At 72.0% G+C, this 57671-nt stretch carries 42 protein-coding genes and 1 tRNA gene (1 of these 43 running past the window's edge); 19 read left to right on the forward strand and 24 right to left on the reverse strand.

Annotation, left to right across the window (positions count from 1 at the left end):
* On the forward strand, window positions 1-6873 hold a 6873-nt coding region (locus LCH29_RS34340; protein ID WP_446465601.1), incomplete at its 5' end, for an SDR family NAD(P)-dependent oxidoreductase.
* A 77-nt stretch (window positions 6874-6950) separates the two neighbouring features.
* Here LCH29_RS34340 and LCH29_RS34345 read toward each other — a convergent pair.
* From LCH29_RS34345 to LCH29_RS34355, 3 genes are all read right to left on the reverse strand, one after another.
* Window positions 6951-7898: an ACP S-malonyltransferase gene (locus LCH29_RS34345; RefSeq protein ID WP_446465602.1), complete on the reverse strand. Its 948-nt coding sequence runs from the start codon at window positions 7896-7898 to the stop codon at window positions 6951-6953.
* Window positions 7899-8127: 229 nt separating this feature from the next.
* Complete coding sequence (locus LCH29_RS34350) at window positions 8128-9435, reverse strand: ABC transporter permease (RefSeq protein WP_446465603.1); 1308 nt, start codon at window positions 9433-9435, stop codon at window positions 8128-8130.
* Window positions 9432-10385 carry an ABC transporter ATP-binding protein gene (locus tag LCH29_RS34355; RefSeq protein ID WP_446465604.1) on the reverse strand — a complete coding sequence of 318 codons (954 nt, stop codon included), beginning with the start codon at window positions 10383-10385 and terminating at the stop codon, window positions 9432-9434. Before LCH29_RS34355 ends, LCH29_RS34350 begins: the two co-directional genes overlap by 4 nt.
* Before the next feature lie 458 nt (window positions 10386-10843).
* Between LCH29_RS34355 and LCH29_RS34360 the strand changes: the two genes are divergently transcribed.
* Window positions 10844-11476: a thioesterase II family protein gene (locus LCH29_RS34360; RefSeq protein WP_446465605.1), complete on the forward strand. Its 633-nt coding sequence runs from the start codon at window positions 10844-10846 to the stop codon at window positions 11474-11476.
* A gap of 65 nt (window positions 11477-11541) precedes the next feature.
* Window positions 11542-12954, forward strand: a complete 1413-nt coding sequence (locus tag LCH29_RS34365) for a class I adenylate-forming enzyme family protein (RefSeq protein ID WP_123100743.1) — start codon at window positions 11542-11544, stop codon at window positions 12952-12954.
* A 232-nt stretch (window positions 12955-13186) separates the two neighbouring features.
* Here LCH29_RS34365 and LCH29_RS34370 read toward each other — a convergent pair whose 3' ends face one another.
* Complete coding sequence (locus LCH29_RS34370) at window positions 13187-14848, reverse strand: flavin monoamine oxidase family protein (protein WP_446465606.1); 1662 nt, start codon at window positions 14846-14848, stop codon at window positions 13187-13189.
* A 39-nt stretch (window positions 14849-14887) separates the two neighbouring features.
* Entirely contained in the window at window positions 14888-17692 is a 2805-nt protein-coding gene (locus LCH29_RS34375) for an AAA family ATPase (protein ID WP_446465607.1), read from the reverse strand.
* A 458-nt stretch (window positions 17693-18150) separates the two neighbouring features.
* Between LCH29_RS34375 and LCH29_RS34380 the strand changes: the two genes are divergently transcribed.
* Window positions 18151-19236 (forward strand): sulfotransferase, encoded by a 1086-nt coding sequence (locus tag LCH29_RS34380; RefSeq protein ID WP_446465608.1) that lies wholly within the window; start codon window positions 18151-18153, stop codon window positions 19234-19236.
* Between the two features lie 75 nt (window positions 19237-19311).
* Here the strand turns inward: LCH29_RS34380 and LCH29_RS34385 are convergent, their stop codons facing one another.
* Genes LCH29_RS34385 through LCH29_RS34395 form a run of 3 tightly spaced genes read right to left on the reverse strand, consistent with a single transcriptional unit; the run spans window position 19312 to window position 22761 of the window.
* On the reverse strand, window positions 19312-20070 hold the full coding sequence (locus LCH29_RS34385; protein WP_446465609.1) for a succinate dehydrogenase/fumarate reductase iron-sulfur subunit: 759 nt from the start codon (window positions 20068-20070) through the stop codon (window positions 19312-19314).
* Window positions 20067-22013, reverse strand: coding sequence for a fumarate reductase/succinate dehydrogenase flavoprotein subunit (locus tag LCH29_RS34390; protein WP_446465610.1), 1947 nt, complete (start codon window positions 22011-22013; stop codon window positions 20067-20069). Before LCH29_RS34390 ends, LCH29_RS34385 begins: the two co-directional genes overlap by 4 nt.
* A 1-nt stretch (window position 22014) precedes the next feature.
* Window positions 22015-22761, reverse strand: coding sequence for a succinate dehydrogenase cytochrome b subunit (locus LCH29_RS34395; protein ID WP_446465611.1), 747 nt, complete (start codon window positions 22759-22761; stop codon window positions 22015-22017).
* Between the two features lie 83 nt (window positions 22762-22844).
* Between LCH29_RS34395 and LCH29_RS34400 the strand changes: the two genes are divergently transcribed.
* A complete protein-coding gene (locus tag LCH29_RS34400; protein ID WP_446465612.1) occupies window positions 22845-23765 on the forward strand; it encodes a LysR family transcriptional regulator in 921 nt (306 codons plus the stop codon).
* Between the two features lie 24 nt (window positions 23766-23789).
* Here LCH29_RS34400 and crcB read toward each other — a convergent pair whose 3' ends face one another.
* From crcB to LCH29_RS34415, 3 genes are read right to left on the reverse strand one after another with little or no spacing between them, the layout of a single operon-like run.
* The gene (crcB, locus tag LCH29_RS34405) at window positions 23790-24164 is read right to left on the reverse strand and encodes a fluoride efflux transporter CrcB (RefSeq protein ID WP_446465613.1); all 375 of its coding nucleotides are present in this window, start codon (window positions 24162-24164) and stop codon (window positions 23790-23792) included.
* Window positions 24161-24493 (reverse strand): DUF190 domain-containing protein, encoded by a 333-nt coding sequence (locus tag LCH29_RS34410; RefSeq protein ID WP_446465614.1) that lies wholly within the window; start codon window positions 24491-24493, stop codon window positions 24161-24163. The genes crcB and LCH29_RS34410 overlap by 4 nt, the downstream gene beginning before the upstream one ends.
* Complete coding sequence (locus LCH29_RS34415) at window positions 24490-24942, reverse strand: fluoride efflux transporter FluC (protein WP_446465615.1); 453 nt, start codon at window positions 24940-24942, stop codon at window positions 24490-24492. The genes LCH29_RS34410 and LCH29_RS34415 overlap by 4 nt, the downstream gene beginning before the upstream one ends.
* A gap of 119 nt (window positions 24943-25061) precedes the next feature.
* Between LCH29_RS34415 and LCH29_RS34420 the strand changes: the two genes are divergently transcribed.
* Window positions 25062-25283, forward strand: coding sequence for an MbtH family protein (locus LCH29_RS34420; RefSeq protein ID WP_446465616.1), 222 nt, complete (start codon window positions 25062-25064; stop codon window positions 25281-25283).
* Window positions 25284-25356: 73 nt separating this feature from the next.
* Window positions 25357-26343 (forward strand): zinc-binding alcohol dehydrogenase family protein, encoded by a 987-nt coding sequence (locus LCH29_RS34425; protein WP_446465745.1) that lies wholly within the window; start codon window positions 25357-25359, stop codon window positions 26341-26343.
* Here the strand turns inward: LCH29_RS34425 and tgmB are convergent.
* Entirely contained in the window at window positions 26340-27272 is a 933-nt protein-coding gene (gene tgmB / locus LCH29_RS34430; protein ID WP_446465617.1) for an ATP-grasp ribosomal peptide maturase, read from the reverse strand. The genes LCH29_RS34425 and tgmB overlap by 4 nt on opposite strands.
* Before the next feature lie 24 nt (window positions 27273-27296).
* Window positions 27297-27488, reverse strand: coding sequence for a putative ATP-grasp-modified RiPP (tgmA, locus tag LCH29_RS34435; protein ID WP_055552772.1), 192 nt, complete (start codon window positions 27486-27488; stop codon window positions 27297-27299).
* Window positions 27489-28357: 869 nt separating this feature from the next.
* On the opposite strand from tgmA, the gene LCH29_RS34440 reads away from it, so the two are divergent.
* From LCH29_RS34440 to LCH29_RS34450, 3 genes are all read left to right on the forward strand, one after another.
* Window positions 28358-29671 carry a hemolysin family protein gene (locus LCH29_RS34440; RefSeq protein WP_446465746.1) on the forward strand — a complete coding sequence of 438 codons (1314 nt, stop codon included), beginning with the start codon at window positions 28358-28360 and terminating at the stop codon, window positions 29669-29671.
* Window positions 29668-30702 carry a hemolysin family protein gene (locus LCH29_RS34445; RefSeq protein ID WP_446465618.1) on the forward strand — a complete coding sequence of 345 codons (1035 nt, stop codon included), beginning with the start codon at window positions 29668-29670 and terminating at the stop codon, window positions 30700-30702. The genes LCH29_RS34440 and LCH29_RS34445 overlap by 4 nt, the downstream gene beginning before the upstream one ends.
* Before the next feature lie 114 nt (window positions 30703-30816).
* Window positions 30817-31083 (forward strand): GlsB/YeaQ/YmgE family stress response membrane protein, encoded by a 267-nt coding sequence (locus LCH29_RS34450; protein WP_446465619.1) that lies wholly within the window; start codon window positions 30817-30819, stop codon window positions 31081-31083.
* Between the two features lie 95 nt (window positions 31084-31178).
* Here the strand turns inward: LCH29_RS34450 and LCH29_RS34455 are convergent, their stop codons facing one another.
* From LCH29_RS34455 to LCH29_RS34470, 4 genes are all read right to left on the reverse strand, one after another.
* A complete protein-coding gene (locus tag LCH29_RS34455) occupies window positions 31179-32402 on the reverse strand; it encodes an MFS transporter (RefSeq protein ID WP_446465620.1) in 1224 nt (407 codons plus the stop codon).
* Window positions 32403-32486: 84 nt separating this feature from the next.
* A complete protein-coding gene (locus tag LCH29_RS34460; protein WP_446465621.1) occupies window positions 32487-33227 on the reverse strand; it encodes a maleate cis-trans isomerase family protein in 741 nt (246 codons plus the stop codon).
* Window positions 33228-33250: 23 nt separating this feature from the next.
* A complete protein-coding gene (gene pptA / locus LCH29_RS34465) occupies window positions 33251-33475 on the reverse strand; it encodes a tautomerase PptA (RefSeq protein WP_446465622.1) in 225 nt (74 codons plus the stop codon).
* A gap of 17 nt (window positions 33476-33492) precedes the next feature.
* Complete coding sequence (locus LCH29_RS34470; RefSeq protein WP_446465623.1) at window positions 33493-37320, reverse strand: amino acid adenylation domain-containing protein; 3828 nt, start codon at window positions 37318-37320, stop codon at window positions 33493-33495.
* Window positions 37321-37606: 286 nt separating this feature from the next.
* Here LCH29_RS34470 and LCH29_RS34475 point away from each other — a divergent pair, with 286 nt between their 5' ends.
* Window positions 37607-38182 (forward strand): MarR family winged helix-turn-helix transcriptional regulator, encoded by a 576-nt coding sequence (locus tag LCH29_RS34475; protein ID WP_446465624.1) that lies wholly within the window; start codon window positions 37607-37609, stop codon window positions 38180-38182.
* 363 nt (window positions 38183-38545) lie between these two features.
* Here the strand turns inward: LCH29_RS34475 and LCH29_RS34480 are convergent.
* Window positions 38546-38621 (reverse strand) — tRNA-Arg (locus tag LCH29_RS34480).
* A 384-nt stretch (window positions 38622-39005) separates the two neighbouring features.
* Between LCH29_RS34480 and LCH29_RS34485 the strand changes: the two genes are divergently transcribed.
* The 7 genes from LCH29_RS34485 (at window position 39006) to LCH29_RS34515 (ending at window position 48059) form a co-directional block, all read left to right on the forward strand.
* The gene (locus tag LCH29_RS34485) at window positions 39006-40622 is read left to right on the forward strand and encodes a dynamin family protein (RefSeq protein WP_446465747.1); all 1617 of its coding nucleotides are present in this window, start codon (window positions 39006-39008) and stop codon (window positions 40620-40622) included.
* 5 nt (window positions 40623-40627) lie between these two features.
* The gene (locus LCH29_RS34490) at window positions 40628-42625 is read left to right on the forward strand and encodes a GTPase (protein WP_446465748.1); all 1998 of its coding nucleotides are present in this window, start codon (window positions 40628-40630) and stop codon (window positions 42623-42625) included.
* Window positions 42626-42793: 168 nt separating this feature from the next.
* Entirely contained in the window at window positions 42794-43267 is a 474-nt protein-coding gene (locus tag LCH29_RS34495; protein ID WP_446465625.1) for a single-stranded DNA-binding protein, read from the forward strand.
* A gap of 187 nt (window positions 43268-43454) precedes the next feature.
* The gene (locus LCH29_RS34500) at window positions 43455-44885 is read left to right on the forward strand and encodes a Cys-Gln thioester bond-forming surface protein (RefSeq protein WP_446465626.1); all 1431 of its coding nucleotides are present in this window, start codon (window positions 43455-43457) and stop codon (window positions 44883-44885) included.
* 243 nt (window positions 44886-45128) lie between these two features.
* The gene (ettA, locus tag LCH29_RS34505; protein WP_446465627.1) at window positions 45129-46793 is read left to right on the forward strand and encodes an energy-dependent translational throttle protein EttA; all 1665 of its coding nucleotides are present in this window, start codon (window positions 45129-45131) and stop codon (window positions 46791-46793) included.
* Window positions 46794-46797: 4 nt separating this feature from the next.
* Complete coding sequence (locus tag LCH29_RS34510; RefSeq protein WP_446465628.1) at window positions 46798-47271, forward strand: acyl-CoA thioesterase; 474 nt, start codon at window positions 46798-46800, stop codon at window positions 47269-47271.
* Window positions 47268-48059: a hypothetical protein gene (locus LCH29_RS34515; protein WP_446465629.1), complete on the forward strand. Its 792-nt coding sequence runs from the start codon at window positions 47268-47270 to the stop codon at window positions 48057-48059. Before LCH29_RS34510 ends, LCH29_RS34515 begins: the two co-directional genes overlap by 4 nt.
* Window positions 48060-48222: 163 nt before the next feature.
* On the opposite strand, the gene LCH29_RS34520 is transcribed toward LCH29_RS34515, so the two are convergent.
* On the reverse strand, window positions 48223-48627 hold the full coding sequence (locus LCH29_RS34520) for a globin (RefSeq protein ID WP_009717881.1): 405 nt from the start codon (window positions 48625-48627) through the stop codon (window positions 48223-48225).
* A 117-nt stretch (window positions 48628-48744) separates the two neighbouring features.
* Between LCH29_RS34520 and LCH29_RS34525 the strand changes: the two genes are divergently transcribed.
* Window positions 48745-49788 carry a methyltransferase domain-containing protein gene (locus tag LCH29_RS34525; protein WP_446465630.1) on the forward strand — a complete coding sequence of 348 codons (1044 nt, stop codon included), beginning with the start codon at window positions 48745-48747 and terminating at the stop codon, window positions 49786-49788.
* 52 nt (window positions 49789-49840) lie between these two features.
* Here LCH29_RS34525 and LCH29_RS34530 read toward each other — a convergent pair whose 3' ends face one another.
* The 5 genes from LCH29_RS34530 to LCH29_RS34550 form a co-directional block, all read right to left on the reverse strand.
* On the reverse strand, window positions 49841-51109 hold the full coding sequence (locus LCH29_RS34530) for an FHA domain-containing protein (protein ID WP_446465631.1): 1269 nt from the start codon (window positions 51107-51109) through the stop codon (window positions 49841-49843).
* Between the two features lie 60 nt (window positions 51110-51169).
* The gene (locus tag LCH29_RS34535) at window positions 51170-52537 is read right to left on the reverse strand and encodes a vWA domain-containing protein (RefSeq protein ID WP_446465632.1); all 1368 of its coding nucleotides are present in this window, start codon (window positions 52535-52537) and stop codon (window positions 51170-51172) included.
* 118 nt (window positions 52538-52655) lie between these two features.
* Window positions 52656-53951 carry a PP2C family protein-serine/threonine phosphatase gene (locus LCH29_RS34540; RefSeq protein ID WP_446465633.1) on the reverse strand — a complete coding sequence of 432 codons (1296 nt, stop codon included), beginning with the start codon at window positions 53949-53951 and terminating at the stop codon, window positions 52656-52658.
* A gap of 3 nt (window positions 53952-53954) precedes the next feature.
* A complete protein-coding gene (locus LCH29_RS34545) occupies window positions 53955-56447 on the reverse strand; it encodes a tetratricopeptide repeat protein (RefSeq protein ID WP_446465634.1) in 2493 nt (830 codons plus the stop codon).
* Window positions 56440-57671, reverse strand: the 3' portion of a protein-coding gene (locus LCH29_RS34550) for a hypothetical protein (protein WP_446465635.1). Its footprint extends 112 nt past the window's final position; only the last 1232 of its 1344 coding nucleotides appear in the window; the start codon falls outside the window, past its right edge; it ends in the stop codon at window positions 56440-56442. Before LCH29_RS34550 ends, LCH29_RS34545 begins: the two co-directional genes overlap by 8 nt.

The following is a 57671-nucleotide window of genomic DNA, read 5'->3' on the forward strand; positions in this document are numbered from 1 at the left end:
CAGGGCAACTACGCGGCGGCGAACGCCTTCCTCGACGCCCTCGCCCAGCACCGCGCAGCCAACGGCCTCCCCGCCACCTCCCTCGCCTGGGGCCTGTGGGCCGAGTCCGGCGGCATGGCCGGAGACCTGGACGAGGCGGAACTCGCCCGCCTCCAGCGCGGCGGCATCGCCGCCATCACCGCAGCCCAGGGCCGCGAACTCTTCGACGCCGCGACGAACACCACGAGCGACGCACTCCTGGTCCCGATGCCGCTCGACATGGCGGCCCTCCGCGCCCAGGCAGGCGTCGGCATGCTGCCGCCCCTCTTCCGCGGCCTGGTACGGGCCCCCGCCCGCCGCGCCGCACAATCCGCCGCCGCGTCCGCGCAGTCCGGCGCGCTCGCCCAGCAGCTGGCCGGAAAGGCCGACGCGGAGGCCGAGGCGATCGTCCTCGCGCTGGTCCGTACGCAGGTGGCGGCCGTACTCGGCTATGCCGGGCCCGAGGCGGTGGAACCGCAGCGCGCGTTCAGCGAGGTCGGCTTCGACTCACTCACCGCCGTCGAGCTGCGCAACCGCCTCACCGCCGTCACAGGCGTACGGCTCCCGGCCACGCTGATCTTCGACTACCCGACCCCCGCAGCTCTCGCCACGTACCTCCGGTCCGAGGCGCACGGCAGCAGCGAGGCCGACACAACAACCCCCACCGCCACCACCACCCCCCACGACGACCCGATCGCGATCGTCGCGATGAGCTGCCGGTTCCCCGGCGGGGTGACCTCGCCCGACGACCTGTGGAAGCTGGTCACCGAGGGCACGGACGCCATCACCGACATGCCCACCGACCGCGGCTGGGACATCGAGGCGCTGTACGACGACGACCCCGACCAGCAGGGCACCAGCTACGCCCGCAACGGCGGCTTCCTCCACGACGCCCACCACTTCGACCCGGTGTTCTTCGGGATCTCGCCGCGCGAGGCCCTGGCGATGGACCCGCAGCAGCGGCTGCTGCTGGAGACCACCTGGGAGGCGTTCGAGCGCGCGGGCATCGACCCGGCGACCGTGCGCGGCAGCCGGACCGGTGTCTACACCGGCGTGATGTACAACGACTACGGCACGCTGCTGCACCGCGCGCCCGACGGCCTCGAGGGTTACATGGGCACCGCCAGCTCCGGCAGCGTCGCCTCGGGCCGGGTGTCGTACACCTTCGGCCTGGAGGGCCCGGCCGTCACCGTCGATACGGCGTGTTCGTCGTCGCTGGTCACCCTGCACATGGCGGTGCAGGCGCTGCGCAATGGCGAATGCTCGCTCGCGCTCGCGGGCGGTGTGACCGTCATGGCGACCCCCGGCACCTTCGTGGCGTTCAGCAAGCAGCGCGGCCTCGCGACCGACGGCCGCTGCAAGCCGTTCGCCGCCGCCGCGGACGGCACGGCCTGGGGCGAGGGCGTGGGCATGCTGCTCGTGGAGCGGCTGTCGGACGCCCGGAAGAACGGCCACCCGGTGCTCGCGGTCGTCCGTGGCTCCGCCATCAACCAGGACGGCGCGTCCAACGGTCTCACCGCGCCCAACGGCCCGTCCCAGCAGCGCGTCATCCGCCAGGCCCTGGCGGGGGCCCGGCTGTCCGCCGCCGAGGTCGACGTCGTCGAGGCGCACGGCACCGGGACGACGCTGGGCGACCCGATCGAGGCGCAGGCGCTGCTCGCCACCTACGGCCAGGAGCACACCGAGGACGAGCCGCTGTGGCTGGGCTCGGTGAAGTCCAACTTCGGCCACACCCAGGCCGCCGCGGGCGTGGCGGGCATCATCAAGATGGTCAAGGCCATCGAGCACGGTGTCCTGCCGAAGACCCTGCACGTGGACGAGCCGTCCGCGCACGTGGACTGGACGGCGGGCGCGGTGTCGCTGCTGACCGATCAGCAGGCATGGCCGGACACCGGCCGCCCGCGCCGCGCCGCCATCTCCTCGTTCGGCATCAGCGGCACCAACGCGCACACCATCATCGAGCAGGCGCCCACCGAGGAACCGGCGAAGCCCGCACGGACGCGGCAGCCGGGCCCGGTGCCGTGGGTGGTGTCGGCGAAGAGCGAGACGGCGCTGCGCGCCCAGGCCGAGCGGCTGCTGACGCTCCTCGCCACCGACGACGGGCCGCGCCCCGCCGACATCGGCTACTCCCTGGCCACCACCCGCGCACCCCTGGAGCAGCGCGCCGTGCTGGTGGGCACGGACCGCGACGACTTCACCGCCACCCTGACGGCGCTGGCCCGGGGCGAGGCGGCGCCGCACCTGATCCAGGGCACCGGAACGGCCGACAAGACGGCGTTCGTGTTCCCGGGGCAGGGCTCGCAGTGGGCGGGCATGGCGGTCGGGCTGATGGACGCCTCGCCGGTGTTCGCCGCCCGCATCCACGAATGCGCCGCCGCACTCGCCGAGTTCACCGACTGGTCGCTGGTCGAGGTGCTGCGAGGCGCGGAGGACGCGCCGTCGCTGGAGCGCGTCGACGTGGTCCAGCCGGTGCTGTTCTCGGTGATGGTGTCCCTGGCGGACCTGTGGCGCTCGCTGGGCGTGCGGCCGTCCGCCGTGGTCGGCCACTCGCAGGGCGAGATCGCCGCCGCGTGCGTGGCCGGGATTCTGTCGCTCCAGGACGCCGCACGCGTGGTGGCGCTGCGCAGCCAGGCGATCGGCCGGGTGCTGGCGGGCAAGGGCGGCATGGTGTCCGTGGCGCTGCCCGTATCCCAGGTACGGGAGCGGATCGCGGCGTGGGGTGAGGAGCGGATCTCGGTGGCGGCCGTCAACGGCCCCTCCGCCGTGGTGGTCTCCGGTGAGCCGACGGCACTGGAGGAGCTGCTGGCGTCGTGCGAGGCGGACGAGGTCCGGGCCCGCCGCGTCCCGGTGGACTACGCCTCGCACTCCGCGCAGGTCGAGCTGCTGCGCGACGAACTCCTCACGCTCCTCGCCCCGGTGCGGCCACAGCCCGCCCAGGTGCCGTTCCTCTCCACCGTGACGGGGGAGTGGGTCGAGGGCCCGGAGCTGGACGCCGAGTACTGGTTCACCAACCTCCGTCGCACGGTCGAACTCGAAGACGCGATCCGCCGTCTCCTCGACGAGGGCTTCGGGGCGTTCATCGAGTCCAGCGCCCACCCGGTGCTGGCGATGGGTGTCCAGGAGACGGCCGAGGACGCGGGACGCACCGCGGCCGCGATCGGTTCGCTGCGCCGCGACGAGGGCGGTCTGGAGCGCTTCTGGGCGTCCCTCGGCGAGGCATGGACCCGTGGTGTCCAGGTCGACTGGGAGGCGGTGTTCGAGGGCACCGGCGCGAACCGCGTCGCGCTGCCCACGTACGCCTTCCAGCACGAGCGGTACTGGATCGAGGTGCCCCTCTCGGTGGGCGATGTCGCGTCCGCCGGGCTCGGCGCCGCCGGGCATCCGCTGCTGGGCGCGGCCGTCGAACTCCCCGACTCCGACGGCTTCCTGCTCACCGGGCGGCTCTCCCTCCAGACCCACCCCTGGCTCGCCGACCATGCCGTGTCCGGCACGGTGCTGCTGCCGGGGACCGCCTTCGTGGAGCTGGCGATCCGGGCCGGTGACCAGGTCGGCTGTGGTGTGCTGGAGGAGCTGACCCTTGAGGCGCCGCTGATCCTGCCCGAGCGCGGCGGGGTCCAGCTGCGGCTGACCGTCGGCGCTCCCGACGCGGAAGGGCGCCGGACGCTGGAGGTCTACTCCCGCCCGGAGCCCGGCACCGGCCAGGGCGACGCCTCGGAGCACGCCTGGATCCGCAACGCGGGCGGTGTACTCGCGGCCGAAACGCCGAGCGAGACCGGAGAGGGCCTGTCCGTATGGCCGCCCGCCGACGCCGTGGCGCTCGACGTGGACGACCTGTACGAGCGGTTCGCGGCGGGCGGCTTCGGCTACGGCCCGGCGTTCCAGGGGCTGACGGCCGCCTGGCGGCGCGGCGAGGAGGTCTTCGCCGAACTCCGTCTGCCGGGCGAGCAGCACGCCGACGCCGCGCTGTTCGGGCTCCACCCGGCGCTGCTGGACTCCGCGCTGCACGGCGTGGCGCTCGGCGACTTCCTGGGCGCCGAAGCGGGCGTACGGCTGCCGTTCTCCTGGAGCGGCGTCACCCTCCACGCGGCGGGCGCCACGGCGCTGCGCGTACGGATCGCACCGGCCGGGCCGGACGCGGTGGCCCTGACCGTCGCGGACGGCCACGGCGGCGCGGTCGCGTCGGTGGATTCCCTGGTGCTGCGGCACATCGCGCCGGAGCAGCTGCGGGCGGCCCAGGTGACGTACCACGACTCGCTGTTCCGGCTGGAGTGGGCGCCGGTGCCGACCCCCTCGGCGGCTCCTGCGGCCGTCCGCTGGGCCCTGGTCGGCCAAGGCGCCGTGGACAACGGCACGGACGCCTTCGGGCTGGTCGACGCGCTGGAGGCCACCGGTGCCGAGTGCGCGATCTTCCCCGATCTGGCCGAGCTGGCGGCCGTGGTGGCTTCCGGCAGCCCCCGGCCGGATGTCGTCCTCCTCCCGCTGACCGGCCCCGCCGGAGGCGGTGGCGGCCATCTGGCGGAGGGTGCCCGGCTGGCCACGCACGCCGCGCTGGAGAGCGCGCAGGCATGGCTCGCGGAGGAGGCCTTCGCCGGGGCGCGGCTGGCGTTCGTCACCCGGCGGGCGGTCGCCACGTCCCCGGACGCCGAGGTGTCCGACCTGCCGCACGCGCCCGTATGGGGGCTGATCCGCACCGCCCAGACCGAGAACCCGGACCGGTTCCTGCTGCTCGACCTGGACCATGAGGGAACCACGGCCGACGCGCTCATGGCGGCCGTGGCCGGGGGCGAGCCGCAGCTCGCCGTCCGCGAGGGCGTGCTCCACGCGCCCCGCCTGGCCAGGGTCGCGACCCGGCAGAACGAGGACCCGGCGCCGGAGGCGGAGTTCGACCCGGACGGTACGGTCCTGATCACCGGCGCCACCGGTGTCCTCGGCGGGCAGCTCGCCCGCCATCTGGTGGCCGAGCGCGGCGTACGGCATCTGCTGCTGGGCAGCCGTCGCGGGCAGCGGGCAGCGGGCATGCCGGAGCTGGTCGACGAACTGACCGCGCTGGGCGCGCAGGTGTGCGTCGCGGCGTGCGATGTGGCCGACCGCGAGGCGCTGTCGCAGCTGCTGGCCGAGGTGGATCCGGAGCATCCGCTGACCGCCGTCGTGCACACCGCCGGTGTGCTGGACGACGGGCTGCTGTCCGCGCTCACGCCGGACCGGATCGACACGGTGTCCCGGCCGAAGATGGACGCGGCGCTCCATCTGCACGAGCTGACCCGCGACCTCGACCTCGGGGCGTTCGTGCTGTTCTCCTCCGCCGCCGGCACCTTCGGCGCGCCGGGGCAGGCCAACTACGCCGCCGCCAACGCCTTCCTGGACGCCCTCGCCGCGCACCGCCGCGCCACCGGGCTGCCCGCGCTCTCGCTCGCCTGGGGCCTGTGGGAGCAGCGCAGCGCGATGACCGGCGACATGGCGGACGCGGACGTGCAGCGCATGGCCCGCTCCGGGATGGCGCCGCTGTCCTCGCGGGACGGTCTTGAGCTGTTCGACACGGCGTGCGCGGTCGGCGGTGAGGCGGTGCTCGTACCGCTCCACCTGGACCTCGCGCCGCTGCGCGAGCAGGCCGCCGAGGGGGCGCTGCCCGCCGTGTTCCGCGGTCTGGTCCGGGCCCCGGCCCGGCGGCGTACGGCCTCCGGCGCACCGGCCGACGCCGGTGGCCCGTCGCTGGCGCGGCGGCTGGCCGGGCTGGACGCGGCGGAGCGGGAGAACGTCCTGCTGGACGTGGTCCGTACGCAGGCCGCCGCCGTCCTCGGCTTCGCGGACGCGGACGCCGTGGGCGCCACCCGCGGCTTCCTGGAGCTGGGCTTCGACTCGCTCACCGCGGTCGAGCTGCGCAACCGCGTCAACGCCGTCACCGGGCTGCGGCTGCCGCCGACGCTGCTGTTCGACCACCCGACGCCCGCGCAGGTCGCCCGGCAGCTGCTGGAGGCCCTGGTGCCCGAGGTGGACGGTACGGAGCCCGGCACCCCGGGCGACAACCCGGCGAGCGCCGAGCCGTCGGACGTGTTCGGCGCGATGATGCGGGAGGCCGGACAGCTGGGCAGGCAGGAGGAGTTCACGCGGCTGCTGATGGACGTCTCCCGGTTCCGGCCCTCGTTCGGCAGCGCCGAGGAGCTGCGCAAGGCGCCCGCGCTGGTGCGGCTGTCGCGCGGTGGGACACGGCCCGCCGTGGTGTGCTTCTCCTCGATCCTGTCGATCGGCGGCCCGCACCAGTACGCGCGGTTCGCCGCCGGTTTCCGCGGCGAGCAGGACGTGTGGGCGCTGGGCAACCCCGGTTTCGTCGCCGGGGAGCAGCTTCCGGCACACCCGGACGCGGTGATCGAGGCACAGGCAGCCGCGGTGCTGCGGCAGACGGACGGGGAGCCGTTCGTGCTGCTGGGGCACTCCTCGGGCGGTGTGCTGGCGCACGAGGTGGCCGCGCGGCTGGAGAGCGACGGGGTCTTCCCGGAGGGGATCGCCCTGCTGGACATCTACTCGCACGACCGGGACGCGGCCGTGGGCCTCCAGCCGGGGCTGAGCGCCGGGGTGGACGAGCGGAGCGCGAGCCATGTGCCGGTGGACGACACCCGGCTGCTGGCCATGGGCGCGTACTTCCGGCTGTTCGGCGAGTGGCGGCCCACCGAGGTCAAGACGCCGACGCTGCTGGTCCGGGCCGGGGAGCGGCTCTTCGACTGGTCCCGCGGCGGCGACTGGCGGTCGTACTGGGAGCTGCCGCACACCGCGGTCGACGTGCCGGGCAACCACTTCACGATGATGGAGGAGCACGCCGGGACGACGGCGCGGGCCGTCCGGGACTGGCTGTCCGGCTGACGGGCGCGTACGACAAGGGGCCGGGCCCCGCACCCTGAAGGGGGTGCGGGGCCCGGCCCGTTGATGCTCTCGCGGTGTCAGCGCTTGCGGGGCGGGCGCTGGCGCTTGCCCGGGCCCACCGTCACGACCTCGAAGTTCGACTTGGTGCGGTCCAGCCGGTGGAAGAGGTTGTCCGGGCCGGTGATGTACATCGTGGACACCCCGGCGCCCTTCAGCGCGTCCACGACCTTGGGCCAGTGGATCGGCAGGTCGAAGGTGTCCAGCAGCATCGTGCGCAGCTCGTCGGCCGTCGTCACCAGCGAGCCGTCCTGGTCGGTGACCACGGGCAGCTTCGGGTCGAGGATCTCGTACCGGGGCAGGATCTCCTCCGCGGCCCGGCGCCGCAGCTCCGCGAACGCGGGCGCGTGCACCGCCGGAACCATGGTGTACATGGAGTACCCGCCGGCCCGGCTGATGCTCTGCTTGAAGCCGTCCAGCTCCTTCTCGCGCAGCGACACCATGAAGAAGCCGTCGTCGAGGTAGCCGGAGTAGTCGTACCACTCGCCGCGCCCGCCGAGTTCGTCGAGGATCCCGGTCAGCTTCTCCTGCGGGGTGCGGACGAAGGTGTGGGTGACCGCGTCCTGGTACTCCTCCTCGAAGTACGCGTGCTCACAGCGCGCCAGCTCCGCGGTGAGCCGCACCACCTCGGGGAACGGCAGCGAACCGACGTACGCGGCGGCCGCCTTCTGCCCGAAGCTGGGGCCCACGCACAGGTCCGGGACGAGCCCGTGCTCCTCCTCGGCCCGGTCCGCGGACGCCATCGAGTTGACCAGGAAGGCTATCTGGGTCGCCTCGGAGTAGTCGTCCTCCGAGTCGCGGAGCCGGTCGAAGACCGAGTAGCCGAGGGCCTCGTCGGCCTCGGCCAGCCGCTTCCGGGCGAACGGGTCGAGGGTGAGGAACCTGCCCACCTCGGCGAAGCTGGAGGGTCCCATGCCCGGGAAGACGATGGCCTTCTTGGCCTGCTCGGATGGCTCGGTTGCCGTCATGGTGTGTGGTGCCTTCGTTCTCGGTACGGTCGGCGCTGAGGGTCCTGCTGACGGATTTCCGCGGCGTCGCGACGCCCTGCACGCTCCCCCAGCCACCGCTGGGAGGTGCCCCCGGCTCGCCGCACCGCGCGAAACCCCAAGTAGCTCCGCTACGAGGGGTCCCGCACGGCACGCCGAGAGCACGCACCGGACGCCGCTCCTTCTCCCACGGAGATCCGTCAGCAGGACCCTAGTCCTGCGCCCGCTTGTTGAAGCCGCGGATCCCGATGAACCCGTAGATCAGGATGGCCACCCCGATGGCGGAGAAGCAGATCCACAGCGGGATCGACTCCGGGGTCTTCGGCCCCGGGGTCAGCAGCAGCCCGCGCATCGCCTCGGTGATGTAGGTCAGCGGGTTGAACGTGCACAGGATCTGGAACCAGCGGACACCGTCCAGGCTCCGCCACGGGAACTGCGTGGCCCCGGTGAACATGATCGGGGTGAGCGTCATGGCGAAGACGATGGAGATGTGACGCGCGGGCGCCAGGGTGCCCAGGGTGAGGCCGACGCAGCCGCCGACCAGCCCGCCGAGGCTGAGGATGCCCAGCGTCTCCGGCATCTTCGACATCGGCCACGAGACGTCGTCCAGCAGCGCCAGACCGATCGGGATCATGACCAGGGAGCCGATCAGACCGCGCATCGCGCCGAAGACGGCCTTCTCCACCGCGACCAGGGAGACCGGGATGGGCGCGAGCAGCCGGTCCTCGATCTCCTTGGTCCAGGAGAAGTCGATGGCCAGCGGCAGCGCGGTGTTCTGAAGGGCGACCAGGAAGCTGTTGAGCGCCACCACACCGGGCAGCAGCACCTGCTGGAACCCCGGCTGGGTGAAGCCGATCTCGCCGAGCACCTTGCCGAAGACGAACAGCATGAAGAACGGCTCCACGATGACCTGGCCCAGGAACGGACCCATCTCGCGGCCGGTGACGAAGATGTCCCGCCACAGGATGAAGAAGAACGTCCGCCACCGGTTGGCGCGGCGCCGGTGGCGCCCGCCGGAGCCCTTCGCCGACCGTGCCGGAACGATCTCCGTGGACGGCCCGGCGGCCGGTTCGGGGACGGCGACGGCCGTCGCGGCGGCGCCCGCGGGAACCGGGGCGGCGGGCTCCCGTACGGCGACGGCCGCGGCCGGGGCGGGGGCCGCGGCCGGGGCGGGTGCCGGTGCCGGTGCGTTCGTAGCGGTTGCGGGGCCGGTGGCACCCGCGGGGCCTGCGGGACCGCTGGCACCTGCCGGACCGGTGGGCCGCCCGGTGCGCTTGCCGGAGGCCTGGGAGCCCGGCTTCGGCGGCGTGACGGCCAGGGTCAGCGTGTCGCCGATGTCGCTCTTCCCGTCCCCGCTCTTCTCGGAGACCACCGTGCCGCCGATCACCGTGCCCGCACCGGGTCGGCGGTCGGCGGCCGGCTGGTGCTCGCCGTCCTGGCGGCCGGTGGGCGGCTCTCCCGCGGCCTTGCCGCCGGAGTTCGCCTCTCCGTCGGGCGTGGGTCGTGTGGAGGTGGTCATCGCAGCTCTTTCCCTGTCAGCTCGACGAAGACGTCTTCCAGGCTCGCCTGGCTGACGCTCAGGTCCTTGATCTCACAGCCGGCGTCGGTCAGGACCTTGAGGCACGTGGGGAGGAGCACCGAGGACGGGGCATCGCTGTAGATCTTCATCCGGGCGCTGCCGTCGCTGCCTTCGGCGGTCCCGCCGCCGAGGATGGACTCGACCAGGTCCTTGTCGTCCTGCTGGATCATCTCGACCCGCTCGACCACATCCAGGCCGCGCACCGTGCCGAGCACCCCGTCGATCCCGTTGTGCGGCGGCTGCACCGTGACCGACAGCGCGGTGTTGCTGAGCCTGCTCGTCAGATTGTCCGGGGTGTCGAGCGCGAGCAGCTTGCCGTGGTCCACGATCCCGATCCGGTCGCAGAGCTTGGCGGCCTCGTCCATGTCGTGCGTGGTGATGACCACGGTGACGCCGCGCAGCTTGAGTTCGGCGACCCGGTCGCGCACGAACAGCTGCGACTGCGGGTCGAGGCCGGTGGCCGGTTCGTCGAGGAACAGCACGCGGGGGCGGTGCATCAGGGCCCGCGCGATCATCACGCGCTGTGCCTGGCCGCCGGAGACCTGGTCCGCCCGGGCCTTGGCGTGGTCGCCCAGACCCACCCAGTCCAGGCTCTCGTCCGCGAGCCGGTTCCGCTCGGCGCGGGACAGTCCGTGGTAACCGGCGTGGAAGGTGAGGTTCTGACGAATGGTCAGCGACCGGTCGAGGTTGTTGCGCTGCGGGACGACGGCGAAGGACTGCCGTGCCACCGCGGGCTTCGCCACCACGTCGACGCCCTGTACGAACGCACGTCCGCCGCTGGGAGCGACCCGGGTGGTCAGGATCCCGATCGTGGTGGTCTTGCCTGCCCCGTTGGGGCCGAGGAACCCGAAGACCTCGCCATGGTTGACGGTGAAGCTGAGATCGTCCACCGCCGGGGCGGGACGGCCTGGGTACTGCTTGACCAAACCGTCGACAACGACGGCGAAATCAATAGGACGTGTTGTGTTCATCGCTGTCGTCGCACCGATTTAATTGGCTTATGGAGAACATGCTTTCGCCATGTCTAACACGGCTGCTTGACTCCAGGTCAGAGACCACCCGTACGTTAGGGGGTAGGGGGAGAAGTCAGGGGGCATGAGGGGGTCCCCAGTTGTGCCCCGTGCCGCCTATGGACGCCGTGGTACCCCGCATATAACGCGTACACCGGATAGCGGTTACTAGGGGTTGTGACCGCCACAGCGGGACCATAGCCTCACGGAGTCAGCGCCTCGATCGAACATGGTCGACACGCCCCATCCGTGCACTCGTGCCCGGCCCCCTCAGTGCAATCGCGGGGATGTACTCCTTGAGCCAGGTCAAGCCCGATGATGTGGGCCTTATTCGGATATTGCAAACGGAAACTCCCAGCAGTTTCCGGCTGATCTGCTTCCCGGAGTCCGCCCACTCCACCGCGTACTACCTCTCCCTGTCCGAACTCCTGCTGCCCACCGTGGAGGTGCTAGCGATCCAGTACCCCCTCCACACCGGCTTCGCGGACGGCGCGGACGGTGAGGACGGCGAGGACGGCGAGCGGCTGGCCGACTCCCCGGAGCTGGTCGACCGGATCTTCGGCGCGCTGGGTGAGTGGATGGACCGCCCGATCGCCTTCTTCGGGCACCGGGTCGGGGCCGACCTCGCGTACCGCGTGGCCGAGCGCCTGGAGCGGGAGACCGGGACGCCCCTGCTGACCCTGTTCGTATCCGGCCGGACCGCCCACTGGGGCATGGCCCTGGGCCCGCCGGCCCTCGGCTGCCGGATCGTCGCCCTCGCCGGGGAGGGCGACCCCAAGACCCCGCTGCGCGGCGTACGGGCCTGGCGGCGGCGTACCAGCGGACGTTTCGACCTCGAGGTGTTTCCCGGGTCCCGCGGCTACCTCGATTCGAGCCGGAGAGAGGTCGTGAACCTGGTGCACGACCAACTGCTCTCGCACGTCCCCGTCGACGCCGAGTGGGAGACCGGCGCCGAAGACAAGGGAGCCTAGGCACGACACGGCCGCGGCTGCCCGTACTCCTCAGGCACTCCCCAGGGAAAAGGAAAGTACGTTCGATGACCGCGAAGATCTACGCGCTCGACTCGGTGCAGACGCTGGCCGACTTCGAGCTGGACGCGATCCGCGTCGCCGATGTGATCCGCGAGCAGCACGGGGTCGCCCCGGGCGACCGCGTCATCCTCAAGGCGGGCAACTCCGCCGCCTACGTCAGTGTGCTGTTCGCGCTCATGCACGTCGGCGCGTCCATCGTCCTGATCGACCAGCAGGAGCACCCGGACGAGACCCGCCGGATAGCCGGGCGCACCGGCGCCGCCATCGCCTTCGTCGACGACGACTCCCCGATCCACGACGACGGCCGCGTGGTCAACCTCTACGAGGTGATCGCCCCGGCCGCCGGACGGCCGCTCAGCACCCGCGAGCTGTCCTTCGACGCCTGGGCCGACCGGCAGGACGGCCTCATCATGTGGACGTCCGGCTCCACCGGCGAGCCCAAGGGCGCTGTCAAGTCCGGGCGCAAGTTCCTGACCAACCTGGAGCGGAACGCCGCCCAGGTGGGGCACCGGGAGGACGACGTCCTGCTCCCGCTGCTGCCCTTCGCCCACCAGTACGGGCTGTCCATGGTGCTCATCGCCTGGCTCACCCGCTGCTCCCTGGTGATCGCCCCGTACAAGCGCCTCGACCGGGCCGTGCAGATGGCCGGGCGGACCGGCGCGACCGTGCTCGACGCCACCCCGTCCAGCTACCGCACCATGCTCAACCTGGTCGGCCGCAAGCCGTCGCTGCGGGCGCAGCTGGAGCAGGTCCGCATGTTCTGCTCCGGCGCGGCACCGCTCGACGGCGCGCTCTCCGACGGCTACGTCGCCGAGTTCGGACTGCCGCTGCTGGACAGCTACGGCAGCACCGAGCTGGGCAACATCGCCTTCGCCACCCTGGAGAACCCGGTCTCCTGCGGCCGGGCCATGGACGGCATCAAGCTGCGCATCATCGACGAGTCGGGCGTCCCCGCCGCCCCCGGCCAGGCCGGTGAGATCGAGGTCGACACCCCGGACGCGCTGGAGGGCCACCTCGCCGAGGACGGCGGCCTCGACGCCATGCCGACCGGCTGGTTCCCCACCGGCGACCTCGGCTACCTCGACGAGGACGACAACCTCTTCGTCCTGGGCCGGAAGTTCGCGGTGCACCGCTACGGCTACCTGCTCTACCCCGAGCTGGTCGAGCGCAAGGCCGCCGTCGCCCACATCTCCACCCGGATCGTGCCGCTCCCCGACGAGCGCCGCCGCGGCGATGTGCAGCTGGTCTTCTTCGTGGAGGACGACGAGCGGCGGGACGCCAAGTACTGGCGCGAGCGGCTGTGCGACGTGCTGCCGGTCTACGAGCAGCCCAACCGGGTCGAGGTGCTGGACGCCTTCCCGCTCAACCGCAACGGCAAGCCGGACAAGAAGCGGCTCGAGGAGATCGCGCGCGGCTAGCCAGATGTGAAGGAGAAGTGGGGGCCGGGGCGGTGCACCGGCCCCCTTCTGCGTCTGGGGAAAGCCCTGGACGCAGAGCCGGGGAGGACCAGGGATACCCCTAGTGCCGCGTCAGCCAAGGTTCACCCCGCTCGCCGCCCTGGCACGGCCATCTGCGGCGTTGCCGAATCGACCGAGTAGGCCCACTACGAGGCCGANCCTCGCTACCGGGCAAACCTTGACTGACGCGGCACTAGTCGTACGGAAGCTCCACGGGCGCGAAGTCGTGGAAGCGGTCGCCCGGGCCCGGGTTGTCCGGGTGGGTGGCGCCGCCCAGGTGGTTGAGCACCCCCCACACCGCGTTGAGCGCCGTGGTCACCGCGCCCTCCGCGAACCCGGCGGTCCAGGAGACGTCGTCCCCGCACAGGAAGAAGCCGCGCTGCTCGGCGGGCATGTCGTCCTGCATGAACTGGGTGAACAGCCGCCGCTGGTAGCGGTAGTGGCCGGGCAGGTTGGACTTGAACGCGCCCATGAAGCGCGGCTCGGTCTCCCAGGTGACGGTCAGCGGCCCGCCGACGATGTGCGAGCGGATGTCGACGCCCGGGTAGATCGCGCCCAGCTGGCTCAGCAGCCGCTCCAGCCGGTCCTCGGGCGTGAGGGTGGCGACCTTCAGCGAGTCGTCGTTCCAGGTGTACGACAGGCACATCACCCCGGGCCGGTCGGGCCCGTCGTCGAACAGATAGACCCCGCGCGGCATCCGGTCGGTGAGCGTCATGCTCATCACGTCCCGGCCGGTCGCCGGGTCGGGGTCCCGCCAGAACGGCCGGTCGACCAGGACGAACAGCTTGGAGGCGCCCATGTAGTGGGTGCGCTCGACCGCCGTCCACAGCGGGGTGGGCAGCAGCTCCGGGTCGCAGTCGATCCGGTTCAGCAGGGTCCAGACGTGCGGGCTGAAGACCACCGCGGGGAACGCGCGCTCCTCGCCGCTCTCGTCCCGTACCCGGATGCCGTTCCCGGCCCGCCGCAGCCGGGTGACCGCGGGCCGCGGGCGGGCGCCGTCGTGCAGCGACGCCAGCGAGGTGCCCTCCGGCCAGTGCGCGGGCGCGGCCGGCGGGTGCTCCCACAGGCCGCGCGGCAGCTGCTGGGAGCCGCCGATGATGCCGACCTGGTGGTCGTCGGCGTCGGTGACGACGACGCGCAGGATCTCCAGCACCGAGTTGGGGAAGTCGGTGTCCCAGCCCCCGGTGCCGAAGCCGACCTGGCCGAAGATCTCCCGGTGGCGGAACGACTGGAAGGTGGGGGAGGTGGCCAGGAAGCCGTAGAAGGACTGGTCGTCGAACTCCCTGACCAGCCGGTCCCAGACGGCCTTCAGCGTGGCGGTGTCCCGCCGCTGGATGGCGTCCCGCACGGTGGACAGCTCGGCCCGCTCCTGGAGCGCCTTCTCCCAGGCGTCGGCGACCTCCTGGTAGACGGCCGGGAGGTCGTCAGGGGTGCGGGCCTGGCGGCGCCCGCCGTTCAGGTCGATCAGGGTGCTCGGGGTGGACGGCGCGAGGGGGTTCGGAAAGGGGCGGGTGGCCAGTCCGAGCGTGCCGATGTAGTGGAACAGCGCGGTCGCGGAGACGGGGAAGCGCATGGCGCCCATTTCCGCCACATATTCCGGATTCCCGGGAAAGGGCGTGGAACGCATCCGGCCGCCCAATTGCTCCGCTTCGTAGACGACCGGGCGCAGTCCCAGGCGCAGGAGTTCATACGCCGCCGTCATCCCGGACATTCCGCCGCCGATGACCGCGACTTCGGTGCCGAGCCGTTCGCTCGGCACCGCGCCCAGGCCGGCCGGATGGGTCAGCCAGTTGTCGTAGGAGAAAGGAAAGTCCGGTACCAGCATCGTCAGGGGAGACGCGGGCGCAGACGTCATGGAAAGAACCTCTTGGGGCCGTGCGGAATCGCTGGGATATCAGGCGGTGTGGGCGACGTCGAAATCGAGGCTCGCGGGCAGATCGCGGCGCTGGCTGATGTTGATCTTCCGGTAGACCCGGGTGAGGTGCTGCTCGACCGTGGAGATCGTGATGTAGAGCTTGGCGGCGATCTCCCGGTTGGTGTAGCCCGAGGCGGCGAGGGCGGCCACCCGGCTCTCGGCGTCGGAGAGTTCGGAGAACGTGGTGGTGTCCTCGCCGGTGCGGGCCGCCTCCGACAGGGCCGAGCGGCCCGGGGTGCGCTGGAGCGAACGGGACAGCTCCTCGGCGCCGCACCCGTCGGCGAGCCGCAGGGCGCGCCGGGTCATCAGCCGACTGGTGTCCAGGTCGCCGAGCTGCTTGTGCGCCTCCGCCAGGTCGGCCAGCGCCCGCGCCATCTCGTACCAGCCGCCGGTCTCCTGGAGCACCGCGACGGCCTGCTGGAGCAGGGCGGGCCGCTCGCTCACCGGCCGGGTGGCGGCCAGCACGCGCAGCGCGGCGCCGCGGGTACGCGAGGGCGCCTCGCCGGTCAGCTCCAGCTGCTCCTGCGCGAGCCGCGCGGCCCGGTCCTGGCCGCCGAGGGTCAGCCAGGTCTCGGCGGCGCCGAGCCGCCACGGCAGCATGGCGGGCGAGTCCAGGCCCCAGGCGGTCATCTTCTCGCCGCAGGCCCGGAAGCCGGTGAGGGCGGCGTGCTGGCGCCCGGTGGCCAGCTGGTGGCAGGCGCGCGCGTACAGGTAGTGGAGCCCGTAGCGGCTGCGGAACATCTCCTCCGGCACCGGCCGCGCCAGGATCTCGGCGGCGGTGTCGTGGTGGCCCATCGCGGTGTGCGCGTTGACCAGCGTCGCGAGCGGCACGCCGACGGCGACGCCCCAGCCGCGGGCCGGAAGCTCCTCCAGCGCCCGCTCCGCGTAGCGCATCGCGTCCGGCAGCCGTCCGGCCCGCAGCGCGATCTGGGCCCGCAGGGCGCGGAAGGCGGCCAGCACCCCCTTGGCGCCGCGCCGTTCGCACTGCTCGATCAGCTGGTCGCACCAGGTGGTGGCGGTGGCGAGCCGGTCCGCGTAGATGAGGACCTGGAGCGCGGCGTGCACGGTCGGCATGGTCGGGTCGGTGAGCCGGGTGGTCTCCAGCACCCGCTCCGCGGCCTCCACGGCGCGGTCGTCGGCGCCGTGGCTCAGCACCGACCGCAGCGCCCTGCCCGCGGTGAGCTGCGGCGACTCGGGGGTCTGCTCGGCCGTCGACGGGCCGCCCGCGCGGGGACCGTCCGGTTCGGCCCGCTCCACGAAGGTCCGCAGCTCGGGGGAGCCGGGGAAGGTGGAGGCGAGGGCCAGGTCGATGGTCCGCAGCGTGGTGTCGAGCTCCGAGCCGGGGCTCGCGTCCCGGCCGATCCGGCCGAGGGCGGCGGCGGCCTCGGCGGTCTGGCCGAGCGTCAGCAGCCGGAGGAGGACCGGGATGGCGTACTCGGTGGGCAGTTGCCCGTTGCTCGCGGGACCGGCCAGCGACTGGAGACGGCGCAGCTGGGAGAGCGGATTGAACGGCCACATGGCTTCCACCATCGTGACCTGGAGGATGAGCGTCTCCCGCTCGTCGGTGGTACATCGGTGGGCCATCTGGAGGCAGTTGACGGCCAGTTCCATGCGGTCGGCGGCCACGGCGTGCCGGGCGGCGTCGCGCAGGGTCTCGGGGATCCACTCCTCGACCGGCTCGGCCAGTTCGTGGTGGAGCAGATGGCCCGCCACGTCGATGGGGTCGGCGCCCTCCTCGTGCAGCAGCCGCGCGGCCCGGTGGTGCAGCCGGGCGAGTTCGTCCGCGGGCAGGTCGTCCAGCAGGACGGTGCGCACGTCGGTGCTCCTGAACTGCGCGTCGTGCAGGATGCCCACCTCGGTGAGCGCCGCGACTGCCTGCCGCACCTGCCGCTCCTCGATCGCGACGAGCTTGCTCAGGCGGCGTGCGGACGAGGCGTCGCCCACCAGGGCGATCCCCTGGGCGATCCGGTGGTGGGCCGGGCCGCCGCGGTAGACGCAGGACAGCGCCGCCTGCCGGAACAGCTCGCCGGGCGCCGGGGTGCCGGTGCCGGGCGCGGTGTCGAGGGGGCCGCAGGTGAGCCGGGAGAACCGGTCGTCCAGCAGCCCCCGCAGCAGCAGGAGGTTGCCGCCGGTCAGGTCGTGGAACGCGGCGGCGTGGCGCTCGCCCTCGGCGGGGCCGAGTTCCCCGGTCAGCAGGGTGGTGACGCCCGCGACGGTGAGCGGGGCGAGCTGCACGTGGCACGCGTTCGGCCGGTGCAGCAGTTCGTCCAGGGCCGGACCGGCGGGCCCGGTCAGCGCGCCGCGGGTCAGCACGACGGACAGCGCCTCGGAGCGGCAGCGGCGGATGCCGTAGGCGAGGGCGCGCAGGGACGGCAGATCGGCGTACTGGACGTCGTCGATCGCGATCAACAGCGGTGCGTCGGCGGTCAGTTCGTCCAGGGCGCGGTGGAAGGCCCGGAGCAGCGGCAGGTCGGCCTGGTGGGGGCCGTGCGGGCTGTGCGGGGTGTCGAGGCCCGGCCGGGGGCGGGCGTGCTGATGGCGGGCGGGCATGCCCTGGTAGAGCTGTTCGATGACGGCGTACGGGAATTCCTGCTCGAAGGCGGAGGCCACCGCGTTCAGCACCCGGACGCCACGCGTCCCCGCCGTGTCCGTCACCTGGTGCAGAAGTGCGGTCTTTCCGGAAGCCACGGCACCGCTGATGACAGCGTGCCGACTTCCCTCGCGGGCGCCGCCGAACAGGAGGCGCGTGAGCCGGTCTATCTCCTGGTCGCGCTCCACCAACACTGAAGAAACACCTTCCCCGAATTCAACTTTTGCGCAGGGGTGGTGAAAGCACACGCACCGTGCGCTGCACGGCGTGCCAATGCTTTGTCCCCCGATGTGCTCTGCCGCCCCTCCCGGACGACGCTTGGGGGTGGCAATCCCCAACGTCCGCCGAGGGGCTGACGGATGGGAACTCTAGCAGTGCTGTTGGTACGAAAAGATGACGGAGGTGCCACGGGCGATTACGTTCGATTACGGTAGTTCCGGTGTCCGTTCCTGTGCCGCGGAGTTGTGAAGCTGTCTCGTACACCTAGGTTTGGGCTTCCTCGCAGGTGAGGCCGGGGTGACCTGGGGTAACGACCGTCATGCATGTGAAGGTTGCGCAAAGGTGTGGAGGGGTCGGGGACCGACTGGCGCCCCACAGTGTCCTGTTAGGTGTGTTTCACCAGGTGGACATCACGGGATCCCCGAGACAGCCCATGGTGTCCAATGGAGTTCGACCGATCGGGAGGAAAGTGCGCGTGGTCAACCAGAACTTGACGTTCATCGTCGGGACGGGCCGTTGTGGCTCGACGGCTATGTCTCAGGTCGTCAATCTTCACCCGGACGTGCTAAGCATCAGTGAATTGTTCGCCAGTATTCCCGACCCGGAACTGCTGAGCGAGACACCCCTGAGCGGACCGGAGTTCTGGGGGTATCTCCGTCGTCCCAACCCGGTCACCAACAGCATGATCAAAAATGGGGCGACGACGCCGGAGTTCCTCTACCCCCGGCTGCCCAAGCGGCGGTACGACGCCGAGACCACCGGCATACCCGCCATCAGCGTCATGGTCCTCCCGCATCTGACCGATGACCCCGACGCCCTCCTGGACGAGCTGGAACCCGTGGTCACCGCCTGGCCCACCCGCGCCCCGGCGGACCACTGGCGGGCCCTGTTCGCCGCCCTCGCCGCCCGGTTCGGAGGTCCCGGCGCCGTCGTGGAGCGGACCGGCCTGTCCATCGGCCGGGTGCCGGAGATGCGCCGCTGCTTCCCCGAGGCGCGCTTCCTCCACCTCTACCGCGAGGGCCCCGACTGCGCCGTCTCCATGAGCCGCCACTACAGCTTCCGCATGATCCCGCTGCTGAGGGGGATGGCGGACCACTGCGGCCTGGACTCCCCGTACCAGCTGACCCCCGCGCACGCGGCCCAGCTCCCGCCCGACCTCGCTCCGCTGCTGACCGAGCGGTACGACCCCGCCCTGGTGACCGAACGCCACATCCCGCTGGCGGAGTTCGGCACCCTGTGGTCCGAGACGATCATCGACGGACTGGCGAAGCTGGAAGAGGTCCCGGCCCCCCTGCGCACCGAGATGTCCTTCGAAACCCTGCTGGACGAGCCGGAGAAGGAACTGGTCCGGCTCGCCGAATTCCTCGGTGTGGAACCGCTCCCCGCCTGGCTGGACGCGGCGACCGCACTCCTCGACAGCGGCCGCCGCGGCAACGCGCTGAAGCTGCCCGAGGACGAGCGGGCCGCGCTGCTCGACGCCTGCGCCCCCGGGACGCGCGCGCTGGCCACGCATCCGTAGCCATACGTCGCGCCCGGCACCGGCCCCGCCGGAGACCGCTGCCGGGCGTCCCCCTCTTTCAGTGGGCCCTGCTGCTCAACGGGCCCCGCGGCCACCGTTCTTGAGGCTCGCTCGCAGGAACTCCCGGTTCATGGTCGAGATGGACTGGAGCGGGATGCCCTTCGGGCAGGCCACCGCGCACTCACCGGTGTTCGTACAGCCGCCGAAGCCCTCCTCGTCCATCGTGCCGACCATGTCCAGCACCCGGGACTCGCGCTCCGGCTGCCCCTGCGGCAGCACGTTCAGATGCGTCACCTTCGCCGAGGTGAACAGCATCGCCGAGCCGTTGGGGCACGCCGCCACACACGCCCCGCACCCGATGCACTCCGCGTGCTCGAACGCGGTGTCCGCGACCGGCTTCGGCACCGGCGTGGCATGCGCCTCCGGGGCGCTGCCGGTCGGGGCGGAGACGAAACCGCCCGAGCCGATGATCCGGTCGAACGCCGACCGGTCCACCACCAGATCCTTGACGACGGGGAAGGCCGCGGCGCGCCACGGCTCCACGTCGATGGTGTCGCCGTCCCGGAAGTGCCGCATGTGCAGCTGACAGGTGGTGGTGCGCTCCGGGCCGTGCGCCTGCCCGTTGATCACCATGCCGCACGCCCCGCAGATGCCCTCGCGGCAGTCGTGGTCGAACGCGACGGGCTCCTCCCCGCACAGGATCAGCCGTTCGTTGAGGGTGTCGAGCATCTCCAGGAAGGACATCTCCGGTGAGATGTCCTCGACCTCGTACACGGTCAGGGCGCCCGGCTCCTCGGGGCCGCGCTGGCGCCAGATCCGCAGGGTGAGCCTCATGCGTAACTCCGCTGGGTGGGGTGGACTTCACCGAAGACCAGGTCTTCGCGGTGCAGCACGGGCGCGCGACCCGTGCCTCGGAACTCCCAGGCCGCCGCGTACGAGAACGCCTCGTCGTCGCGGGCCGCCTTGCCGTCCGCGGTCTGGCTCTCCTCGCGGAAGTGGCCGCCGCAGGACTCGGTGCGGTGCAGCGCGTCCAGGCACATCAGCTCGGCCAGCTCCAGATAGTCCACGACCCGGTTGGCCTTCTCCAGCGACTGGTTCAACTCCTCACCGCGGCCCGGCACCTTGATCCGCCGCCAGAACTCCTCGCGCAGCGCCGGGATGCGGTCCAGCGCCTTGCGCAGCCCGGTCTCGGTGCGGGCCATGCCGCACTCGTCCCACAGCAGCTCGCCCAGCTCCCGGTGGAAGGAGTCGGGGGTGCGGTCGCCGTCGTTCTCCAGCAGCCGCCGCAGCCGGTCCGTCACCGACACCAGGGCCTCGGTCACCGCCGGGTGGCCCGGGTCGACCTCGTCGTGCGGATGGCGGGCGAGGTAGTCGTTGATGGTGGCCGGGAGGACGAAGTAGCCGTCGGCCAGGCCCTGCATCAGGGCGGAGGCGCCGAGCCGGTTGGCGCCGTGGTCGGAGAAGTTGGCCTCGCCGATCGCGAACAGCCCGGGCACCGTGGTCTGGAGGTCGTAGTCGACCCACAGCCCGCCCATCGTGTAGTGGATGGCGGGGTAGATGCGCATCGGCACCTCGTACGGGTTCTCCGCCGTGATCAGCTGGTACATCTCGAAGAGGTTGCCGTACTTCTCCTCGACCGCCGCCCGGCCCATCCGCCCGATGGCATCCGCGAAGTCCAGGTAGACGCCCTGTCCGCCGGGGCCCACCCCGCGCCCCTCGTCGCACACGTTCTTCGCGGCGCGGGAGGCGATGTCGCGCGGCACGAGGTTGCCGAACGCCGGGTAGACGCGCTCCAGGTAGTAGTCGCGCTCGTCCTCCGGGATCTCGGCGGGCGGACGCGTGTCGCCCTTCGCCTTCGGCACCCAGATGCGGCCGTCGTTGCGCAGCGACTCGCTCATCAGCGTCAGCTTCGACTGGTGGTCGCCGGAGCGCGGGATGCAGGTGGGGTGGATCTGGGTGAAGCAGGGGTTGGCGAAGTACGCGCCGCGCCGGTGGGCCCGCCAGATCGCGGTGGCGTTGGAGTTCTTGGCGTTCGTGGACAGGTAGAAGACGTTGCCGTAGCCGCCGGAGGCCAGCACCACGGCGTCCGCGAAGTGTGTGGACACCTGCCCGGTGATCAGGTCGCGGGCCACGATCCCGCGCGCCCGCCCGCCGACGACGATGAGGTCGAGCATCTCGGTGCGCGCGTGCATCTCCACGTTCCCCGCGGCGATCTGGCGGCTGAGCGCCTGGTACGCGCCGAGCAGCAGCTGCTGTCCGGTCTGGCCGCGGGCGTAGAAGGTGCGGGAGACGTGGACGCCGCCGAACGAGCGGGTGTCCAGCAGACCGCCGTACTCGCGGGCGAACGGCACGCCCTGCGCCACGCACTGGTCGATGATCTCCACCGACACCTGGGCCAGCCGGTGGACGTTCGCCTCGCGGGCGCGGAAGTCGCCGCCCTTGACGGTGTCGTAGAACAGGCGGCGGACGGAGTCGCCGTCGTTGCGGTAGTTCTTGGCGGCGTTGATCCCGCCCTGGGCGGCGATGGAATGCGCCCGGCGCGGCGAGTCCTGGTAGCAGAACTGCACGACGTGGTAGCCCTGTTCGGCCAGCGTCGCCCCGGCCGCCCCGCCCGCCAGGCCCGTACCGACCACGATGACCGTGTACCTGCGGCGGTTGGCCGGGTTGACCAGCTTCGCCTCGAAGCGGCGGCGGTCCCAGCGCTCCTCGATCGGGCCGTCGGGGGCCTTGGTGTCGGCGATCGGCGCACCGGTCGCATAGTCCGTGTACGTGTTCATCTCAGCTCACCACTCCACTCATCACGCCGATGGGCACCGCGATGAAGCCGCAGGTCAGGACGGTAGCCAGGGTGTTCGCGGCCAGTTTGAGGGCCCGGTCGCGGCGCGGCCGGCCCGCCCCGAGGGTCTGGGCGGCGCTCCAGAAGCCGTGCCGGATGTGCAGGCCGAGGGCGAGCATCGCCACGATGTAGACGGCGTTGCCGTACCAGGTGGAGAAGGTCGCCACGACGTTCTCGTACGGATGGCCCGGCTCGGCGCGCTCGTTCACCGTGAGCGTCGTCAGGTCCAGGATGTGCCAGACGATGAACAGCCCGAGGATCACCCCGCCCCAGCGCATCGTGCGGGTGGCGTAGCTCGCCCGCCGCCGCCGATGGGCGTAGCCGCGCGGCCGGGCCGCCAGATCGCGGCGGCTGAGCTGGTACGCGGCCACGCCGTGCAGGACGACGGAGGCCAGCAGCCCGACGCGGGTCAGCCACAGGAACCCCTCGTGCGGGAGGAAGGGTTCGCCGAGCGTGCGCAGCCAGTGCGCGTAGCCGTTGAGGTCGCCGGGCCCGAAGAAGATCTTCAGGTTGGCGAACATGTGGGCCACCAGATAGGCCAGCATGATCAGCCCGGTGACGGCCATCACGGCCTTCTTACCGATGGTCGACCGCCACACGGAGCCGATGAACGACGGCCTCCGCGGCGGCTTCCGCTGCTGGCCGGGCCGCCGCTCGTGGCCCGTGTCCGTCCGTGTCGCCAGTGCCATGTCTGTGACGCTAGGCAGCGCCCCGGTGATCAGTCCAAGACATGCTATGGCTGGATTCCATAGTCTATGCCTATTATCGCTGGGTGCAGCTTCAGCAGCTCCGCTATTTCGCGGCCGTCGCGGACACCCGCCACTTCACCCGCGCCGCCGAACGGCTCCATGTCGCCCAGCCCTCGCTGTCCCAGCAGATCAAGGCGCTGGAACGGGAGCTGGGCGCCGATCTGTTCCACCGCGCGCGCGGCCACATCGCCCTCACCGACGCGGGGGAGGCGCTCCTTCCGCTGGCCCGCCAGATCCTCGCCGACACCGAGACCGCGCGCCGCGAGGTGCAGGAGGTCGCCCAGCTGCGGCGCGGCCGGGTGCGGCTCGGCGCCCCGCCCAGCCTGTGCGCCAGCCTCGTGCCGGATGTGCTGCGCCGCTTCCACGACGCGTTCCCGGGCATCGAGCTGATCATCGACGAGGGCGGCTCCCAGGACCTGGTCCGCACCCTCGCCGCCGGTGAGCTGGACCTCGCCCTGATCATCACCCCGCTGCCCGGCCAGGCCCCCGCCCTCGCCGCCACCGAGCTGCTGCGCGAGGAGCTGGTGGTCGCCTCCTCGCCCGCGGCCCCGCCGCCCACGAAAGCCCGCCGGATCCGGGTCGAGGACCTTCGCGACCGGCCGATGGTGATGTTCCGCCGCGGCTACGACCTGCGGGAATTCACCACGGCGGCGTGCCGGGCGGCAGGCTTCGAGCCGTCCTTCACGGTCGAGGGCGGCGAGATGGACGCGGTGCTCGGGTTCGTACGGGCGGGCCTCGGCATCGCCGTCCTCCCCGGCATGGTGGCGGCGCGCTCGGGACTGCGGGTCACGCCCTTCGCGGGCCACGCGATGCGGCGCACCATCGCCGTCGCCCACCGCAAGGACGTCGCCCCGCCGAGGGCCGCGCGCGAGCTGCGCCGGGTGCTGCTGGCGTATCTGCGCTCGGCCGACGCGGACGACCTCGGCACCCGCCTGCTGCCCTGACCTGTGCGGCGTACCTGCCTGGGGTCAGCCCCAGAGCGCCGTGGCCACCGCTCCGCCCGCGAAGGCGGCCGCCACCCCCGCCACCACGCTGCCCACCGCGTTGGCGATCGCGAAACCGCGCGCCCCGTCCTCGGCCAGCTTCAGCGTCTCGTACGAGAACGTCGAGTACGTGGTCAGCGCGCCGCACAGACCCGTCCCCAGCAGCAGCTGCACCTGCGACGACGCGGCCCCCGCCGCCACCGCGCCGGTCAGCGTCCCCAGCACCGCGCAGCCCACCACGTTCACCACGAACGTCCCCCAGGGGAACACCGAGTCATGCCGGGACTGCACCATCCGGTCGGTCAGATACCGCAACGGGGCGCCGACCATCCCGCCGGCCACCACCAGGAGCCAGTTCACCGATCACGCTCCGGGAACCGCACGATCTCGACCGGGTCCAGGATCACCGGACCGTCCCCGGTGATCTCCGCCAGCTCGGGCAGGAAGGCCCTCACCCGCTCCTCCGTATCGATGATCACCACGCAGACGGGCAGTTCCTCGCTGAGCGACAGCAGCCGCGAGGTGTGGACCAGGGACGAGGCGCCGAACCCCTCCACCCCGCGGAACACGCTCGCCCCCGCCAGCCCGGCCCGGTGCGCGCGGTGCACGATTTCGGCGAAGACCGGTTTGTGGTGCCAGGTGTCGTTCTCGCCGACGAAGACGCTCAGCCTCAGTCCGTTCGTGTTCATCCCGTGCTCCCGTACGCGTTCACGGCCCCGACGACCCGACGGGTGCCCACCACCGCGCCCCATACCGCCGCCATCGCCGCCAGCAGCGTCGCCACCAGATAGGCCGCCCCGGTCGCGGCGTGGCCGTCCACGACGAGGCGCCGGACGTCCACGGCGTACGTCGAGAAGGTGGTGAACCCGCCCAGCACCCCGGTGCCGACGAAGGGCCGCACCAGCCGGTGGGCCGCCCACACCTCGCCGATCAGCGCCAGGAGGACGCCGATGAGCGCGCAGCCCACCACGTTCACCAGCAGCGTCGTCCAGGGAAAGGCGCCCGCCGGGGTCGGCCACAGCAGGGACGCCCCGTACCGGGCGGTCGCGCCGATGGCCCCGCCGACCGCGACCACGCACACCACCGGCCCCTGCCCGTGCCACGCGCCGTGCCGTGATCGTCGAGTGCCCTCCGCCATACGGCTCAGGCTACGTCGTGCGGGCACCGCTTCACGATGCGTGTCCCCGGCCGGTACCGTCAGGGCCGGAAGATCGTGAGGCGTGCCGGACAGCAGTTGAGACAGCGAGGAGACAGCCCATGAGCAACCCGTTCGACAACCCCGACGGCCGTTACGTCGTGCTGGTCAACGACGAGGGGCAGCACTCCCTGTGGCCCTCCTTCGCCGAGGTGCCCGAGGGCTGGACCGTCGCGCACGGCGAGGACGACCGCCAGGCGTGCCTGGACTACGTCGAGGAGCACTGGACCGACATGCGTCCGAAGAGCCTCGCGACTGCGATGGACCGCCCCGGCACGTCCTGACCCGCTGCATCCCGCCCCGCCACGGCGTTACGTTGGGCGTGTGACGGGTGCGCATGCTGACATCCCGGGCACCATGGGGGCCTGGGTGGTTCGTACGCCGGGCCGGATCGACCAGGCGGAGCTGCCGATTCCGCGCCCGGCGGACGACGAACTGCTGGTCCGGGTCCGGGCCTGCGGGGTCTGCCGTACCGATCTCCACGTCCGCGACGGCGACCTGCCGCCGCACCGCACCCCCGTCGTCCCCGGGCACGAGGCCGTCGGCGAGGTGATCGCGGTAGGGGAGCGGGCCGCCGGACCCGGGCTCGGCGCCCGGGTGGGCGTGCCCTGGCTGCGCCGCACCTGCGGCCGCTGCCGCTTCTGCGTCCGCGGCCACGAAAACCTGTGCCCCGCGTCCGTCTACACCGGCTGGGACGCGGACGGCGGCTACGCCCCGTACGTCACCGTACCGGCCGCGTACGCCTATGAGCTGCCCTCCGGATACGCCGACGAGGAACTGGCTCCGCTGCTGTGCGCAGGCATCATCGGCTACCGCGCGCTGCGCCGCGCCGAGCTGCCGGCGGGCGGACGCCTCGGCATCTACGGCTTCGGCGGCTCCGCCCACCTCACCGCCCAGGTCGCCATCGCGCGCGGCGCCGTCGTCCATGTGCTGACCCGCTCGGCCGCCGCCCGCGCCCTCGCCCTCGAACTCGGCGCCGCCTCCGCCGGTGACGCCCATGACCGGCCGCCCGAACCGCTGGACGCCGCGATCCTCTTCGCCCCGGCGGGCGAGCTGGTGCCGGTGGCGCTGGAGGCGCTGGACGCGGGCGGCACGCTCAGCGTCGCCGGGATCCACCTCTCCGACATCCCGGTCCTGCGCTACGAACGCCACCTGTTCCACGAACGCACCCTGCGCAGCGTCACCGCCAACACCCGTGAGGACGGCCGCGAGTTCCTCACCGCGGCCGCCGCCCACCACATCCGCGCCACGGTCACCCGCTACCCCTTCGCCCACGCGGACACCGCGCTGGACGACCTCGCGAACGACCGGGTGCACGGCGTCGCGGTACTGGCCGTCCCTTAAGCCGACCGGGGCGCGGCGAGCCAGGCGGCGATGGCGGCGGCGATCGGCTGGCCGGTCTCCAGCTCGATGAACCCGAACTGGCCGCCCTGATTGCACTCCAGAAACCACCAGGTGCCGTCCTCGTCCTCGGCGAAGTCGAATGCGCCGTAGGCGAGACCGCCGAGGGTCATGTATTCCCGGACGGCCTGGGCGATCCGGTGGGGGACGTCCACCGCGTCCCATAGATGGCCATAGAAACCATACCTCCCATCCACCTGCCCGGAAGCTGCTGTCTTCCGGGCGGCGAACAAACGGCCGCCGACGCAGGTCAGGCGGATATCGGCCGTTTTGGGAATGTAGCGCTGAAGAAGCGTGGCACCTGCCGCGACGCCCGAGAAATCCGTCTCGGGGTCGATACGGGTGGTGGGCAGCGCTATTGGGGGATTGACCGGCGGAGGGCCCGAGACGGTCTTCACCACGATGTCCTTGAACTGGCTTGCGAACTCCTTGGCGGCGCGTGGATAGGTGGTGATGAGCGTCGGGGGAACGGCGAATCCGCTGCGGTGGGCGGTGCGCAACTGCCACGGTTTGGAACGTGCCAACAGGGCGGCGCTGGGGTGGTTCATCCAGCGCGCCTCGGTGGAATACAACATTCCGTAGAGGGCCTGACCGCACTCGGCGGTCAGCCACTCGGAGGGCTCGGGGGCGTGCGCCGCCGGTTGCCCCGGGCGGCGCACCCATATGGACCGGAGGCTGTTCACGCTGACCAGGCGGCCGTCGGTCGACAGATAGCCGGTGAAGTCACCGCGCTCGAATTCGGTCGAGATCCCTGCCTGCCCGGGAAGGTCGGCGGGATCGAAGCGGAGCAGAGGGACATTTCGCTCGCGTAATTCGGCCACCACCAGGTCCGCTGTCACATCCTCCTGGCAGGTCAGGATGAGTACCGTCATCGACGTCTGAGGTCGGTGGGGTGGTCAGTCGTCGAAGTGCGTCTTGGAGCCCGCCGTGGAGGTCGTCGTGCCGCATTCCAGAAGCACCCCCCGGTCCGAGATGGCGGGGCGCCCATCGGGGAGCACATTCAACTGGAGGGCGGCGTTGTACGAGTACGGAATGACAGCCGGGGATTGGTCGGCCGGGACCGCATGGTTCAGGGCGAAGGGCTGCATGACTGACCTCTAATGCTCCACGGGATTCGCTTGTTTCGAGATGAGCTCCACCATCACACAACAGTACGTACTAAATTGGTAGGAGTCTCGCTACGCGCTGTTATGTCAGATCTGTGACAGCATGAAGTACGTCACACCACCCGCGCAATTCCATTACCGCTGACCCGGTTCGGGGTCTCGGCCCGCGCCGCGACGGCCCCCGTGTGACGGCAGGCCACCTGCCGGATCCATGCCTCCACCTCCGCTTTTACGGCGGAGGTCGCGTCCCTCCGCGGACACCCCGCCCTGTCTGTCGGCATCCAAGACGCCATTCGGGTCGTCCGGGTTGGCCGATAACGCCACTTCGATCGCCATGGCCGCAGGGGCGCAGCTCAGTGCCGGTGTGAGCTGGGTCTCGTGTGTCTCGCCCCGCAGCGGCCCGCCGGTGCGCACCGGACCGGCGACCGGTGCCGGGTCCGCCGAGGGCCCGTCGGCACCGAATGGGCCAGGTAGCCGTTTGAACACCATCGTGGCGTTCACTCCTTCTCTGTGCGCCGTTCACTGTTCTTGCCGGACCGAACGCTCCGACCGGGTAAAGCAACTCCCACGCCCATGTCATGGGTGGATCAATCCGGCCACCTGGCCGGGTGTCGCCCGCACTTCCCCGGGGCCCTTGCCAGAGCGGGGTGTCGGACCGCCGGGCGGGAACCATGGATCGTGCTTTACCGTTCTTTTACCAACAGTCCCTTGAGTCACGAAGGAGTCGCGGTCACCGCGATGGACGAGCCTCCCAGTACCCCTCGCCCCGCTTCCGATGCATACGCGCCCGTATGCGCCCCCGTATCCGCCTCTGAGCGGTTTGCCGAGCCCATGGGAAGGGGACCGGCGTGCTGACCGAAGTGCTGCTGGTCCTGCTGGCCTTGGCGCTGACCCTGGCGTGTGCGGTGTTCGTCGCCGCGGAGTTCTCCCTGACCACGGTCGAGCGCGGGGAGCTGGAGCGCGCCGCCGCGGAGGGGGAGCGGGGCGCCGGAAGCGCGCTCAAGGCCGCCCGCAGGCTGACGTTCCAGCTGTCCGGCGCCCAGTTGGGCATCACCGTGACCTCGCTGGTGATCGGCATGCTCGCCGAGCCCTCGCTGGCCGCCCTGCTGCACGGACCGCTGCGGGCCGCGGGGCTGGGCTCGGCCGCCTCGTCGGTGGCCTCGGTGCTGGGCGTGGCGGTGTCGACCGTCGTGCTGATGGTGATCGGCGAGCTGGTGCCCAAGAACTGGGCGATCTCCCGGCCGTTGGCGGTGGCAAAGGTCGTCGCGGGCCCCCAGCGCGGCTTCACCGCCGCCTTCGCCCCGCTGATCCACCACCTCAACAACACCGCGAACCGCCTGGTGCGCCGCGCCGGTCTTGAGCCCGCCGAGGAGCTGGCGTCGGCCCGTACCCCGGACGAACTGGTGGCGCTCGCCCGCCACTCGGCCGCGGAGGGCGCGCTGGAGCCCGATTCGGCCGAGCTGTTCGTCCGCACGCTGCACCTGAGCGAGCTGACCGCGGAGAACGTGATGACCCCGCGAGTCGACGTGCAAGCGCTGGAGGCGCACGCGAGTGCCGCCGACGCCGCCAACCTCACCCTGGCCACCGGCCTGTCCCGGTTCCCCGTCTACCGCGACACCCTGGACGAGGTGGTCGGCACCGTGCACATCCGCGACGTCCTCGTGCTGGACGCCGCCCGCCGGGCCACCACCCCGGTCACCGAGCTGGCCACCCCTCCGCTGCTGGTCCCCGACAGCCTCCCGGTGGACCGGCTGCTGGACCGGCTCCGCGGCGCGCACACCATGGCCGTCGTCATCGACGAGTACGGCGGCACCGCCGGCGTCGCCACCCTGGAGGACATCGTCGAGGAGGTCGTCGGCGACGTACGCGACGAACACGACCCCGACGAGACCCCCGCCCTGGTGCCCGCCGGGCCCGGCATCTGGGAGGCCGACGGCGCCGTACGGCTGGACGAGCTGTCCGCCATCGACCTGACCGTGCCCGAGGGCCCGTACGAGACCGTCGCGGGCCTGATGGCCACCGCCCTGAAGCGCATCCCCGAGGCGGGCGACGGCATCGAGACCGACGGCTGGCAGCTCACCGTGCTCAAGGTCGACCACCACCGCGCCGACCGCATACGCATCACCGCCCCGGCCCCCGCCGCGGCGGAGGAGGACGCCCGATGACCCTTCTCCAGCTGGCCATCGGCGCCCTCACCCTGCTCACCAACGCCTTCTTCGTCGGCGCCGAGTTCGCCCTGATCTCCGTGCGCCGCAGCCAGATCGAACCGCACGCGCGGGACGGGGGCAAGCGCGCCCGCACCGTGCTGTGGGCGCTGGAGCACCTGTCCGCCCTGCTGGCCACCGCCCAGCTGGGCATCACCATCTCCTCGCTCGTCCTCGGCGCGGTCGCCGAACCGGCCATCGCCCACCTGCTGGAGCCGGTGTTCGCCGCCGTCCACGTCCCCGAGGCCCTGGTGCACCCGATCGCCTTCGTCCTCGCCCTGACCGCGGCCACCTATCTGCACATGCTCATCGGCGAGATGGTCCCCAAGAACATCGCCCTCGCCGCCCCGGAGCGCACCGCGCTGCTCCTCGGCCCGCCCCTGGTGGCCGTCACCCGCGCGCTGCGCCCCGTCGTCTTCGGCATCAACGCCTTCGCCAACGGGCTGCTGCGGCTGCTGAAGGTCGAGCCCAAGGACGAGGTCGAATCGGTCTACACCGACGCCGAACTCATCCGGCTGGTACGGGACTCCAGCGACGCGGGCCTTCTCGACGCCTCCGGGAGCGAGCGGCTGCGCGACGCCCTGGAACTGGGCACCCGGCGGGCGGGCGACATCCTGGTCCCGCTCGGCGAGATGGTCACCGTCGACCACCGGGTCACCCCCGCCGTGCTGGAGCGCACCGCGGCCGCCTCCGGCTTCTCCCGGCTGCCGGTCACCGGGCCGGGCGGCACCGGCGGCACCGTTCTGGGGTACCTCCACATCAAGGACACCCTCGGCGTGACCGACCGCGACCGGCCCTTCCCCCGCACCGCCCTGCACACGGTCACCCGCGTTCCGGCCGACACCCCGCTGGACGACACGCTGACCGCGATGCGCGGCGCGGGCACCCACCTGGCGGCGGTGACGGGCGACGACGGCGCCGTCCTCGGCTTCGTGACCATGACGGACGTCCTGGAGGAACTGGTGGGGGAGGCGGCGTCGGACACCCCCTGACCGGCCCGGTGCCCTCACGTCTCCGACGTGAGGTTTGCCCCCAACGGCCTGGTAAAGAAGCCAAACGGGCAGCCCAGCCCTGCACAGCGCACACCGAAAGGCCAGAACCGCACCATGAGCATCGTGAGCTGGATCATCCTCGGGCTTCTCGCCGGAGCCATCGCCAAGTTCCTCCTCCCCGGCCGTGACCCGGGCGGTCTGGTCGGCACCACCGTCATCGGCGTCGTCGGCTCCTTCCTCGGCGGCTGGCTCTCCGCCAAGTTCCTCGACCGTCCCATCGACGACCAGTTCTTCGACCCCGCCACCTGGGCAGCCGCCATCGGCGGCTCCCTGGTCCTGCTCATTGCCTACCGCCTGCTCTTCGGCCACTCCCGCCGCTGACGGCACGCGAAACGGCCTCCTCCGCCACGTCCGTATCGCGTCCGTATCGCGTCCGTATCCGTAGAGGATCCGTAGAGGAGGAGGCCGCCGGGTGTTCAGCCGTCGGTCACCCGGGGGCCGGGCTTGAAGCCGTGCCGATGGGCCAGGGCGACCACGGCGGTGGCCAGGAGGGTCAGCCCGAGCAGCACCCAGGGGATGGATCCGGCACCGGCCGACTCCAGGAGGAGACCGCCGAACACTCCGCCGCCCGCGACCGCGAGGTTGAAGACGGTGACGAACATCGACTGCGCGACGTCGGCCGCCTCCCCGGCCGCGTCGGCGTTGGCGGTCTGGAGCAGCGTGGGAGCGCCGCCGAAGGTCACCCCCCAGGCGACGATGCCGAGGAACACCAGCGGTACGGACGTCCCCGCGACCCCCAGCACCAGGGACGCGAGCGCGAACCCGGCGAGGCTGAGCAGGGTGACCGGGCGCAGCTTGCGGTCGACCAGGATTCCGGTGAGCCAGATCCCCACGATCGCCGAGGCGCCGAACACCAGCAGCGCGAGGTCGACGCGCTCACCGAGACCGGCCCGTTCCAGGAACGGGGCGATGTAGGTGTAGAGGATGTTGTGGGCCAGGATCCACAGGAGCACCACGGCCAGTACCGCGCCGATGCCCGGCATGAGGAAGATCTTCCGGATCGGCTGCCGCTCGGTGGCGCTCTGCCCGGCGAAGTCCGGGACCAGCGCGCGGATCCAGAGCATCAGTAGCAGCGCGACGCCGGACATGATCCAGAACACGCCCCGCCAGTCGAACAGCGACCCGAGCCAGGTGCCCAGCGGGACCCCGAGCGTCAGCGCGACCGGCTGGCCCACCCCGACGATGGCCAGCGCCCGGCCCTGGAGGTGTTCGGGGACCAGCCGCCGGCCGTATCCGGCGAGCAGCCCCCACACGACTCCGGCCGCCATACCGGCGATGAAGCGGGCGGCGAGGGTGAGTTCGTAGCTGGTGGACAGCGCGGTGATGGTGTTGAACACCAGCAGCCCGCCCACCGCGAGGAGCAGCAGCGGACGGCGTCGCATGCTGCGGGTGGCGGCGATGACGGGGATGGCGGCCACCACGGAACCGATCGCGTAGAGCGTGACGAGCTGTCCCGCCAGCCCTTGGGAGACGCCGAGGCCGTCGCCGATCTGTGGGAGCAGGCCCGCGGGCGTCGTCTCGGTCATGATGGCCAGGAATCCGGCCGTGGTCAGCGCCAGCAGCTTTCCCAGGGGAAGCCGGTCGTCCTCGATGACCCGCTGCGGGTCCATGGCAGTCTTCTCACTGCCGGTAGTGCTCACGTAGTTCTCCTGTTTTTTGTGTCGGCGCCGGGCGGGGGCGTTTCGGCCCGCCCCCGCCCGGCTGTATCTCAGGCCGGATATTTCTCAGTACGTGGCGGCCAGGGAGCCGAATCCCCTGATGCGGTCGGCGATGCCGTTCTGCCGCAGTGCCCGCCAATAGAGCACCGTGTTGTTGGAGATGACCGGCTTGCCGAGCCATTCCTCGGCACCGGCCGCGACGCGCATCATGGCCATATTGGTGCCCACCTGCACGATCGCCTCCACGTCCGGGGTGTCGACGGCCTTCACGGCCTCACGCAATTCCGGCTCGGGCACATGGGCGATCCGCTCGGGGCTGCTGCAACCCAGCCCCGCCATCGACACCACGTCATATCCGGATTCGGTGAAGAACCGGCTCACCGAGTCGTCACCGGCCGGAACGTACGGGGTGATGACGCCGAGCCGCCGGGCGCCGTAATGGGACAGCGCCGTGGTGAAGGCGTCCGGGCTCATCGTGACCGGAACTCCCCCACTGGCGGACTTCATCGAAGCCACCACCTCGTCCTGGGATCCGGGGCCGTCCCAGTAGATCTCCGGGGAGAAAGCGATCACGAAGCAGTCGGGTTTGCAGGGCAGCAGACTGCCGATCGCCCGATGGGTCGCCTCCCGGTAACTGCTGACCAGATCCTCGATGCCACCGGTCAGCGACGTGTCCTCGGTCTGCATGCGCCCGGTGTGGTTGGTCACCCCTTCGGGGCGCATGGCTTCCATTTCCGGCTGGACGGAGGTGTTGGTCGCGGGAAGGACCACGCCGACTTTGAGACGCGGTCCGAGGCAGTCGGTCATTTCGCGCTCCTTGCTTACGTGACTCAGGTGTTCGGGGCCTTGATGAGGAGGTGCTCCCGCTCTATGATTTCCGGAACGATGACGGCGTCGTTCCATGACGACTGGTCCACCTGCTCCAGTGCGATGGAGACGGCGCTCTCGGGGACCTCGAAGTGCCGCACCACGAGCGCGGTCAGCTCCTCGGCCAGCTGCTTCCGCTGCTGGTCACCGACGTCCCGGGGGAAGTGCTTGATGGTGAGATGAGGCATGTCCTCCTCCGTGGGGCTCAGTTGTCGAGGCGGGTGTGGATGGCCGAAATGAGTTCGCCGACCCCCTTTTCCTTGAGTACGCTGTAGTGGTCCCCGACCAGTTCGACCGTGGTCGGAGGCGTGGCGGAATAGCCCGAGCTGCCCTCGATGAACGAGTAGTCGTCGCCCGTCGCCTTGAAGATGGTCACCGGTGCGTTCAGCTCGCGCTCGGCCAGTTCGCGGAAGCTGTACTCGAATTCGTAGGTCGCCTCCACGATCCGGGTGATCCGGCGGATGAGCGCTTCGTCCAATTGCGGAAGCAGGTCGTGGATGAACGCCACGAACTCGTCCTCGTTCCGGACCGTCTCCAGGCAGCGGTCGCGGTCGGGCCCGCTGATGCCGCCGGTGAAAACGGAGTAGAGGATCGTGAGGTAGGCCGGATTGCGGTACGTCGCCTCACGCCCGTACTGCTTCCCCTCCGTCTCCCGGACCTTGGGATTTCCGGGGCAGATCAGGAACAGGTTCTCCACCCGTTCCCCCGCGTCCTCCAGCTGCCATGCGGTTTCGAAGGCGACCCGGGCTCCGAAGGAATAGCCCCACAGGGTGTACGGGCCTTCCGGCTGGATTTTCCGGATCTCGGCCACATCCGCCGCGGCCATGTCCCGGATCGTCGGGTACGGCGTCTCGCCGTCGTTGATGCCGTGCGCCTGGATTCCGTAGAACGGCCGGTCCACATCGGCACCCGAGGCGAGCTGCTGGAGATTCATGGGATAGCCGCCGAGACCTGGCCAGCAGAAGACCGGGGACTTGGCGCCCTCGGAATGCAGCCGCAGGAACCGGGATATCTCCCCGCTCGCGGTGCCGTCGATATGGCGGGCGAGCCGCCCGACCGTGGGTGCCTCGAAGAGCACCTGTACCGGAAGCCGGGTCCCGAATCGCTTGTTGACACGGTTGACGAGCGTGACGGCGATGAGCGAATTGCCCCCGGCCTCGAAGAAGTTGTCCTCGGTGGAGACCGGTTCGTATTTCAGCGCCGCCGCCCACAGCTCGGCGAGGGCCTGTTCGGTGTCGGTCTCCGGCGCCACGAAGGCGCGGCTCTCCAGCCCCTGGGACAGCTCGTCGAAGGTGGCCAGCGTCTTGACGTCGATCTTGCCGTTGGCCGTCTGCGGCAGTGCGTCCAGGACGACGACCTTGTTGGGCAGCATGTAGTCCGGCAGATACGAGGCCAGGTCGTCCCTGATCACCTCGGTCGGACCCTTCATGTGGACGACGTCCTCGCCCATGCCCTCGCTCGCCTCCTGCTCGGCCGAGATCCGGCCGCCGACGAAGAAGTAGGAGGCGCCGGTCGGGATCGAGCACTCGGTCAGGATGGCGTCCAGGCGCCGCGCGGCGGGCAGGGGATTGCCGCTCTTGGAGCTGTAGCCGGAGGACATCAGCCCCAGCCCCAGCTGGTTGGCCTGGAGGTGGTGGAGCTTCTTGCCGAGCGCGATGTACTCCAGCCACGGTTCGGCGGCCCGGCTGACGGCGCTGATCCCGAAGCTGGAGCGCTCGTAGACCGCCTGGTTGATGGCGATCACGTGCTTCTTCTGCACCAGCTCGTCGGAGATCTTCTCCAGGTCACCGTCCTGGTAGCGGTACTGACCGCCCGGCAGGTCGGTGACCTTCCCGGGGTGGACCTGGAGGTAGATCTCGGTGGGGTCCTCCGGCTTCCGGCCGTCGCTCTGCCGGATGTCGAAGGTGCCCAGGTAGTGGTCGTCCTCGGCCACGTCGAACTGCGGCAGCAGCTCCGGACGGAACCCGTCCGGATGGATGGCCAGGCCATGGGCGGGCAGCACCTGCTCGAACAGGCCGACCATGTGGCCCGTCTCGAACTCCAGGACCTCGAGGATGTTGTTCTTGTAGACGGGCTCGATGGCCTGCCGCTTGCCGACGAAGTGGACCTTCAGCCGCGGGGAGCCGCCGCCCTTCACGCGGCGGATCAGGGTGAGCTGATGGTCCAGCGGGTTGTAGTAGTGGATGCCGTCCGGCAGATCGCCGATGCCCGCGATCTCCAGATACATCTGGGTCGCGTACAGCGCGCCGGGCGAGGCGTACGCGTACTTCGGCAGCAGCCGCTCCTCGCTGTGGAACTGCCCGAAGGAGCGCAGGATCCGGCCCAGCCCCTGCAGGGTCAGCTCGCCCAGCGGCCGGGACGAGAGTGGATCGACACCGTGGTCGAGCAGCTTGAGGATGCGTGCGCGGCTGGTGTCCCCGCCCTCGTAGAAGCGGTACGTCTTGCGGGCGAACGCCTCCCGGCGCAGCTCCGGGCTCGCCTCGCGGCCCGGCAGGTCCACGTGGGTCCGCCCGGCGAGCTGCTCGGACGAACGCAGCCCGGGGTTGGACAGCTGGGCCTTGACCTGGAGCTTGTTGGACTTGGACTGGTGGTGGGAGCCGTGGTTGCCCTGGTCCATCAGGGCGGCTTCCTTGGGGTTCAGCTCCACCGCGGCGACGAGGTTCTGGGAGCCGGTGCGGGCGTCGTCCTTGACGAGGACGGCGGCCCGCTTGACCCAGGCGTGGTGCTCGATGGTGCGGGCGACCTCGTCCAGCTCGACGCGGTAGCCGCGCAGTTTGACCTGGCTGTCGGTGCGGCCGAGGAAGTGGACGGTGCCGTCGGGGGACTGGGACACCAGGTCGCCGGTCCGGTACAGCCGCACCGGGTCCTGCCCGGGCTCCGGCGCGAGGTGCGGGAAGCGCTCCTCGGTCAGCTCGGGCCGGTGCAGGTAGCCGCGGGCGAGCTGGACACCCGAGACGTACAGCTCACCGGTCTCGCCGCGCGGCACGGGCCGGTGGTTCTCGTCCAGCACGTGGTAGCGGGTCCGGCTGACCGGGGTGCCGATGGGGATGACGGTGGGTTCGTCGTCCACGGTGGCCGGGGCGACCTCGTACGCGGAGGAGTTGATGGTGCACTCGGTGGGTCCGTACAGATTCACCAGTCGCGCCGTCGGCAGCGTCGCGAAGAACTCGGCGGCCAGCGCTCTGGTGAGCGCCTCACCACCGCTGAACACCCGGACCAGGCTGGTGCAGTCGCCCAGCCGCTCGGTGTCCACCAGGGCCTGGAGCAGCGTCGGGACGCACTGGAGGGTGGTCACCCGGTGGCGGTCGATCGTGTCGATCAGCCCCTCCGGGTCGCGGTAGACACCCGGGGTGCCCATCACCACGCGGGCGCCGCACGCCGAGCCGAGGATCTCCCACTGGGCGGCGTCGAAACTCATCGGGGTCTTCTGGAGGATGACGGTGCCGCCGCCCAGGTGCCCGTACTCCTGGAGCCAGCCGAGCTGGGCGACGATGCTGCGGTGTTCGACCATCACCCCCTTGGGCTTGCCGGTGCTCCCGGAGGTGTAGATGACATAGGCGAGCCCGTCGGGCTGCGGCTCCTCCGGGGCGTCGGGCAGTGGTGGCGGGGGTCCGGTCGGCTGGTCGGCCAGGGCCTCGTCCACCGTGAGGACGACGGTGTCGGTCGGGGCGAGTTGGCGCAGCCGGTCGGCCAGATGCGGCTGGCAGACGATGACCTGCGCACGGGCGTTGTCGATGATGAAGCGCAGCCGCTCCTCGGGGTAGTCCGGGGAGAGCGGTACATACGCGCCGCCGGCACTGAGGATGCCCCAGGCGCCGACGATGAGGTCGAGGGACGGATCGGCGAAGAGCCCCACGCGGTGGTCGCGGCGCACGCCGGACTTCTGGAGCCGGAGAGCTAAGCGGGCGCTTCGGTCGAGGAGGTCGCCATAGGTGAGGTGGGCGTCCTCGGCGACGACGGCGATGTCGTCGGGCCGTGTCGTGGCCTGTGCTCGAAGGAGCGCAGGCAGGGTGGTGTGGTTTCCGACAGGCATGAAAAACCTTCCCGTGTCTCTGTTGATGGCTTCCGGCGATGGCTTCGTGGGCGCGAACGCCGTCGGATGAGATCAAGCAGTTGTGACGAGGCGGGTCTGTTCAGGTCTTCGGTGGTCACCCCGGACATGGCCCTGCCGGAGCCTTTGCCGGTAGGCATCCCGGGCCTGGCGCCGGCAATGGGCATGGACGAGGGTTGGTGTGCTCATGGGTGTGGCCGGAGATGACCCCTTGTTGCGTACCCAGAGCTGTCTGTCAGCCACTGACCGTAGAAAGTAGGCTTGGTTCATGTCAAATAGTTCGATGTTGAACTCACCTAGAAGTGGCGAGGCCGAAGAGGTGAACGAGCCGCAGGGGCAGGGGGAGGACGCGCTCGACCGCATCCTTCAGCAGTGGGCGGACGTCCGCCCTGACCTGGACGCTTGGTCCATGGCGATGATGGGGCGGCTCTTCCGGGCGACCCGGCTGGTCGAGCAGGGCGTGGTGACGTATCTCGCGGCCGAGGGCATGGAGCGCTGGGAATTTGATGTGCTCGCAACATTGCGCCGCAGTGGCCCGCCGTACGCGCTGTCCCCGAAGGCCCTGGCCGCGACCATGATGATCAAGCCTCCGGCGCTGACCCATCGGGTCGACCGGCTGGTGGGCCGCGGCCTGGTCGACCGCGAGCTCGACGCCACCAACCGCCGCCGCATGGTGATTTCACTCACCCAGGAGGGCTTCGACCTGGTGGACAACGCGGTGGAGGGTCATGTCCTCAACGGAGAACGCCTGTTCAGCGCCCTGGACCGGGGCGAACAGGAGCAGCTGTCCGATCTGATGCGCAAGCTGCTGCTCTCCCTGGGCGACACACCTCCCGCGCCCTAGGGGGTGTCTCGCCGGTCATGCCGGGCTCGCGACGCCGCTGTGACATCAGCCGCTGCCGCGGCGGGCGGCACCTCGCGGTCCCGCGCTCGTCGCTCCCCAGCTACCGCTGGGCGGTGCCCCCTCGCGCCTCCCCCCAGCACCGCTGGGAGGCGCCCCCTGACGCCGCTCGCTGATCCGGCCTGATCGGCAAGACACCCCCTCGCGGGCAGGCGACGTGTGAACTCCGGGATGCCCGGCGGTGCGTCAACCTTCGTCAGGAGTTCGCGCGAGCCCGGGGCCATCGATGTGCGCGGCGACTCGATGTGCGTGGCGACCGGGGCCGACGCGGCTGGGCCGCGCGGCCCAGCCGCGTCGGTGGGCCGGTGGCGCCCCCGGCAGGACTCGAACCTGCGGCCAAGCGCTTAGAAGGCGCCTGCTCTATCCACTGAGCTACGGGGGCCGGTGGTGGGCCTTGGAACTGCTGAGCCCCCGGGTGCCGACGGGTCCGCGGTGCGGCCGTGGTGCCGGTGGCCGGGCGCGGCGGATCCGTGACCTTGCCGGGGACAAGGATAGGGCTCCCTGCGCCTCGCCCCGGTTGCTTCACCTCCGTGGCACGTTGTGGAGGTTCGGTGAAGCGGTCCGATAATCGCAGGCAGGTACGAAACTCGCATCGTTTTTCACGCCTCAAACGGCGGGTGTTGTCTACTCGTTATGCCTGAGTCCCGTCCGTCACGCCTGCCTCGTGTCCGATCTGAGGTGATCCGGGTGGGTCTCTTTGACGCGCACGAACGAGCATACGCTTCAAAAAGACATCAAAACCGGGCATTCTTCGCATGTGGCGATCTTGGACGTACGGCCCCGGCTGCTCGACGCGCTGACCGCACTGCGCGATCGCGTTGACGCCGCACGGTTTCCGCTCCCCCTTCCCGGCGCCGACCGCGCTCGCCGCAGCCGTGCCGAGTTGCTTGCTCAACTGGACGACTACCTCGTGCCCCGGCTGCGCGCCCCCGAAGCGCCTCTCCTGGCGGTGATCGGGGGATCGACCGGAGCCGGGAAGTCCACTCTGGTCAATTCCCTGGTCGGGCGGCGGGTGACGGAGGCCGGGGTGCTGCGGCCGACGACCCGTACACCCGTGCTGGTGTGCCACCCCGACGATCACTCCTGGTTCGCCGGGAAGCGGGTGCTGCCGCAGCTCACCAGGGTGTGGGTCCCCGCCCAGGGAGACCGGGCGGAGGGGCCGTACGACGAGGAGGAACGGGCCCGCGAGGGCGAGGGGCCCGCGGCGCTGCGGATCGAGACCGATCCGGGGCTCGCCCGGGGGCTCGCGCTGCTCGACGCGCCCGACATCGACTCGCTCGTCGCCCGCAACCGCGACCTCGCCGCCGAGCTGATCTGCGCCGCCGACATCTGGGTGCTGGTCACCACGGCCACCCGCTACGCGGACGCCGTCCCCTGGCATCTGCTGCGGACCGCCAAGGAATACGACGTGACACTTGTCACGGTGCTCGACCGGGTGCCGCACCAGGTCGCCGCCGAGGTCTCCCGGCAGTACGCCGCGCTCCTCGACGGGGCCGGGCTCGGCGACGTCCCCCGCTTCACCATCCCCGAACTGCCCGAGTCGGCGGGCGGCGGCAGCGGCCTGCTCCCGGCCACCGCCGTCGCCGCGCTGCGCGGCTGGCTCACCCAGCACGCCCAGGACCCGCAGGCCCGTACCGTCGCCGCCGCCCGCACCGCGGCCGGTGTCCTCGCCTCGCTCCAGGCCCGGATGCCCGCACTGGCCGGTGCGGCGGCCGCCCAGCACGCCGCGGCGGTGCGGCTGATCCAGCGGGTCGAGGGGGCGTACGCGGAGGCCGCCGAGCGGGTGCGGCGGGAGATCGCCGCGGGCGCGGCGCTCGCGGGCGGCGCGCTCACCCACTGGCACGGCCAGCCGCGCGACAGCACCCCCGAGGAGCTTCTCGCGGCGCTCACCGAATCCCTCGCCACCCTGCTGCGCAGCGCGGCGGCCGCCGCCGACGACCGGGTCGCCGAGGCGGGGAAACGGGACCCCGCCGCACGGACCGGGCTCGCCCCGGCCGACGCGCACGAGGCCGGGGAACGGATCGGCGTGGCCGTACGGCGCTGGCAGCGCTGCGTCGAGGAACTGGCCGAGGAGGAGACCCGCGCCCGGATCCCCGACGGCGGCGGAGCCGACGTCTCCGACGAGGTCGCCGCCCTGCTGGTCGCCTCCCTGCTGGGCGGGCGGCGGGCCCGTAAGGCGGGTGAACGGCTCGCCGAGACGCTGGGCGCGCACCGCGCGCTGCGGCTGGGCGACCGCGGCGGGCGGCTGCTCGACGGCTGCGTCGCGCGCGCCCTGGAGACGGAGCGCGACCGGCGGCTGGCGCCCCTCGACGCCCTCGACGTGACCCCGGACCACCAGGTCCAGCTGATCGCCGCGCTGTCCCTACTACAGAAGGAGAGGTGACCGAGGTGACGGCCACTGCTGCCGGTCTGGACGGCGGGGATGGGGGCGGGGGCGAGGCGGCTTCCGCGGAGGCGGTGCGGACGCGGCAGACCTGGGACGACGGGCTGATCGCCCGGCGCGCCGGGCGCCGGGCCGCCCGCCGCGCTCCCCGCGGGACGTCCGGGGCGGAGGCCCCGGCGCCGCGGACCGCCGCCGGGAGCGAGCGGCGGGAGGCGGGCGGGTCGGCGGGGCCAGTCGGGTCCGTCGGGTCGCAGGGGCCGTACGGGGCGTACGCGCCGGACGGGCCGCGCGACGCGTATGAGCCCGGCGAGCCGTCGTACGAGTCCTACGCCTCCTACGGCTCTCGCGACCCCTACAAGGCGTACGAGGCGTACGAGACGTATGCCTCGTACGAGCGGCCCTTCGGGCCCGGCGCCCGCAGCTTCGCCGCAGGCAGCCTGCGGCCGCGCCTGGACGCGCTGCGCCAGCTCGTGGGGCTGTCCCGCACCCGGCTGGACGGACGCACCCTCGCCGGGGCCGGGCGGGTCCTGGACGAGGCCGCCGCGCGCGGACGGCATCCGCTCGGGCACACCGTCGTCGCCCTCGCCGGAGCCACCGGAAGCGGTAAGTCGACACTCTTCAACGCGCTCGCCGGGGCGCCGCTCTCCGAGTGCGGGATCCGGCGGCCGACCACCGCCGCGCCGCTCTCCTGCGCCTGGACCGATCACGCCGACGGGCTGCTGGACCGGCTCGGCATCCCCCATGCGGACCGGCGCCGTCCGGCGCATCCGTACGACCCCGCGCTGCGCGGCCTCGTCCTGCTCGACCTGCCCGACCACGACTCGGCCGCCCCGGGCCACCGGGACCGGGTGGACCGGCTGCTGGGGCTGGTCGACGCGGTGGTGTGGGTGGTGGATCCCGAGAAGTACGCGGACGCGGTGCTGCACGAGCGCTATCTGCGGCCGCTCGCCGGTTATGCGGAGGTCACGTTCGTGGTCCTCAACCAGGTGGACCGGCTGCCGGGCGAGGCCGCCGACCAGGTGCTGGACGATCTGCGGCGGCTGCTGGACGAGGACGGGCTGGCGCTCGGCGAACACGGGGAGCCGGGCGCGGCGGTGCTCGCCCTGTCCGCGCTCACCGGGGAGGGCGTCGGGGAGCTGCGGGAGATGCTGGGCGGGCTCGCGGCCGAATGCGGCGCGGCGGAGCGACGGCTCGCGGCCGACGTGGACGGCACGACGGCGCGGCTGCGGCCGCAGTACGTGGCGGACGGGGCGCCGGCCGGGTTCACCGGCCGGGCGCGGGCGGAGTTCGAGGACCGGCTGGCGGAGGCGGCGGGCGCGGCGGCGACCGGGCAGGCCGCGGAGCGGGCCTGGCTGCGGGACGCGCGGAAGGCGTGCGGGACGCCGTGGGGGCGGCTGGCGCGGAGCGGCCGCCGGAGCGCGGAGGACGAGCGGGCGGTCCCGGGCGCGCGGGCGAAGGCGGCGGCGATGGAGGCGGTCACGGCGCGGCCCGCGGTCGAGGAGGCCGTGCGCACGCTCGCCGACGAGGCCACGGCCGGGCTCCCCGGGCCCTGGGCCCAGGCGGTGCGGGAGGCGGCGGGGTGGGGCGGTCGGGGACTGCCGGAGGCGGTGGACGAGGCGGTGGCGGCCGCCCGGCGCGGACAACGACTGACGCGGCCCGCGTGGTGGTCGGCGGTGGCGGCGGCCCAGGTGGTGCTGCTGGTGCTCCAGGTGGTGGGGGCGGTCTGGCTGGTGGGGGCCGTGGCGGGGCTGTTCGGCGGGCCGGGGTGGTGGCTGCCCGCGGCGCTGGTGGCGGGCGGCGCGCTGGCCGGGACGGGGTTGGCGTGGGCGTGCGGGCTGGCGGCGCGGGGGCCCGCCCGGCGGTACGGACGGGCGGCGGAGGCGCGGCTGCGGGACGCGGCGGTGGGCTGCGGACGGGCGCGGGTGCTGGCGCCGGTGGGGGCGGAGCTGGCGCGGTACCGGGAGGTGCGGGCGCAGTACGTGATCGCGGCGGGGGAGGGGTGAGAGCGGGACCGGGCGGCGGTTCACCGGAACGAGGGAGCGGGTTGTCCACAGCCTGGGGGCTGTGCACAGGCTCCGGCGCGGGGCTCGGATCGCGGGCAGCATGGGGGTCGGCGGTCCGGTGGGCCGCCGGGGGAGAGCGGGATCGCGGGAGAGCGGGGGAGCGCGGCCATGAACGAGACCTGGACGACGGTGGTGGGGAACGCGGCGACGCGGCCGGATTTCTGGGAGACGGCGGCCGGGGTCGCGGTGGCCCGGTTCCGGCTGGCGGCGACGGTGCGCCGCTGGGACCGGAAGAGCGAGCGGTGGGTCGACGCGTATACGAGCTTCTATACGGTCTGGACCTGGCGGACCCTCGCGGCGAACGTGGCCGCTTCGGTGTCGCTCGGCGAACCGCTGCTGGTCCACGGCACCTTGCGGGTGCGTGAGCGGGAGAAGGAGCGGGAGCGCGAGAAGGCGCAGCAGGGCGCGGGGGAGGGGGAGAGCGGGCCCAGGCGGTGGATCACCGCGGAGATCGACGCGGTGGCGGTCGGGCACGATCTCACCCGCGGCACCTCCGCCTTCCGGCGGGTCTCGCAGGCCAAACCGCTTTTAAACGTACCGACCGGGGCAACACCCCGCCGGCCAGGGGTGATTTATCGATAATCCCAGGTCATGTGGGGTCTGTGGGGCAGGTAACGATTCCGATTCGGATCGGTTGGGGTCAGGTCCAATCGGGGATCGTGCGGCTTTTCGCTCCCTAGGATCCCTGAGTGCCCAACGGGGGTTACTGAGTTTTGAGTTCGCTGGCGAGGCGCACCAACTGACTGGCGCTCCGCCCGGAGGGGAAACCATGATTTCTGTGAAGAGGCGGGGTGTCGCTCGACTCACGGCCGCCGTCCTGGCGTCAGGGCTGGTCGCGGTGGGCGCGCTGGCCGGCGCCGGTGCCGCCGCCGCGGACGATGTGCCTCCGGGGAACGGTGGAGCCACCGCCACGCTGAGCGGCCTCAAGACCTTCGACAAGGCGGTCATCCACGACAAGGGTGACCAGGAGGTCGGCGCCGGTCTCTTCGAGATGGCGGTCGACAACGGCGGCAGTATCCAGACGTACTGCATCGATCTGCACAATCCGACGCAGAGCAAGGCGAAGTACGAAGAGAAGTCCTGGAGTCAGACCTCGCTGGCGAACAACCGCGAAGCAGGCAAGATCAACTGGATTCTCCAGAATTCCTACCCCCAGGTGAACGACCTCGCCGAGCTCGCCACGAAGGCGGGTTCCGGTGCCCTCACCGAGAAGACCGCGGCCGCCGGTACCCAGGTCGCCATCTGGCGCTTCTCCGACCAGGCGAAGGTCGACGCGGTCGACCCGGCGGCCGAGAAGCTCGCCGACTACCTGGAGGAGAACGCGCGGAACCTGGCCGAGCCCAAGGCCTCGCTGAGCCTCGACCCGCCGGCCGTCTCCGGCAAGGCCGGTGAGCGGCTCGGTCCGGTCACGGTCCGCACCAACGCCGAGAGCGTCACCCTCACCCCGGGCGCCGAGGCCGCCGGATCCGGCGTCAAGCTCGTCGACAAGAGTGGCAAGACGATCACCAGCGCCGCCAACGGCGGCGAGGTCTACGTCGACGTGCCGTCCGACGCGGCCGACGGCTCCGCCACGCTGACCGCCCAGGCTGCCACCAAGGTTCCGGTCGGCCGCGCGTTCTCCAGCGACACCAAGAGCCAGACGCAGATACTCGCCGGTTCCAGCGAGAGCACCGTGTCCGCCTCGGCCACCGCCCACTGGGCGGAGAAGGGCGCGGTCCCGGCCGTCACCGCCGAGAAGGACTGCGCCGAGGGCGGTGTGGACGTCACGGCGACCAACAAGGGCGACGAGGCGTTCACCTTCACGCTGCTGAACCAGACGTACACGGTCGAGGCCGGTCAGTCGAAGACCGTCACCGTTCCGGTGAACGAGGACCAGGGCTACAAGTTCAGCGTCCGGGGCCCGAACGGATTCCGGAAGACCTTCTCCGGCGTCCTCGACTGCAAGACCGCGGGCAGCGGCACCGGCGGCAGTGACACCCCCTCCACCAAGGCGGGCCCGGCGTCGGCCGGCGGTACCGGCGGCGGCGAGGTCACCAGCGGTGACACCACGGCCGTCGACGCCACCGACGGCGGTGACCTCGCGGAGACCGGAAGCAGCAGCTCCACCCCGCTGATCGCGGGCATCGCCATTGTGCTCGTCGTGGTCGGCGGCGGTGCGATCTTCTTCGTCCGCAAGAAGAAGGCACCCTCGGGCGAGTGACCGCCCGGCGGAGTGACCGCCGACGACGGACGGTGAGGAAGGGCCGGGCCTCGGCAGAACGAGGGGTTCCGGCCCTTCCTGCCGGGGCGGCCGCCCCGGACGGCGGAACAACTGGTTTCCGCCTCGGGCCTGCCGTACGGCAAGATGGGGTGGGGTGTCTCTGCCCTGGACGCGGCGGAGCCCGCATGCACCCATGCGGCGCGCCCGCACATCGATACCTACCAGATTGCCGGACGGTTTCTCTTGGCTGAGTTCATCTACACCATGCGCAAGGCGCGTAAGGCGCACGGCGACAAGGTGATCCTCGACGACGTCACGCTGAGCTTTTATCCCGGCGCGAAGATCGGTGTCGTGGGCCCCAACGGCGCCGGTAAGTCGACGGTGCTGAAGATCATGGCCGGGCTGGAGCAGCCGTCCAACGGTGACGCCTTCCTCTCGCCGGGCTACAGCGTCGGCATCCTGCTCCAGGAGCCCCCGCTGGACGAGTCCAAGACCGTGCTGGAGAACGTCCAGGACGGCGTGGCGGAGACCAAGGGCAAGCTCGACCGGTTCAACGAGATCGCCGAGCAGATGGCGACCGACTACAGCGACGCGCTGCTCGAGGAGATGGGCAAGCTCCAGGAGGAGCTGGACCACGCCAACGCCTGGGACATGGACGCCCAGCTGGAGCAGGCCATGGACGCCCTGGGCTGCCCGCCCGGTGACGCGCCGGTCACCAACCTCTCCGGTGGTGAGAAGCGCCGCGTCGCGCTCTGCAAGCTGCTGCTGGAGGCCCCCGACCTGCTGCTCCTCGACGAGCCCACCAACCACCTGGACGCCGAGTCGGTCCAGTGGCTGGAGCAGCACCTCGCCAAGTACGCGGGCACCGTCGTGGCCATCACCCACGACCGGTACTTCCTGGACAACGTCGCCGAGTGGATCCTGGAGCTGGACCGCGGCCGCGCCATCGGCTACGAGGGCAACTACTCCACGTACCTGGAGAAGAAGCAGGCCCGCCTCAAGGTCGAGGGCCAGAAGGACGCCAAGCGCCAGAAGCGCCTCAAGGAAGAGCTGGAGTGGGTCCGCTCCAACGCCAAGGGGCGCCAGGCCAAGTCCAAGTCCCGGCTGACCCGTTACGAGGAGATGGCCGCCGAGGCCGAGAAGACCCGGAAGCTGGACTTCGAGGAGATCCAGATCCCGCCGGGCCCGCGCCTGGGCAACGTCGTGGTCGAGGTGGAGAACCTCTCCAAGGCGTTCGGCGAGAAGGTCCTCATCGACGACCTCTCGTTCACCCTGCCGCGCAACGGCATCGTCGGCGTCATCGGCCCCAACGGCGCCGGCAAGACCACGCTCTTCAAGATGATCCAGGGCCTGGAGACCGCCGACGCGGGCAAGATCAAGGTCGGCGACACCGTCAAGATCTCCTACGTCGACCAGAGCCGCGCCAACATCGATCCCAAGAAGACGCTGTGGGCGGTCGTCTCCGACGAGCTGGACTACATCAACGTCGGCCAGGTCGAAATGCCGTCCCGCGCCTACGTCTCCGCCTTCGGCTTCAAGGGCCCGGACCAGCAGAAGCCCGCCGGGGTGCTCTCCGGTGGTGAGCGCAACCGCCTCAACCTCGCGCTCACCCTCAAGCAGGGCGGCAACCTGCTGCTCCTCGACGAGCCGACCAACGACCTCGACGTCGAGACCCTGTCCTCCCTGGAGAACGCGCTGCTCGACTTCCCGGGCTGCGCCGTGGTCGTCTCCCACGACCGCTGGTTCCTCGACCGCGTCGCCACCCACATCCTGGCGTACGAGGGCGAATCCAAGTGGTTCTGGTTCGAGGGCAACTTCGAGTCGTACGAGAAGAACAAGATCGAGCGGCTCGGCCCGGACGCCGCCCGTCCGCACCGCGCCACCTACAAGAAGCTCACCCGGGGCTGAGGGGATGGCCCGGCACATCTACTCCTGCCCCCTGCGCTGGTTCGACATGGACGCGTTCGGCCATGTCAACAACGTGGTCTTCCTCCGCTATCTGGAGGAGGCGCGCGTCGACTTCATGTGGCGGCTGGCGCCGGGGAACGGGAGTGACGCGTTCACCGGCGGGGTGGTCGTGGCGCGGCACGAGATCGACTATCTGAGGCCCCTCGTCCACCGGCACACGCCGGTGACCATCGAGACCTGGGTGAAGGAGATCCGCGCCGCGTCCATCGACCTGTGCTACGAGGTCAAGGACGAGGAGACCGTGTACGTGCGGGCCGCCACCCGCATCGTCCCCTTCGACCTCGAAGCGGGCCGGCCGCGCCGCGTCACGTCCGAGGAGGAGAGCTTCCTCACCGACTACCTGGAGCCCGAGCCGGGCACCCGGGAGGCGGCCGGGAAGGGCGCCGGGAAGTCCGCCGAGGGGGCCGTCACCGTATGACGGCCTTCCGGCACGAGCTGCACTTCGCCGACGCCGGGGAGGCGGCCGACCTCGCCGCCTTCCTGGCCCGGCTGATCCACTACGACCGCGCCGCCGCCGTCCGGCTCCAGGCGGGCGGCGGGGTGCTGGCCGTCTTCGGCCGCCCGCCGTCCTTCGAGGTCCTGGCCATCCGTACGGCACGGCTGGAAGCCGTCGTCACCGCGGGCGCCACGGACGCCGGTGACCCCGGCGGGCCGGGGGCGCTGGACACCACCGTCTCGGCCGGTCAGTTCGCCGACGCACTGGACGCGGCGGGCTCCGGCACCACGACGGCGTCCGATGGGCTCACCGTCGCCGTTCCGGAGGCCGTCACCGGCCCGCCCTGGGCCGGGTTGCTGCCGCCGCGCGGCGGCTGGCGCCGGGTGCCGGGGCTGCCCGGCACGGACGAGGTGCGCGCGGCGGTCGCGGCCGCGGTCGCCGAGTTCCGGGCCCGCGACGAGGCGCTCCCCGAGGAGCACCGTACGCGCGCCGAGCGCGACCGCATCGGCCACGAGATCTGGTCCCGCACCCTCGGGGACACCGGGCTGCCGCTGCGCGCCGTGCACGCCGCCCAGTCGCTGGGCTTCCTGCGCCCCGCGCGGGCGGGTGCGCCCGCCGCCACCGGCTCCCGTGGTGCCACCGCCCTCGCCCCGCAGACCGAGCCGCTCGGGCTGCTCGCCGCGGGCGGCTGGCTGCGGCTGCGCACCCCGTACGGCTCGATCGCGGTGCGTACGTCGGGGCTGTCCGGGCTGTCCGTGACGCCCGCCTAGTAGGGGGTGTCTCGCCGATCATGCCGGGCTCGCGACGCCGCTGTGACATCAGCCGCTGCCGCGGCGGGCGGCACCTCGCGGCCCCGCGCTCGTCGCTCCCCAGCTACCGCTGGGCGGTGCCCCCTCGCGCCGACAAGACACCCCCTAGGGGCCCTGGGCGGGCTCAGCCCTCCGTGTTGACCATGGAGGCGGCCGCGTAGGTGAGGTAGTTCCACAGCTGGCGCTCCAGGTCGGGCGCCAGCTCCAGCTCGTCGACCGCGTCCCGCATGTGCTTCAGCCAGGCGTCATGGGCCGCCCGGTTCACGGTGAACGGCGCGTGGCGCATGCGCAGCCGCGGATGGCCGCGGTTGTCGCTGTAGGTGCGGGGCCCGCCCCAGTACTGCATGAGGAAGAGCACCAGCCGCTCCTCCGCCGGGCCCAGATCGTCCTCGGGATACATCGGCCGGAGCAGCGGGTCCTCCGCGACTCCCTGGTAGAAGCGTCGGACCAGGCGCCGGAAGGTCTGTTCGCCGCCGACCAGCTCGTAGAAGGTCTGCTCCTGAAGTGTGCCGCGCGGAATGTCTTTCACGCCTCCATGCTCTCAGACCACCCGGCCTGGGTAAGGGGGCGTAGGCCCCGCCCGCACAAGGGGCCCGCCCGGCGGACGGAGGTAGCGGGGCGGAGGCGCGCGCAGGACAGTGGAGGCATGGGCGGCGCGGGCGTGACGGAGACGGGCGGTGGGCGCGGACGGACGGGCGACCGGCCCGATCGTCACGCCGAGGCGGCCGCCGTGGCACGGGCCGGGCTCGTCCGGGAGATGACGGCGGGCGGCGGGCTCACCGATCCGCGGTGGCGGGCGGCGTTCGAGGAGGTGCCGCGCCATCTGTTCGTGCCGTATTACTACGAGGCGGGCGGGGTGGACGACGAGGGCGGGGCAGCGCTCACCACCCGGCTGTGGCGGGACGACCGGAACCCGCTGCGCCGGGCCCGCTGGCTGGCCGGGGCCTACGCCGACGCGCCCCTGGCGACGCGGGTGCGCAACGGCGAGCTGATCTCCTCCAGCAGCCAGCCGTCCCTGATGGCGCGGATGCTCGACGCGCTGCGGGTGCGGGACGGGGACCGGGTGCTGGAGATCGGCACGGGCACCGGCTACAACGCGGCGCTGCTCGCCCATCGGCTCGGCGACGCCCGGGTGACGACCGTCGACCTCGACCCGGAGATCACCGAGGCCGCCCGCAGACATCTCGCCGCGGCCGGATTCCGCCCGGCCGTCATCACCGGTGACGGGGCGCGCGGCTGTCCCGCGCGTGCCCCCTACGACCGGATCATCGCGACGTGTGCCCTGCCGTCCATGCCGTCCGCGTGGCTCGGGCAGTGCCGGCCCGGGGCGCTGGTGCTGATGCCGCTGGCCACCGGTCTGCTCGTGCTGCGGGTCCACGACGCCCGGCATGCGGAGGGCCGGTTTCTGGTCACTCCCGCGTACTTCGTTCCGCTGCGCGGCAGCGGACCGCCGCGTCCCGTCCCCACGCACGGGCTGCCGTCGTGGCCGCTGCTGGACGATTCGTTCCGCTTTCTGCTGAACCTGGCCGCGGACCGGCTGGAGCCGGTCGAGGCGCTGGCGCTGTGGGAGCACGAGGGGCGCCCGGGGCGCGAGCGCTACGGGGTCACGGTGCGGGGCGAGCGCCAGTGGGCCTGGCTGGACGACGCGGAGGGCACGTACGCCTGGCCGCTGGGCGCGGAACCTACCTGATCAGGCCCGGAGCCGCGGCCGGGCCGGGGCGAGATGCCCCGGCCCGCGAGCCTCAGCCGCGGCGGACGGTGATCGTCGTCCAGGCGCCGACGTGCACCCGGTCGCCGTCCTGGAGCGGTACCGGCACATACGGCTGGATCGGCTCCTCGCCGCCGTTGATCGTCGTGCCGTTCGTCGAGTCCTGGTCGACGACCGCCCAGCCGCCGTCCGGCTGCTGGACGAGGACCGCGTGCTGGTGCGAGACGCCCGGGTCCTCGGGCGCGCGCCCGAGGTCGATGTCCGGGGCCTCGCCCGTGCTGTGGCGGCGGCGGCCGATGGTGATCTGCTGGCCGTTGAGCGGCAGTTGCTGCTCGGGGGAGTACGCCGGGAGGTTCAGCCCGGCGGCCTCCGGGCCGCTGCGGTGCATCATCGCCGTGAAGTAGTCACGGTCCGGCGCGACGACCGCCGTCCAGGGCCCGGGCCCGGCCGGGGGCGGCGGCGTGTGCCCGCCGCCCTGTCCGTACGGGCCGGGCGGCGGGGGCGCGCCGGGGCCCGGGTACGCCTCGTTGCCGTACGACGGGGCCGGGGGCGCGGGCGGCTGCGGTGCCTGGGGGTAGCCGTACCCGTAGCCCTGCTGCTGCGGCGGGGCCGGAGCGGGCGGTGGCGGCGGGGCGGCGCCCGCGGACGCCTGCGGCGGCGCCAGCGGCCAGTCGTCCTCCCCGCCGCCGAAGGCCGGGCCGGAGGACTGGTGCGGCTCCGACGGGGACAGCGGCTCGGCCGGGCGGTTGATCTGGGACGGGCGCGATGCCTGGTAGTCGCCGCCGTGCGTCTGGTGCGGCGGCTGCTGGCCGTGCGGCGGCAGCGGCTGCCCCTGCGACGGCGGTCCCTGGTGTCCCAGCGGCGGCTGCCCGTGCGGCTGCGGCGGCCCGGGCGGCGGCGGGAAGCCGCCCTGTCCGGGGGGCGGCGGGGCGTACGAGGTGGGCTGCTGCGTCAGGAAGTTGTAGCGGCACTCCTCGCAGAAGGGCGCCTGCGCCTCACGCGGCGTACGGCACTGCGGGCACACCTCCGGCTGGTAGCCGCCCTCCGGCTGCGGCGGGGCCGGGTAGCCGTAACCGGACGAGGGCGCGCCGGGCGGGGGCGCGCCGGGCGGGGGCGGCGGGCCGCCCGGGGCCGGGCCGCCGTAGCCGCCGGGGCCGGGCGCCCCCGGGCCGCCCGGCATCGGAGGGGGTGGCGGGGGCGGCGGCATCTGGCCGGAGGGCATGGGTGTCCCCGACATCCGGTGGCCACACACCTCGCACCAGTCGTCGGCCGCCGATTGGTGGCCGTTAGGGCAGGTCGGCATGTCGGTGATCCCCCTCTTGTGCCGTTCTAGGCATTTCTGCCGTAACGTGATCTTTTCGTGCTACTTCTTGACGCGAACTGTCTTGGTAGAGCGTGTTTCGAGTGTCATCTCGTCCGCCTCCGCAACCTTCGCTTTCAGTCGCACAGTACCTGCCGCCGCGTCGACGACGTCCACCACCTTCGCAAGCAGTTTCGCCGTGTCCTTGTTCCCCGAGACGTTCGCCAGCTGTACGGCCCTTCCCAGCTTGGCGGTCGCTCCATCGACATCGCCGGACTTACGCGCATCCATGCCCTGTTGGATGACCTGTGCCAGTTCGGCCTGCCCCGTGTAGTGCGCGACCTGCGGATTCATCGAGGTGGAGGCGGTCATGTCGGTCGTCCACACGGCCCGGACGAGCCCCTGGGACAGCGGGGTCGGAGGGCCCTGGCCGTCCGGCTGCGGCAGGACGAGGGAGACCCGGGCCGCGAGCATTTCCTGGCCGATTTCCGCCGCCGGGACCCGCAGGCACACGTGATAATCGCGTGATTCGTCCCCCCATGACCCCGTCGGGTAGTCACCGGAGCGCGGTCCGGCCTCGGCGCGCCGATCGGTCAGGTCCTCGACCGTGGGTGCGACCTGTTTCACAAACACCACCTCGGCGCCCACCGGGGTCCACAGCCTCAGATGGACGTCCGCGACCTCCTTCCGCATGGCCGTCGCCATCATCTGCGTGAAGTCCGCGGAGAGTTCGGCCGGATTCGCCACGATATCGGCCGTTCCGAGCAGGGCGGAGGCGATCCCGGTGACCTCCTTGACCTCCCAGTCGGTGCCGACCCCGCGGGCGTCGCAGGTGAAACGGCCCGCGCAGGCGTCGAGCGCGGCCCGCAGCTCCTCCGGCGTCTCGTGCTCGTTGCGGCCGTCGGTCAGCAGGATGCCGTGCCGGATCGAGACGTCCGCGGTGCCCAGCAGCCGGTCGGCGAGCCTCAGCCAGGTGCCGATCGCCGTGCCGCCGGCCGCGCCGAGCCGCCGCAGCGCGTCCTTCGCCTCGGCGCGGGTGACCGGGTCCGCGGTCGCCAGCCGCCCGTTGCCCGGAAACACCTCGACCGCCTTGTGGGTGCCCGCGATCACCGCGAAGGCGACCCCGTCGCGCACCGTGTCGATCGCGGCGGCGGTCGCGTCCCGGGCATTGCGCATCTTCGTCGGCGGATAGTCCATGGAGCCGGAGCAGTCCACCATGATCACCACGGCCGCGTCGGCCGTGCCGCCGGCCGTGGCGTACCGGCCGGGGGAGGCGACGGGAGCGGGGATCGGCATCCCTCCGGTCGTCCCGCCGCCGGTCGAGGTGACCGTGACGATCGCGTTGACCTCACGGCCTCCCTCCGGGAGGTACTCGTTCTGATAGACGTCGACCGAGAACCGTGGCGCTTGGGACTTGGAGAAATTGGCCATCTGATCCGCTCCTTGGCGCTCCACAGGGACGTATATCGCGTCGTGCCGCGAGAGCGTGGGCGGAGTGATGGCGTCCGGCGCCGCTCCCCCCGGGCCGGAGCCCGTCCCCCTCGGGCCGTCAGGCGGATCCTGCCCCTCCCGGCGGGGCGGGGAACGGCACCACGGCCACTGTTACGTTGTCGTGGCCCCCGCCGTTGAGGGCGTGGCCCACCAGGACCCGCGCGCTCTGGAGCGGCCTGCCCCGGGCGTCCGGCGGCACCGCGCGGGCCATCTCCTCCGCCGACTCGGCGTAGTTCCACAGCCCGTCGGTGCACACCACCACGACCCCCGGCCGGTCGGGCTTGAACGAGGCGGTGTGCGGCTCCAGTTCGTAGGCGTCCGCGCCGAGCCAGCCGGTGATGGCGTGCGCCCGCTCGTCCGCGTACGCCTCGGCCTCCGACATCAGCCCCGCCGCCACCATCTGGGCCGCCCACGAGTCGTCCTCGGTGAGCCGGGCGGGCCGGGTCGTCCGGTCGTCGGGCACCCAGTAGACGCGGCTGTCGCCGATCCAGCCGACGGTGAGCAGGTCGCCGGTGACCACGGCGCTGACGATGGTGCAGGCCGGAGCGTTCTGCTGGCGCTGCTGGGGCTCCTCGAGCGGGCCCGGCGCGCCGGTCTCCAGGGCGAGCGCGGTGACCGCGTCGGCCGCGGCCACGATCGCCTCGTTCATGGCCTGTTGGGGGTGGGCGCCGCGGGGGAGCGCGGTCAGCAGCGACTCCTCCGCCGCGTGCGCGGCCGCGGCCGACGCGTCATCGGGCCGGGTGGCCGAGGAGACCCCGTCGCAGACCACCGCGACGACGGCCGGTGAGCCGTCCGGGAGGGCGGCGGTGGCCACGGAGAACGCGTCCTCGTTGCGGTGGTGGCGCAGCCCGCGGTCACTTGCCGCGGCGACCCCCGCCAACTCCCGCTCCATATGGTCGCGCTCACGCGCCTGGGCGTGGCCGCAGTGCTCGCAGTATCCGTCCCTGTCGATGGTGCCCTCCTGGCACGCGGCGCACCGGGGGCGGCTGTTGCCGCCGGGCAGCCGGGGGTCCGCCCCGGTGCCGGTGCCCGCGCTCGATGCCGTGCCTGTACTGGTGTGCGTCCGAGTGTGCGGGTCCGTGCCGACGGGTGGGCCGGCGGGGGTGGTCGGTGGGGCGCCGGGCGCCGCCGGGCCCGGCGGGGACGGGGCGTCGAGCGCCGCCGCGGTCCGCGGGTCGGCCACCGGGGGCGGTGCCGGGGCCGCCAGCCGGTAGTCCTCCGGCTCCTGCCGGGCGGACGGCACGGCCGCCGACAAGTCGGCCCCGCACCCGCCACAGTAATTGTCTCCCGCCTCCAGCGGCTCTGCACAGGTCGGGCAGGCTGACAGCTGGGGCAGCTGTGGCATCTGCGACATCGATCACACCCACGTTTTGGGGCGGTAGCGGTTGGCCCGCTCCACCAGTTCGATCCTTTCCTCGCCGCGCTGCGCGAGCCTGGCGAGTATCCGGTACGAGCGCTCCAGTCCGAACCGCAGCCCGCGCTCGTCCAGGCTGCTGCCGAGCAGCGGCGGCCGGGTCTGGCCCGGCGGCGCGCCGCTGCTGCCGGACAGTACCCAATCCAGCGCACTGCCCAGGACTTCCGTACACAGCCGCTCGCGCCGCACCGCGTCGAGGCCCAACTCGCCCAGCGACTCCACTTGGAGGGCGGCCGCCGTCAGATCGGCCAGCAGCGCTTCCCGCGCTGCCCGCTGGCGCAGCCGGGCCCGCACCGCGGCGACCCGGGCCGCCGTGTAGTGGATCGACGATTCCGCGATCGACTCCAGCACCCGCACCGCGTCCGCCCGGTCCCCGGAACACAGCCGGACCCGGGCCAGCCCGAAGGCGGCGCTGACGAAGCTCGGATCGGTCGTCCAGACGAGCCGGTAGTACTCCGCCGCGTTGTCCAACTGGCCCAGCACCTCGGCGCAGACGCCGAGCGCCAGCTTCGGCGCGGGCTCCCCGGGGAACGCGTCGTAGACGGCGTCGAACGACAGCGCGGCCGTCTCGTGGTCGCCGGTGGCCAGCGCGTGCACCCCCCGGTACCAGACGATCCGCCAGTCGTCGCGGTGCGCGGCCTCCAGACCGGTCAGCGCGACACCCGCCTCCTGCGCCTGGCCCAGCTCCAGCAGGGCGCGCACCCGGCGCAGCCGCAGCTCGGGCGAGTCGACGGGCGCGGTGCGCAGCGCCGCGCCGACCTCGGCGGGCGGGGCGGACAGCAACCCGGCCAGGAAACCGGCGTTGGGATCGGAGGAATCCACCAGCGGCACGGGCAGGGCGAGGGCGGTGGCCCGGGTGTCCAGCGGTGCGATGGCGGGCAGCGGCAAGGCCAGCGGGCCCTGCGGCGGCGCGGACGGGCCCTGCGGCGGTACGGAACCGCCCGGCGGCCCGCCCCGGTCCGTGGTCCGCCCGCCCAGCAGGGACGCATCCTGGCCCTGCTCGGCGAACAACGCCGTGTCCACCACCCGGGTCTCCGGCCCGAAGAGGGTCGACAGCGCGGGCCGGGGCCGCCCGGTCTGGAGCGCCACGGCCTCCCGCAGCACCCCGGTCAGCTGGTCGGACATCTCCTGCGCGGAGGAGAACCGGCGCCCCGGGTCGGGGTCGGTGGCCCGCACCAGCAGCCGGTAGAACGACTCGTACCGCCGGAAGACCTCGATGTGCTCGGGGTCCGGGAGGCTGTCCACGAAGACGTTCGTATAGCCCTGGAAGTCGAAGGTGAGCACCGCGAGCGTGCGCGCCACCGTGTACAGGTCGGAGGCGACCGAGGGCCCCTGCTCCGCGACCTCCGGGGCCTGGTAGCCCACCGTGCCGTAGATCGCGCTGTCCTCGTCGTCCACCCGCCGGACCGCGCCCATGTCGATGAGCTTGAGCTGGTCCTGCTGCTGTATGGCGTTGTCGACCTTGAAGTCGCAGTAGAGCAGATTGCGGCTGTGCAGATGACCGAGGGCCTCCAGCGCCTCGATCCCGTACGCGCACGCCTGCTCGACCGGCAGCGGATCGCGCCTCCCGTCCGGGGTGCGCCGGGCGTTGGCGATGTCCTTGAGGGACTTGCCGCCGACGTACTCCATGACGATGTAGCCGTCGAGACTGCCCGTGTTCTGGTCGAGGTGCTCGACGAAGTTGTAGATCCGGACGATGTTGGAGTGCTCGATCTCGGCGAGGAAGCGGCGCTCGGACACGGCGGCCGCCAGCGCCTCCTCGTCGCCCGTGTCCAGCAGGCCCTTGAGCACCACCCAGCGGTCCGACACCGCACGGTCGATGGCCAGATAGACCCAGCCCAGCCCGCCGTGCGCCAGACAGCCCGCCACCTCGTACTGCCCGTGCACGATGTCGCCGGGGCCGAGCTTCGGCACGAACGAGTAGGGGTGACCGCACTTGGTGCAGAAGCCCTCGGTGCGGCCCGGCCGGTCGCCGCGGGAGCGGCCCACCGGCGCCCCGCAGTCGCCCCGGCTACAGAACCGCTTCCGCTCCGGCACCTCGGGGTTGGCCAGCACCGCCGTACGCGGATCGGGGCGCGGCACCTCCGGGACGCTGACCAGGCCCGCACCCAGCGCGTTCCGCCCCGAGGCGGTCGAGGACGAGCCGGAGCCGCGCACCGACACCGAACGCGAGGAGCGTCCGGAGGAGGAGCGGGTCAGCCGCCCGGACACCGAACGCCGGGACGACGACGAACGGGACGGGCGGGACGCGCGCGAGGAGCGGGACGACGAGCCATGGCCCCCGCCGCCCGCGACCCCGGTGGGCGGCGAACTCACCATGCCCTGCGGGGAGACCACCGGGGCCATCCCGCAGGTGCCGCAGTACAGCTCGCCGCCGCCCACGTCCTCGTACGTCCCGCCGCACTCACGCCGCTGGCAGGTGACGACGTCACTCATAGCGCTCCCCCTCGCTGCCGCGATCGGCGGCACCGTGACCGGCGGGATCCTGCTGCCGGGGCGCCAACGCCTCGGCAGCCGCCCGCTGATAGCGCAGCACCGCCTCCTCGGCGGCGCGCAGATCGCACGGGGCGCTCCACAGCATCCGGCGCGCCACGTCGTACCGCTCCACGAGGAACGGGTCCTCCGCCATACCGTGCCGGGCGACCTTCGCCTTGTACGCGTCCAGCCGTCCGCGCAGCTCGGCGCGGACCGCGAGCGGCGCGGTCACCGCCGTCAACGACTCGCGGGCGCGCAGCAGTTCGTCGTCGGCGCGCTGCTCCAGGCTCTCCAGCAGCGGGGAGAGCCGGTGCCACTGGGAGCGCCGGCGGTAGTCGGCGGCCGTGACCAGCTGCTCGTGCAGGGCGGTCGGCGGGCCGCTGACCGCGGGCACCTCGGACGCCGCGATCTTCGCCAGCACCTCCCCGCGCGCCTGCCGGGCCTCGGCGAGGGTGCGATCGGCGCGGGACAGCACGTCGCGCAGCCGCATCAGACGCCGCTCCGCGTCCTGCCGGACGTCCAGGACGGCCTCGATCTCGCGCCGTACGTCGTCCAGGGCGCGGGCGGCGCGGTCGTAGCGCACGGTGTCGGGACTGCCGCCGCCGGGCGCCGAACTCCCGGCGGCCGGTTTCCAGAAGGCGAGCGGATCGGAGACCACCTCGGCGCGCAGCGCGGTCAGCTCCGCGGTGATCTGCTCCAGATCGTCGCCCGAGGGGTGCTCACCGGGCCGCACCCCGACCGAGTGGGCGAGCGAACGGGTGCGGTGCAGCTCGGCGGAGAGCATGTCGATCCGGGCGGGCAACGCGGACCACACGGCGTCGGCCGTGACGATGACGTCCAGCGCCTCGGCATACCAGCGGTTCATCCGGTCGACCAGAAGGTCCAGGCTCAACTGCTCGCTGAGCAGCGGCGATCCGGTGAGCGTGGCGGTGCTGGGCAGGGTGATCCCGGGGCCGCGCAGCAGCTCGGTCAGCTCGGCCAGCTCGCCCGGGGTGGACCAGCGGTGCCGGGAGCGCACCTCGCGGGCGCGCCGGAGGGCGTCCGTGTACGCGTCGAAATAGCTCCACAGCAGCGAGATGGCCTGTTCGGTGGTGGCCCACCGCTCCTTGGTGACGCCCGTCAGCTCGGCGCCTTCGAGCAGCCTTCTGCCCGCGTGGTCCTGGAGGGCGAGCAGTGACGTCTCGA

Source organism: Streptomyces sp. BRA346 (genome assembly GCF_052851135.1).

What these genes read in the sequence shown, in the direction of transcription:
- LCH29_RS34530 (WP_446465631.1), bottom strand. Translation starts at nt 51,109, where the DNA reads ATGCCGACCTGCCCTAACGGCCACCAATCGGCGGCCGACGACTGGTGC.
- LCH29_RS34350 (WP_446465603.1), bottom strand. Translation starts at nt 9,435, where the DNA reads ATGACCACCTCCACACGACCCACGCCCGACGGAGAGGCGAACTCCGGC.
- LCH29_RS34545 (WP_446465634.1), bottom strand. Translation starts at nt 56,447, where the DNA reads ATGAGTGACGTCGTCACCTGCCAGCGGCGTGAGTGCGGCGGGACGTAC.
- LCH29_RS34535 (WP_446465632.1), bottom strand. Translation starts at nt 52,537, where the DNA reads ATGGCCAATTTCTCCAAGTCCCAAGCGCCACGGTTCTCGGTCGACGTC.
- LCH29_RS34510 (WP_446465628.1), top strand. Translation starts at nt 46,798, where the DNA reads ATGGCCCGGCACATCTACTCCTGCCCCCTGCGCTGGTTCGACATGGAC.
- LCH29_RS34515 (WP_446465629.1), top strand. Translation starts at nt 47,268, where the DNA reads ATGACGGCCTTCCGGCACGAGCTGCACTTCGCCGACGCCGGGGAGGCG.
- LCH29_RS34410 (WP_446465614.1), bottom strand. Translation starts at nt 24,493, where the DNA reads ATGAACACGAACGGACTGAGGCTGAGCGTCTTCGTCGGCGAGAACGAC.
- LCH29_RS34525 (WP_446465630.1), top strand. Translation starts at nt 48,745, where the DNA reads ATGGGCGGCGCGGGCGTGACGGAGACGGGCGGTGGGCGCGGACGGACG.
- LCH29_RS34390 (WP_446465610.1), bottom strand. Translation starts at nt 22,013, where the DNA reads ATGAACACGTACACGGACTATGCGACCGGTGCGCCGATCGCCGACACC.
- LCH29_RS34460 (WP_446465621.1), bottom strand. Translation starts at nt 33,227, where the DNA reads ATGACCGACTGCCTCGGACCGCGTCTCAAAGTCGGCGTGGTCCTTCCC.
- LCH29_RS34380 (WP_446465608.1), top strand. Translation starts at nt 18,151, where the DNA reads ATGGTGTCCAATGGAGTTCGACCGATCGGGAGGAAAGTGCGCGTGGTC.
- pptA (WP_446465622.1), bottom strand. Translation starts at nt 33,475, where the DNA reads ATGCCTCATCTCACCATCAAGCACTTCCCCCGGGACGTCGGTGACCAG.
- tgmA (WP_055552772.1), bottom strand. Translation starts at nt 27,488, where the DNA reads ATGCAGCCCTTCGCCCTGAACCATGCGGTCCCGGCCGACCAATCCCCG.
- LCH29_RS34425 (WP_446465745.1), top strand. Translation starts at nt 25,357, where the DNA reads ATGGGGGCCTGGGTGGTTCGTACGCCGGGCCGGATCGACCAGGCGGAG.
- LCH29_RS34370 (WP_446465606.1), bottom strand. Translation starts at nt 14,848, where the DNA reads ATGACGTCTGCGCCCGCGTCTCCCCTGACGATGCTGGTACCGGACTTT.
- LCH29_RS34475 (WP_446465624.1), top strand. Translation starts at nt 37,607, where the DNA reads ATGTCAAATAGTTCGATGTTGAACTCACCTAGAAGTGGCGAGGCCGAA.
- LCH29_RS34540 (WP_446465633.1), bottom strand. Translation starts at nt 53,951, where the DNA reads ATGTCGCAGATGCCACAGCTGCCCCAGCTGTCAGCCTGCCCGACCTGT.
- LCH29_RS34420 (WP_446465616.1), top strand. Translation starts at nt 25,062, where the DNA reads ATGAGCAACCCGTTCGACAACCCCGACGGCCGTTACGTCGTGCTGGTC.
- LCH29_RS34450 (WP_446465619.1), top strand. Translation starts at nt 30,817, where the DNA reads ATGAGCATCGTGAGCTGGATCATCCTCGGGCTTCTCGCCGGAGCCATC.
- LCH29_RS34385 (WP_446465609.1), bottom strand. Translation starts at nt 20,070, where the DNA reads ATGAGGCTCACCCTGCGGATCTGGCGCCAGCGCGGCCCCGAGGAGCCG.
- LCH29_RS34500 (WP_446465626.1), top strand. Translation starts at nt 43,455, where the DNA reads ATGATTTCTGTGAAGAGGCGGGGTGTCGCTCGACTCACGGCCGCCGTC.
- LCH29_RS34445 (WP_446465618.1), top strand. Translation starts at nt 29,668, where the DNA reads ATGACCCTTCTCCAGCTGGCCATCGGCGCCCTCACCCTGCTCACCAAC.
- LCH29_RS34415 (WP_446465615.1), bottom strand. Translation starts at nt 24,942, where the DNA reads ATGGCGGAGGGCACTCGACGATCACGGCACGGCGCGTGGCACGGGCAG.
- tgmB (WP_446465617.1), bottom strand. Translation starts at nt 27,272, where the DNA reads ATGACGGTACTCATCCTGACCTGCCAGGAGGATGTGACAGCGGACCTG.
- LCH29_RS34345 (WP_446465602.1), bottom strand. Translation starts at nt 7,898, where the DNA reads ATGACGGCAACCGAGCCATCCGAGCAGGCCAAGAAGGCCATCGTCTTC.
- LCH29_RS34495 (WP_446465625.1), top strand. Translation starts at nt 42,794, where the DNA reads ATGAACGAGACCTGGACGACGGTGGTGGGGAACGCGGCGACGCGGCCG.
- LCH29_RS34395 (WP_446465611.1), bottom strand. Translation starts at nt 22,761, where the DNA reads ATGGCACTGGCGACACGGACGGACACGGGCCACGAGCGGCGGCCCGGC.
- LCH29_RS34470 (WP_446465623.1), bottom strand. Translation starts at nt 37,320, where the DNA reads ATGCCTGTCGGAAACCACACCACCCTGCCTGCGCTCCTTCGAGCACAG.
- LCH29_RS34365 (WP_123100743.1), top strand. Translation starts at nt 11,542, where the DNA reads ATGACCGCGAAGATCTACGCGCTCGACTCGGTGCAGACGCTGGCCGAC.